The sequence below is a fragment of the Tatumella ptyseos ATCC 33301 genome, from assembly GCF_000735525.1.
In the GTDB taxonomy this organism is placed as follows: Bacteria; Pseudomonadota; Gammaproteobacteria; order Enterobacterales; family Enterobacteriaceae; genus Tatumella; species Tatumella ptyseos.
In genome coordinates this window covers 57672-111537 of sequence record NZ_JMPR01000038.1, presented here as the reverse complement: position 1 = coordinate 111537, position 53866 = coordinate 57672, and the positions used below count along the sequence as shown (strand labels likewise).

The following is a 53866-nucleotide window of genomic DNA, read 5'->3' as shown; positions in this document are numbered from 1 at the left end:
TGGGCACTAATGGCATTAATACCTGCATCGGTAAGCTGGTGGTTTACGTTATCCAGTGAAATACGCATAACCAGCAGGTCTGAAACATACTGCGAATAGAGCTCATAGAACCGGTTAAGAAACTGGATCATGGCCTGGCGGGGTGTCAGGGGACTGATCACACTGGCGAGAGGTTCGATACCCTCCAAAATGGGCCACGGCGTACCATCATCCAGGTCGAAATCGCGGCGTTCTGTAGCCAGTAAGGTAAGGTCTGCATGTTTAACCACTGAACTCATTACTGCCGGCAGTCCATAATTCATCCGGATCACCATTTCAACAATACGTTCAATCCGTCGGTAATCAGGCAGCAAGCCTTTAAGCGGAGAAGACACATCACCGAGATAGGCTTCCTGGGCATCATGCATTAGTGCTTCAAAGGCAAATTCCGGTGGCACGATATGGCTGGCCAGAACTGAGTGCTGGGCCACACTGTAAAACTCATTCAGCTGGCCGGTGAACCTGCAGATATTGGACAGCCCGCAAGCGATATCGTCGATACAGATTTGCTCAGGCCGTGGGCTGATGAAATTGAAGTGCTCACCGCTGTTTGTATAAATCCAGGACATAATTTATTTCTCCACTAAACGACTGCAATCGTTGATTTTTGGTTGCAAAAATCCCTCACCAGTCGGGTGCTAAATTCAGTAGCTTTAGAGTGGCTGGTGGACTACTGCAACAATCCACAGCCGGTGGTTCTCCACACTGGAGAGGGCTGTGCGCTGGAGTTGAACCAGCAATCAGTTAAGGAGCCTTATCACCGTCGGGTGTTTACACAACGAAGAGGGCATTACATTTGACCACCTTACGCCGCGTTGCCCGTAACGCTGCCTTTGCGACCTGACAACCATGCCGCCAGGGGAGGTTACACAGGTGCTGGCCATATATCCGGCGTAACACCCTCTTCGTTGTGTGCCACATTGACGCAGTGGCTTCGGCCTTTAACGTTTTCCTGTATCGATATCATTCTCCGTTTTTATGTGTTCCGCTGCGGCGCCCCGGTCGGGCATCACCATACGACTCTGGATGCTGAGTTGCATCACCGGTGTTACCTATCACCGTCGGCTTAGCTGTGTGTTAGAAATATCATAACAACTTTAAGGTGTAATTTAGTTGTTGTCATGTGGACTGCCAACAACTTTATGTGGTTTGAATGAAATAGAAAAAAGGAGTATCGATATAGGAAAACTAAATGGAGGTTGTATGATTTCAGGGACGGAAATTTATAATTATTCGATGATTAGAGATAAGCTTTTCAACAACTTAGTGAGTATTATCGATGGTATTTTGTCAGATGGTAAGGTGAATGATATTGAAATTGTTTATCTCGCTACATGGTTGAGGGAAGCGGAAGAAATATCATAAAATCATGTGGTTAGGTCTCTTCTTTTTCGGGTGAATAACATCCTTTCAGAGGGCAAACTCACCGTTCAGGAGAAGGAGGACATAAAGACTTTCCTTTCTGATATTCCGCGAGAATTACTGGATGTGCCAAATATCGATTTTTATAGTGCTGAATCGGATATAAATTTGTTAACGGGGCTTTGTAAGGGTATTGCAGCAGACCGTTCACTTTCAGAGGAGGAAATCAGGTATCTCAATTGGTGGCTGAGACAAAACAGTACGTTGAAGAACAACTATCCGGGGAAGGACCTATACAAGTTAGTTAAAGAAATACTAGCTGATAAGGTGGTAACGGAAGAAGAAAGCAGGCGGCTTTATAATGCAATTTGTGCATTTTCCGGGGCAAATCTTGATGATGGTGTAGTTGAGGGGTTATCTACTCGTTTGCCATGCGATGAAATAGACAGCATAGATTTCTCAGGTTCAACTTTTTGCCTTACAGGCACTTTTCTGTGCGGAAATAGATCCGTAATATCAAAAAGAATAGTCGATGCTGGTGGCGATATTAAAGATTCAATTACTAAGAAAATCAATTATCTTGTTGTTGGCACTCTATCTTCGAAAGCCTGGAGGTTCTCAGCACATGGCAGGAAAATTGAAAAGGCTATCAGCTATCGGGATGAGCTCCTGACGGGTATCAAGATCATCACTGAAGATGATCTTATCCGTTTTTTACCAGCTTCTTGACGACCAGAATACCCGGCCAATCACAGTTATCCTTTGCTCTTTTTCTGCTAAAGTCAGAATTTCGTCCGGGTATTCCTCTTTATTAAAACTGCGAAGTAATAGCCCACCATCCGGGCGGTTAATCAGTATTTTAACCCGTAACAATACACCGTCTCGAATTGCGTACAAATCATCGTCTCTCACGGGATATGTGTTACTAAGGTCAACGGCAACCATATCACCATTTTTCAAAACAGGGTAAAGGCTGCTACCGTTTATTTTGACAATTCTGGCGTTCGACGGCGTGACACTATTGTTTCTAAGAAAGTCATCTTTACGGAAAGGAAAGGTCGATCCCTCGCTTTCTATTACCTCGGCCGAATATCCGTCACTATCAGATAATTCAATATCCAATATTGGTATCTCTGTGAATATTTTCGAATCCCTGGATGTCTCCTCACATTCCTTGTTCACGTATTCAGTTTTCTGATCATTAGTATCGACTTCTCCAAACTGAAGCCAATGTTCGGCCACATCAAGCGCGGCAGCGATGACTTTTAGATTCCTGGGATTTTGGGTGACTCCGCTTTCGATCTTACCTATCGCCTGCTGAGAAACACCAACCTTATCAGCCAGTTCCTGCTGACTTAATTTTTTCTTTTCTCTGGATTCGCGCAAACGCTCGCCTAATGTGCCCACAACCATCTCCTCTATTTATGCGCACATTACAACTTTATGTTTTAACTATCCAACACCTAAAAGTTGTTATATTGGTTGTTGATGTTGTATGCTCACAACTGAAAAATCACCTTATCGAGAGAATGTATGAAGACCGAGACCGATGCTTTAAAGGAAGCCATTGAAATTGCGGGCGGTCAGTCAGAACTTGCCCGGAAAATTTCTCAGGCTTCATCTTCAAACGTAAAGCAGCAACAGATATGGAACTGGCTGAATCGGGAACAGAAAACCCCGTCAAAACATGTTTTGTTAGTGGAAAAGGTTACCGGTGTTCCCCGGGCTCGCCTCCGTCCGGATCTGTATTTGGATTAAGAGTATGCAAAAGGGCTAAGTAGTTAAACCACAGCTAAGAGGCATTCACCGTGGATCAGAGGAACTGGAAAGTAGAAAAGCAGCCGGACTGGTACATCCAGTCTGTGAAGAAAAGTATCACTGATTTACCTGGTGGTTATGCAGAAGCCTCCGACTGGATCGGAGTTACTGAAAACGCACTGTTTAACAGACTTCGTCACATTGGTGATCAGGTTTTCCCGATGGGTTGGGCAGATGTATTGCAGAAAGCGGGTGGAACTAACCATGTTGCACATGCTGTCGCTAGAGCTTCAGGTGGTGTCTTTGTACCAATGCCGCCGGACCTCGGTGAAATCGACAATGCAGACATTAACCAGCGCCTGCTGGAAGCCCTGGAGCAGATAGCGGCTTACTCCAAACAGGTCAGGGAAGCGATTGAAGATGGAGTCATTGAGCGTCACGAAAGGGAAGCTATAGACGATGAACTTTATCTGGTCATCAGCAAATTACAGGAGCACACAACTCTGGTTTACAGGATTTATTGCGAGGCAGAAAAGGTGAACGCCCCAAGTTGCAGCTCAGGGCGTTCGGGTGCGACCAAAACTTGTGTGGAGAAATAATCGCATGAACATTCTAACAGCAGAACGAAGACTACCGCAACTCAGGGTACTACCGGTCACAGGTGGAAAGACTCCGGTTATTTACTGTTATGTGGTGATGGTACATGGCCAATGGGTGCCGGTGAACCACAGCTTTGCGGAGTGGGCTGTGGGTGTTGTGGCCAGCCAGAATAACCGGAGGGCCGCATGTGGAAGACGAAATCATTAAACCGTGGGTTGAGAAGTACATGGATTGGCGGGATGTCACAGTTGAAACCGTGGGTATCGATATCGTTCATCAGCGGGTTATATACCGGCGCCCGGGGTATGAGTTTGACTGTGTCTGTCCGCGGCGTGACTGGCCAAAGAAATTCAGGAAGGTAGAACAATGAGTGTGAAATTAAGTTCGTACGTCTGGGACGGTTGTGCTGCAGCGGGTATGAAACTGACCAGTGTAGCAATCATGGCCCGCCTTGCTGATTTCAGCAATGACGAGGGAGTCTGCTGGCCAAGTATCGGGACGATTGCCCGGCAGCTGGGTGCAGGTCCCTCAACGGTCCGTACTGCCATCAGTAAGCTGGAGGAGGGCGGCTGGCTCACCCGTCAGCAACGCCGGGCGGGTAACCGGAATGCACCAAATATCTATCGCCTGAATATCGCTAAGCTTCGGAAGGCTGCTTTATCTCACCTGCCAGCATCTGACCCGTCAGAATCTGACGCATCAAAATATGACGAGTCAGAATCTGACGCATCAAAATCCGACGCGTCAGAATCCGGCAAAAACGATATTTTTGACCCGTCAGAATCCGGGGGGGATCCGTCAGTAACTTCAACACCAGATCCATCAGTAAAATCAAAACCCCTTTGTCAGGTTACGCCGCAACCCGACCCTGAAGTGGTCATCACTGACCAGGCGAAACAGGTTTTAAAACACCTCAACCTGACCACTGGCTCACGTTTCACAGCCTCGAATTCATCACTGGAAAATATCCGGGCCCGCCTGCGGGAGAAATATACTCCCGAAGAACTGCAACTGGTTGTCGATTACAAAACCGAAGACTGGCGGGGAACGGAGCAGGAACAATATCTCCGGCCGGCCACGTTGTTCATACCGAAAAACTTCCCGGGCTACCTGCAGCGTGCAGGCAAATGGGATGCCGCCGGGCGCCCTCAGAAATTAAACGGGCGCTGGGCCAGGCCCGGAGAGCGGGGCATTACGACAATCGACACACCGGATACCGAAATACCTGCCGGTTTCAGGGGGGCATGATGGAACTTGAAAACAGAATTATCGCTGTGATTGTAGAGAAACACCCGGTGAAGTCCTGTGATATTTACGCCGCGGTGGGCGGTTCAAAGATCCAGTACAACCGGGCGATTAAGGCGCTGATCAAGACCGGACGCATTGACCGTGACAAACAGCACTATTTTCCGGCTGAGGATCCAGCGGCCACGAGCCCAAAATATGTTGCTCATGCAATGGCGGCGGAAGGACTGGAGAAAAAGCAACTCTGGAATCGTGCAGCCACTGAATGGCTAGCAGCTTTTGATTCAACACACAGTGATCACCTTCGGACGATTGCCGCCCGTCACCGTGAAGAGTGCCTGACCAAAAACAAATGCCGGTATTACGTATCTGAATGTCCACTTGCTGGCCGGATAAATGCAACAGAACTGGTGGCGGGGTACCTGGTATGACGAATGCTATCGAAATCCGGGAAACAGTACGGCGCCGACCGTTCCTGAAATGGGCTGGTGGTAAATTCTCACAGCTTGCAGACCTGGAACAATACATTCCTGCCGGCAAGCGGCTGATTGAGCCGTTTGTGGGCGTTTCATGAATTCAACAAAACACGCTGATTTCCTGTTGGCAGACGTGAACCCTGATTTGATTAATCTGTGCCAGATGTTGTCTGTAGTACCCGAAGCTTTTGTGATAGAAGAATCGTTGATGTTTGGTTTTCTGAATACACCGGATAGCATATAGTTATATGTATGCTTGGGGTGATGAGTGTCAATTAACATATATTTGAATGTGGTTCAGTTTAAGGAAGAAAAATGACATCGCTTATAGTGACTCAAAGATTTCATCCGGTAGGAAATGGCACTTTTAAATCAGGTAGTATCACAGGCTGGAATGCAACAGAGACTTTCAATTGGGTTTATGATTGTGGCTCCACAAGCATGAGTACACTCAACCGTGTATTAGGGGAAATAACACGGTACGGATGGCCAGAATCCATTAATATGTTAGTGTTATCGCATTTCGATAATGATCACGTAAACGGCGTCGAAGAGATTCTGAGGAACTGTCGTGTTAAAACGCTGGTGCTCCCATATTCAGAATGGGCGCAGACCGTGCGAGAAATTTCGGTTATGGGCAAAAAAGGCACTTCACCCTCAACATCGCTAATGCAACTCAATCCAGTTAAATGGCTAACATCTAAAAATTTTGATGATCGTGTTGAAGAGATTGTACTGATTGAGGGTGGAGCGGGTACTTCGCCTGTTCCTTACGGTGATGATGAGCCTGAACCAGAACCGAGCAATTTTCAGCAGGAGGATGATATCAGACGTTTCAGTCAGAATTACTTTTCTTTGGGTTCTACGATGTCTGGTGTTCCAAGAGTTAGAATACTCCGTCATGATCGCTCTATTCAAGCCTTAAACATGGGTTTTGAGTTCGTCTTTTATAATGCTGAAAAAGACTTTGCCACCCTAGGGTTGATTATACAGCGAAATGGAAAATTGTATGCAAGACACTCAGGCAGTCTATTATCCGATGTCAAAAGAGATATTCAGAACACCATCATGAATATTAACCTACACCAGCATTTATCGAAAATCCCTCCAGATTGGAGAAAAACACTAAAAGAATGCTATGAAAGACATTTTGGACACTCTGGCAGAGCCAAGAATAATATTTCGCTATGTATGTATGCCGCACCTATGAGAGAAACATCCTGTCAATTTCATGTGAGTGAGCACGCAAATAGATTCTCAAGCCGTCTTTTCGGCTGGACACGCTTGAATACTATTATGCGGAAAACGAAGGAGCCTACCGATCGGCTGGCTACACTCTGTACTGGCGATATTCATCTTACTTCATCAGTGATTTCAGATATCCAAAACCATCTGGGAACAGGACGCTGGAAAAGAATTGGCTTGGTACAGGTTCCTCACCATGGCTCTCAACATTCGTGGGAATTAGGTAATGCTAGTTTGCTTGCTCCTGCGCAATTTTTACATTGTGCATCTGGCACAAAGCACCATCCACATCCCCAGGTGCAGGGAGATCTCAGCAGCTCGGTTGTGCATACCGCAGATCGTAAACAAGGTGTATATGTTCAATATGAGTATTGATTTAAGGGAGGGAGCCTCCCTAAAAAACTCCAAGAAACATTACTTATCACAAAGTTCCCGTTAGTGCGGCACCTTTGAACCTGCACCCTTTAGATCTAACAAATGTTATTATCCACTTTCGTATTTGGCACTCAGTGGACTAGTTAAAAGGACTGAAGGTCCGCTGTGATTTAAGTGCGGACATTGGCAGTCTCAACAATATGACTAGCATTGAGGTATATTAATCAACGGGGAGTAGGTCACGCCATGTATAAGACGGGCTGGTGACCTGCCGATGTTTAGTCTCAGGCATCAGTTACAGTTACACATAGTCCGAGAAATATATTAACTCAACCAGTGATATCCGCTGGTTTATCTGAAAAATATTATTTTGTGAGTTATTTTCATTGCTAAAATAAATGTTCTTTTATTATATAAAAATCGGATATCTTCTGAAGTGCTGATGTGGGAATGGTTTTTTTGTTTATACTCAAGCCTGTTTCGGTTTTCTTTATTTTCGCTATAATATATTCATCATCAATGTAATTTTCTCTCTCTCCAATGAAATCTATTATATACTCTTTCGCTTCTAAAGCTTTAGTTATGTGATATTTTTCATTGAATATAACATAAATTTTAAAAATGGAATTTATGTGTTCATTAATAATCGGGATTGTTGGGAAGGATTCATCCATCTGTTTTAAGTCAGCCTTTACCTGAGCCCCCCACTTTGAGAATCCCTGAATTAATTTATCTCTTATAAAATAGACAATTAACTCTACACTTACAGTATTACTGACTTCATCAAGTGATTTTGATATAGTGTGCGAAAGTGGAGGCATTCCACAGTGCTGAACAAAATTTCTGAGCTTATACATGAACCTATATGAAAATTTACTGTCAAATTCATTTGCCGTCAGCGATTTAAATTCGAGAAGTTCTGTTGATTCCTCCCCGTACCGCCTGTTAATACTAGTTTCCATATGTTCGAGTAAAGTTTTCACTGACATCAGATAGTTCAGTATTCGTGAGTTAAAAAGGGATGGGAAGGTTTTGAATGGATATGAACCAATGAAGGAAGGCTCTTTTGCTGCTTTTATAATTGTTTCACTCAGAAGTTCCATTAGTGACTCATAGTTCAATTTTACATATTCTACTAAAGAAAAATCGTTCACAAACTCCATAAGTATATTTGTTTTTTTATCATATGTTTCAAGTTCATCATCACTAAGGGTTCTTATTTCATTTATTTTTTTTGCCTCAATTCCTTCTGAAATTGATTCTTTAGCAAGGATTATAGTGGATTCGCTCAAGACTACCTCCCGGGTTAATTTTCTGTTAATCAATATGCAGTGCTACTGGGATAGACTTCACGTGTGTTACATATACTTAAGTTGTTAATAATATCACTACCTCGTTCAAAATTATAATTTTTTTATTACCTCAGAACCTGCATACCACCATTTAATGTTCCAGGCACAAAACGTAAGTAGTAACTGGATATTTAATCAGCACCTGTAGTAAGCTTATTTGCCTGGCGCATCAGTAAACCTTCCAGTCTTATCCTATCAGGGTGTCCGTGTCGTTACGACCGAAACCCTGGCAGAAGGTTATGGCACCAGAGTTACAAACATCCGCACCAATCTGGACGCCAACCGTCAGCGTTTTATTGAAGGTTTACACCTTTATACCGTATCTGGAAAAGAGCTTGCTGATTTGCGAGTCAGTAATCCTGACGCACAAATTTCCAGCAAAACACGTTCTCTGACCTTATGGACAGAGAAGGGCGCTGCCCGCATGTCCAAGATTGTTGATACTAACCAGGCCTGGGATTTCTTCGAGATACTGGGAGACAGTTACTTCAACCTGCGGGAAGTGTACGGCGTTATGCTGCCCAATATTGATGATCCGATTCAACTGGGCATAGTTTGGGCTGATGCTATGGAATCAGTATGGAAGTCTGCTTAGAGCGAAAAGCGGACTAGGCTTAACGTCATACTGAATGGCAGCAGAAGGGCGTAAAAAAACCGCCTCGCGGCGGCTTTTCATTAGCGGGATAAATACTCTTCCGTCAGTCTGGTAACGAGTTGCTTCTGTGCATTAGGAGCGGATTCTGCTGAACGCTCGGCTTCCCGCAGTTCATTCTGATGTACATCACGCCTCGCTTCCTGTACACCACTACCGTCAGAACGTTCACAGTCCCTAGCCAGCTCGCTGAGATATTCCTCTCGGGCTTTTGTGTAAGCAGAGCCTAAATTTAATAACGTTTGGGGTTCTTCCAGAATACGAGTTTCTTTATCGTTCATATCTATTCCAGCAAGGAAATTAAATGAGAGCCATTTGCTGATTCTTAATAAGAGACAGCTTTTCGGAAAGTTTAATTTTTTCTTCAACTTTCTGAAGTGACGTAGCCGACATAAAGTTAATCAGATTATCAACATCTTTCGGCTCTTTAATAATGACAAATTCCTTTGTCTTATTAATGAAAACAACGGAGCTTTTCTTACGCGATAAAAGTTCTAAGACGTTGCTTAATGTTCCAGGGCTTTTAGTGTCCCACACCATAAGCCCATAATCCGCAGCCTCAGCCATCTTTATATCTTTTGCCGTAAAGAATGCGCGTGTTCCGGGCGCGTGATGTGTCTGAACCACGTTCACTGGCCACGAACCAAGGTTATTGCGTGGTTTAGGTGAACTGCTGAAGACAGTAGTTGCCCTGCACCCCATATCAAGGAGTTCTTGCTGAACCGATGAATCAACGCCTGTTGCGTCACCAACGATAACGTTAAACTTCTGGTCCACAATCTTTTTCAACCGCTCAACGATAAGATGATCAAGTTTCTTTATGGTTATTGAGCCAGCAACGAAAACTGTCGTCGTCATGGTTATCTCCAGGTCAGCGCCGCTACATAGATTTTGTTGATTTTATTATAACCGCGAAGGGCTGCTACCGCAGCTTCCATTGAAATGCCTGTATGGTAGAGATCGTCGATTATGAGGGCGTTATACTTCCCGCTGCTCGGTATAAGATCTTGATAGGAAAACATATTAGCAACTGCCGCTTCTTTTTCGGCTCTGGTGTGCAGATCTTTTAAGGACGTACCGCCTGCCTGCTTAAGGATCATGCCGTCGAAATATCCCATTCCTCCCCCCATTTTTTCAGCAAGAACAGTGGCTACAGCCGTAACGGGTTGTATAGTCCTGGGTTTGGTCGCAGCCATAGGTATAATTAACTGAATGTCCTTAAACAGCGGTACTGCATGTTGCAACAGGCATTCAGCCAGTGGATCAACTTGGTTCCAGTCTTCCTGATATTTGAGCTGGTATACAGCTTCACCTACTTCTGTACGCTCGTTATGAAACTGTGGACGTCCATACTCATTATCACCTAAATATGTGCTTTTTTTCATATGCTTATCCATTGCATATCCTTCATCCCAGTTACCCGAAATTTGTTTTATATTTACATTCATGCGTCATCCCTTGCTGTTAAGATTGAGTACGGAATCAACATACATCATTTAGGATTTATCCGAAAGATTGAGCGTAAACCAGAATCAATCTAGGCAACCTCACATGTAATACACTCGTATTACATGTGCCGGTAGTTTAAGCGTTTTACCGAATGCCCGAAGAAGGACGTAAAAAGCAGCATAGCAGCTCGTTTGACGTGGTTAGCGGCATCATTCAAACAGATCAGGAAAAATTACGCGTTCTGCACTGGTTTTAAGATTAATTTCTGCAAAGATAGATGCCAGGAACTCTTCGGGCGGATTTAAGTATATTATACCGTGCATGCAACCAAGCCATCCAAGTAAACACCATAAGACATAGCGCATTCTTTCCGTTAAAAGCTTAGGTTCGAATAATATTTCATTAAGTGGACGCAATTTTCTATCTTTCATCAGGTTTTCTTCTGATGATGTTAAAAAATTAACAATTTTATCTTTAAGCTTTGGACTATCTATTTTATGAGCTAAATCATTCCTAAGTTTATTTAGCGCATCAAGTACAGGCCAGACACCCCCTGGGATTTTTAGCTTATACAGATGAACTCCGTAAAGTGCTTCAGCTAATTTCAATTTATGATGAAAAGAGAATTGAACACCCTCTAAAACTTTAGGAGTCTTGCAATGAAGCAAGACAATTTCATACAATATTTCTTCTAAAAAAAGATGAGACTTCAGTACCAATGATGTCATATCTAGTTCAGGAGTTAAATGTTTATTATGTTTGGATTGGTATTCTTTAAAGAGATTATTAAGACTTTTTTGATCCATAATGTTCATCTCCGTTTAAAAAATCAAATGTAGCATGGTTGTTGACATAATTAAAACACAGCAGGGAAACCCAGGCGTTCTGCACTTATATTCTCCTGCCCAAGTGCTCACTATATGTGTAATCTTCTCTATTAAAAAGCACAACATGTAGTGCTTGTGGTGTGGTTGTATAGCAATGGTGCGATTTACCGAATGCCCTTAAAGAGGTGTGAGGAAACTGCCTGACGGCGGCCTTATAATTGCGGGCCAATAATACGTTACTAAGTGTAACAATAAGCTTTATTGCAGTAATGGGTTACCCTACAGGTGATTATTACCTGAAAAAATCAGCTCGGAAAACTGATAACTTTCGTCATATAAGCATAAATATATATACGAAGGTTGAACGCTTAAACGTCCGCTTTCGGCACAAAGCTGAAGTAGTACCTGGATATTTAATCATCACTTGTAGTAAGCTTATCTGGCTGGTGTATTGCAGTACTCGCAGCAAAGGTTGATCCCGTTCATTTGCAGATGATGGGGCGGGACCGATATAAAATCAGTGTGGAGAAAACTATGTCCTTACCTACGAATGGGGCTATCACGCCCGCGAACCGTTTGAATTCTGTTGCGCTGTCTGGCGTATCAGCAAACCTTCCAGTCTTGTCCTACCAGGGCATGCGCGTTGTCACAACGGAAACCCTTGCTCTTGGCTATGGTACTGATGAAGGAAACATCAGGACAAATCTCTCTCGCAATATCGACCGGTTTGAAGAAGGTATCCATTATTTTCTAATAACAGGATCAGAGTTAAAGGTGTTCAAGAACAGAGTAGCTAATAGTAACTCTGTTGGAAGTAATGCCAGGTCACTGACTCTGTGGACAGAGAAGGGCGCTGCCCGCATGTCCAAGATTGTTGATACTAACCAGGCCTGGGATTTCTTCGAGAAATTAGAAGACAGTTACTTCAATCTGCGGGAAGTGTACGGCGTTATGCTGCCCAACATTGATGATCCGATTCAACTGGCCAGGGCCTGGGCTGACGCTATGGAAGCAAAACAGCAGGCTGAGCAACTGACTCACCAACAGGCTGAATACATCGAACACCTGGAGGAACTCTTTGCTGAAGGTCTGTCTCCGGTCCAGTTCTGTAAGCGCCTTAATGGTGTGAACACATCAAAAATCAGCACTTATCTCCAGTCAGCTAACTGGCTGTATGACGATAACCCTCAGGGCCGACATGCTCAGTGGCGTGTGAAGTCAGTAGCCAGAGATAAGTATCTGACAGAGAAATCAGTGCAGGTCACCCCCAATGCCTCAGCCAGCTTCACAACCTATCAGCCAGTTCTACTCAGGGCTGGTGCCGTATGGCTATACCGGAAATACCTCAAAGGTGCACTCCCTATGAAAAGGGACTGGGATGGTGAGCATACGCACGATAAATATTTGGCGGGAGGGATCTGAATGGGAGTTCAATCCAAAAGTCACTTATTCGGATGCAGCAGCGTACACAGGGTTCGGTCTAAAACAGCAAGGACGGATTTAACTCCGGATCAGTTTCTCGCGCTGAAGGAAACACAGGACTATCTGAAGGAACACCCTGAAGCTGTTTCCGTAGATGGGGATGATATTTTTGCATCAGAGGCACTTTGCCGTCGATATATCCATCTGCTCGGAAATAAAAAGCTGAAAAAAGCTTTCCGCAAGGCGATGGCGAACAAATGAGAGCGTTATTGACGCCTGACGTGGCGCCACGTACCGGGACCGTTATTTTACGGCCCGGTAATGACCTGCTAGGGATGTTTCGGGGACGTATTGTTGTCTCGATGGAACCGGAATACCTGAAGTCTGTACCGTCCGGCCGGTTACATGATTCAGAACAGCCATTGCTGGATGACCCGGATCTGCATCTCTTCTGGCACCACCCGCGGGTGATTGAGGTTGCTGGCGGGATGAGTCAGCTCCAATCCTATGTTGCTGATCTCGATTGCTGCCAGTTCAACGCTGATGAATATCACCACCACCAACACACTACGCTAAAAGTCGGTCATGGTTATGTCTGTCTTTGCTACACCCATGACAACTATTTCCGTGAGATAAATATACCAGAGCAGATGCATGCTGTAGCCAGGCAAAACACCGCTGAATTTGTTATTCGCAAAGTAGTGTCTGACTTGTCATTACCGGCTGGCCATCTCCTTTCCATGCCGGAACTGTGCTGGTGGGCACTGACTAAAGGAGTCACTGACTTGATACCGGAAGTCCCCGGGCGCCGGCTATTCAGAATGCCTAAGGGGCAGGAACTCCGTGGCACGATGAAAGAAAGTGACATTATCGGCTATGACGACAGTGCCGCGGCAGTCATGGAAAGAACGGCAGAGGAAGCTAAGCAGGTTCTGTGCCTACGCATTGATCCGGAATCCCCTGAATCATTTATGCGGAAACCAAAGCGCCATCGATGGGCTAATGAGAAATATACGCGCTGGGTGAAGTCTCAGCCCTGTGCCTGCTGCGGTACACCTGCAGACGATCCGCATCATATTATCGGCCACGGGCAGGGGGGAACCGGTACTAAGGCTCATGATATATTTGTTATACCGCTTTGCCGTGCTCACCATGATGAATTACACAGGGACCCGGCAGCGTTTGAAAGCAAATACGGCAGTCAGCTTCTGCTGCTTTTAAGAACCCTTGATTACGCCTTTGCAGTAGGTGTTATCGGGACCGCTAAAAAATAATGTGTGGAGACAGAGATAATGCGTGATATTCAGCTAATAATGGAAAAATTCGGCGGATGGGCAGCATCAGACAGCAGTGGTGTTGATTATTCTCATATCGCGGCGGGTTTTAAAGGACTTCTGCCCCAGACCCGGGCTTCCCGACTCAGTTGCAGTGATAGTGACGGGCTCATTATTGATGGCTGCATGGCAAGGCTTGCAGTTCGAAGACCTGAAGAATACCGGCTATTGGTGGCGCATTACATTTATGGCATGCCAAAAAGGAAGATAGCCAGGATACTAAAGCGTGATGAAAAGTGCATTCGGGTTGAACTTCAGATGGCTGAAGGTTTCATTGATGGCTGCCTGTCTGCACTTGATATAAAACTTGAAATAGATATTTGAGTAGTAGGCCCGCTACTGTCGGTTAACTTTGTGGATCGACAGTTTTAGATATTTGCTCAGATGACGCAGCAAGTATAGAATCGCTGCCAATAGAGACCAATAATTCAATAGTTCTGGCTTTTGCTTGCATCAATTTTTCTTCAATTTCCGGGGTCAAATGCCCCGAGTTTAACTGCTTCTCTATCTCGGCTAGGTCTCGTTTACATTTCGATCTCTTGGCTGCATCCTCTGGGGACTCAAGTCCATGCCTTGAAATAAACCAATTCATAACATAAGTGAGGACCGCTGCTACACCCGGGACCAAGGCATAAGCAACAGTCCTCCAAACGCTATTTGGATCGGTCAAAACTGCGCCGACTAAAACGCTAAGTATTGCCCCCCAACCTCCTGTGGAAAGAGTAGCTTTACCAGTGCTTAATCCTTTGTTTTGAGAACTCATTTTTGTTTTGAATTCTCCGCTATAGCTTCATCTATGAGGCTTGCAAGCATTTTCACTTTTTTTCGTGGCACTTTCACTGTTAGCGTTCTTGTGGAGCCAGTGTTTTCGTCATGATAACGAAATTCAAAGATTCTGGTTGGGAACAGCTTACGCCAAAGCAAAGCCGATGCTGAATAGCAGAAACGACTAAAGGTAGGAATGATCATAATCACTCCTATCCAGAAGATCAGTTGTGCTATCAGCAAATTCGATGTCACGTTATCAGGCCTCAGCAGGACGTTTCCGCTTAACTTTGGTTATAGCATACTTGGTTGTCGTGTTACGCGCAGTGAAAGTTTTTGTTGTTTTGAGGTCCACAACGAACAAATCTTCTTTTGTGAAACTCACAATACCTGTTTGAACTTGATGTATGAAAAGCTGGTCTTCAAACGAAACAGCATGCTCTTCACCGAGGTAGTCAATTCTCCACCCCTTTGTCCCTTCGAAGTTAATTTGAATGAATCTAACATTTACCTCTTCGATTGATTCTCGTTTCTCAAGCAACGTGCCTCTAGGTAAAGACTTCACTTCCTCTGTTTCTTCTCCTTCGAGACGGACGACTTCTTCACCTTCTTCATTGATGACTTTGAAAACTGCACCGGCTTTTCCATCTAGCGGGGCTCGAACTACGTTAACAAGAGCATCTCTAATCTCAGGATCTGTTACTAATTTTGCAACAGAATCATGGCAAACAATTTCTTCACCCTCGAGTTCTAGAACAGATTGGTCTGTACCTACTTTTTTAGTGATTGAAATGACCCTCTTACTTCCTAGCTGTCGAATCAGTGATAGTGCTGGTGCGCCAATGGCTGCGCCCGCCAAGCCAGTTAATCCAATTACTTTTGCAACGTTGATGGCATGTGGGACGAGTTCCATCATTGTATAGGAAACACCCAGTGAGCCAGCTTCAGCAGGGTTGGTCACCATCAACTTAACAGTTTGTTGACCGTCATTAAGCCGCTTATCAGCAGCTGAAATCAAATCAGCCATAGAACCGATTGAAATGCTGAGAGTTTTTGCATCAATTTTATGCTGTGCTAATTCATTATCTTCTGCATCATAGAAGATTTGGAAAGAAGTAGTTTTAGCCACCCTTAACTCACTCTGGTTTAATTTTCTTTAAAAATACCTGTTTTACTGAAAAAAAACATTATCTCGGTCCGCAAAAAATAGTCTAACGTGATAAGAGTGGTTACTTCGCCACACCGCTTATCATCGTTTTAATCCCCACACTCCAACAAAACCACACACATTTCCCCTCATTCTGAGAGGATTCACAGCTATTGAGGGGACATCATGTCCGAACCCATATCCGGTACCGGAGCTGCAACTGCGGCACTGACCGGAGTCAGTTTGTATGGTCTGCTTACCGGTGCTGATTACGGCGTACTGTTTGGTGCGTTCGCCGGTGCAACGTTTTATGTCGCGTCTTCACCTGGTCTCGGGCATCTGAAGCAGGTGGCTTATTTTCTGGTGTCCTGGGCTGCGGGAATAATGGGTTCCGGGCTGGTGGGTTCAAAGCTTCAGCAATGGACCGGTTACCGGGATCACCCGCTGGATGCACTCGGGGCTGTCATAGTGGCGGCAGTGGCTATCCGCTTTCTGACATCACTGAGTAACGGAAGTATCGCTCAGATTCTGACCCGGATGCGTGGAGGGGGAGGCAATGCAGATTCATAACTGGCCTGCACTGTGCAATGCGCTGCTGAGTATGGTGATAGTCATCGTTCTGATGTTCTGGAAAAAGCAGGGGCACCGGTACCGGCCTTTTATCTCACTGATAGCCTGGGCTGTGGTGATGATCTACGGCAGCATCCCTATCGGTTATCTGTCAGGACACTACACCGGAACACACTGGCCGGTGGTACTGGTTAATTCTGTTATCTGTATAGCGGTATGCCGTGCCAGAGGAAATATTGCACGGTTACTCTCTCCTTTGAGGCTCTGACCATGGAACAGGAACAATTTCGGATGGCGGCTGGTATCAGCGCCGGACTCGCTGTGCGCTGGTTTCGGCCGGTCATGGCTGCAATGGAAGAATTCGGGATACAGACACCCCGGGACCAGGCAATGTTTATCGCCCAGACAGGGCACGAGTCAGGAGGATTCCGGCAGCTTCTGGAGAGCTTTAACTATACCCCTGAGGCATTACTGACAACCTTCGGAAGACGGATAACCACGTATCAGGCACAAATGCTGGGCCGGAAACGGGGAAAGCCGGCGCAGCAGGCAGCGATTGCTGCACTGGTGTATCAGAACAGAATGGGTAACCGGTATAAAGACGATGGCTGGAAATACCGCGGTCGCGGGCTGATACAAATCACCGGCCGCGATAATTACACGGCCTGTGGTACAGCGCTGAATCTGGATCTGGTTTCTATGCCTGAGTTGCTTGAAAGAGACACCGAAGCTGCCCGTTCTGCAGCCTGGTTTTATGCCTGCCGGGGTTGTCTGCAATGCCCGGGCGACATACTCAGCGTGACACTGCTGATTAACGGGGGCAGGAAGGGGCTGAAGGAAAGGACTGAACGCTATCAGCGGGCTTTGAGTCACATAACGGTGAACGGGGAAGCCGGATGAATATTAAGCTGATGGCGATAATGCTGTCGGTACTGGTGGCCTCACTGCTGGGAACTGCAGTGATGAGCGCATGCTACAGAACGGCCGTAAAACGGGCAGACAATGCAGAGGCGCAAGCCGTTTTGCAGGGTAAGGTTATCGCGCGTCAGGCAGAGATAGTATCGCTGTACAATAAGGTGGCTGCAGATTCAGTCACGGCAGCAGCCGGCACAGACGCCCGCTCACAGGAGAACGTCATTGAATACAGAACTATCCTCAGGCGCGAAAAAAGCTGTGACTATGCTATCCCTGCTGATATTGCTGACGGGCTGCTCCGCACCACGTACCGTTTACGTACCGCAGCCCTGCCAGCCTCTGCCAGCCGCACTGACCGCTCCGGTACTGGTGCCGCTTCCTCCGGCAGGCTGACATATTGTCAGGCGGTGTTATGGATAGCACCGCTACTGGCTGCGATAGAAAAAGCGAACCACCAGCTTGCCTCTGTCAGAGAAATACAATCCGTAAATGGGGGAACCCATAGCAGCAATTAAATTTCCCGGAAGGTGACTGAGGTCCGTGGAGACGCCGCTGGTTTCTTATAGTATTAGCTCAATAAATACTCTGTTGAGTACCGGATGCACCCTTATGGCAGATTTAGCTTATATCAACCCCAAAATGCTTTCCCGGGCACAGGAACGGGCAGAGGTGTCTGTTGAGGAACTGTCCGGGATCACCGGTGCTGCCCCTGAAAAAATACAGCGCTGGCTCACGGGCCAGGATAAGCCGACGTTCATGCAGGCACAGAAATTAGCGGACCAATTGTATATACCCTTTGGCTATCTGTTCTTACCTTATCCGCCGGATGAATCTGTGCCATTACCGGATCTGAGAACGGTATCTGACAGAGGTATACAGGGAAAAATCAGCGTTAATCTCAGGGATACCATTGTTGCTGTAGTGCTCCGGCAGGAGTGGTACAAAGAGTATCTGAAAGAGCAGGACGCGCCTGTATTAACGTTTATTGGCTCTGTCAGTATGGACTCTCCGCCGGAGAAGGTGGCTGAGGTCATAAAAGCTTTTCTTTTTCCTGACGGAGTTGATCCGGGCGCTATGACGTGGGAAGAGTATCAGCGCAGAATTATTCACTCCGCAGAAAATGCCGGTATTCTTGTTATGCGCAGCGGCATCGTCGATAGCAATACTCACAGGCCTCTCAGCGTTAAAGAGTTCAGGGGTTTTGCGATCAGTGATCCCCTGGCCCCTGTCATTTTTATCAACCTGGCTGATGCACCATCTGCCAGGCTCTTTACGCTGATACATGAACTGACTCACTTATGGATTGGTATGAGCGGTATCTCTTCTGTCGGTGTTCACGATGAGCATAATACTGAGAAGTTCTGTAATCAGGTGGCAGGAGATTTTCTTATGCCGGGTGCTGACATGAGAGCATTATGGAAGCCGGAGCACACAACAGAGGAAAACGTGGCTGCTCTGGCCAGGTGTTTTCATGTCAGTCGTTATGTGGTCGTCCGGAGAGCATATGACCTGCAACTGGTGATGTATGAGGACTACCGGCGTTATTATTTGTCCTTGTTAAAAGATTACAGGGCTTCAGAGGCAGGGCCGGATGAATTTTACGCTGTGATACAGGACAGAAACAGCCAGCCTTTCTGCAGAGCTGTTCTGGATGAAGCCCTGAGTGGAAGAGTATTGCTCCGGGATGCAGGCAGACTATTAGGTGTAGCTCCGGGGAAACTGAAACATCTTGCACAGCATTTCAGGGACTGATTAGGGGGATTTTTTAGGCCTGAATGGTGTGTTATAATTGTGCAAATTTTACTCGCTATGCATTATTCACAAGGATCCCCATTGCCTGTGAGTATTGTCCCCGTAAGGAGGTTTTATGAGTAAACCAGCAAAACAGAATCCGGGTGCGGAAAGCAGCAGTCGTGAGAAGATGTTTCGTATTGCTGAAACTGTAAGGGCTCAGCGTGTTCCTGCTTCCCCGGTACAGAGTGATACTGAGAAAAAAGTGTGTAAGGCATCATCCTGATGGGAGATGAGGTTTTCCTCAGGAATGTTATCTCTGACGACGGACATCGTCTGGTTTTTGATGTAAGCCAGACGATGTCACACAGAATGGGTTCGGCTGGTGGATTCACCGAACTCTATGACGGATTCATTGATTACAAAATGCAGAGCGCTGATTTAGGTAATCTTCCCGCGCCTGACATGTCTGTCCAGATGGAATATCTGACGATTGTTGATTTCTTTGGGAAGGATAAACCTAACCATTTCCCCAAGCCTGCAGCAAAGAACGAACAGCTTCATCATGTACATGTCTTTGATGGTCATACTGATACCGAACTAAACTCCTGGCTGGCACGGGCCCAGTCACGGCGTTCCTGCGATACTCTGCTTTTTTACTCATACTTTCAGTGGAATGGAATACATCACTTTTACGTTCTTGAGTTAGCAGAAGATCCGGAAGGACACTCCTTCCAGAAAAATGAAATAAAAATGGCCGCGATCATCCGCATGGCGGTTGAGTACAGGAAGAGAGTCATTACTGGCTGAGTCACATAAGGAATTCTTTCTTTAAGTGATGAAACAACACATACAAAGCTTTCCGGGCACCCTGTACAGATACCTTTTCATTGCTTCATCAACTTAATGCCTCATCAATTCTGGCTAATTGATATCAAATGATGTTGGATGTTACAGTCCCGTTATCTGAATTCTTGGTAAACAGATAATAGTGGAATAACCATAATTAGTATTACCAGGAATAGAATGATTACTAAGCCAGTTATATTGAAAAATAAATTACTGGCATTTCCTTCAAATTTATTTTTATTGTAAAACTCTTTATAATAGATAGTAATTATTTGGGCTGCACATATAAACGCCAGTATAGCTGCTGCTGGGTAAAAAATTAATGCAACCAGATGGGCATAGCTGTTATGTACCTGGGCTGATCTGATAGGGTAAAAAATAGCCAGTGCTATAACTGCACCATAGCATGCAATTACACCACAGGACTTTGTAATCAGATTAAGCAGTAATTCCAGGCTGTGCACTATCTTTTTCATTTCCAAATATGGCCTCGCTATATCAAGAGTTATCTCTCATAACTAAAGCTAACTAAATCTATTTGATAAGTCATTAATTTTCCTCACGGGTCCTCCCCGGGATCCTTCCACCGGGGGGGGAGTACCGCGCGGAAAAAGGCAATTTTTTGCATTTTTTTTCATCATCACCACCAGTGTAATCCTATGAATTTAATGATTTAAAAAATAGCCAGTGTCGAAACTGGTTAAATTTTGTTCACCACCGGAGTGCATTATGGACAGTGAATTAAAGCATCTGACTCTTAACATCAGTCAGTTAGCCACGCTGTCCGGAGTTCATCGCCAGACAGTCGCTGCACGACTGAAAAATGTCCGTCCGGTCGGGGGCAATGACACAAATCTTCGCCTGTATTTACTGACTGCAGTGCTGGGGGAACTGATGAAAATGCCGCCTCCGGTTGCTGAAGGCGAGATGGTTCCTCAGGACCGCAAGGCCTGGTATCAGTCAGAGAGGGAGCGCCTGAAGTTTGAGCAGGAAGTCGGTGAATTGCTGCCGGCGGCTGATGTTGCCCGCGAGTTTGCGGATATGGCGAAAGCGATGATCCAGGTGCTCGAGACCTTACCGGATATTCTGGAACGTGACTGTGCCCTGTCACCCGATGCAGTCTGCAGGGTGCAGGAAATTATTGATGATTTACGTGATGAAATTGCCCGCAGGATCATCACCGACCCGCCAGAGGAGGTTACACCGGAGGAGGAGTGATGACGGTACATGCCTGCGCCGGAACCATCAGACAGGATACCGGTCTGCTTATCAGGGCGCCGCGGCGGATACCGGTGGCTGAAGCTGTGGCAGAGTATATGCGAGTCCCCACATCAGGCGGGAACTCAGTTCCCTGGGACCCGCTGGTGGCACCTTACATGACAGAAGCGATGAACTGTCTGGCCTCCCGTTCCTACGATGCTGTGATCTTCGTCGGGCCCTCACGTACCGGTAAAACCATTGCCCTGATTGACGGCTGGGTGATCTATAACATTGTCTGCGACCCGTCAGATATGTTGCTGGTTCAGATGACCCAGGATAAGGCCCAGGAGCATTCCAAAAAGCGTCTGGCCAGAACCTTCAGGTGCAGTCCGGAAGTCAGGAAGTGTCTGAGCCCCAGAAGCAACGATAACAATGTGCATGACAAATACTTTCTGTCCGGAAGTTTCCTGAAAATCGGATGGCCATCAGTGAATGTCATGTCATCCTCAGATTTCAAATGTGTTGCCCTGACGGACTATGACCGTTTTCCCGAAGATATCGACGGGGAAGGCGATGGATTCTCTCTGGCCTCTAAGCGTACAACGACCTTTATGTCCGCCGGCATGACGCTTGCCGAAAGCTCGCCCGGCAGAGACATCCGTGATCCGCGCTGGAGACCTTCCACACCGCATGAAGCACCCCCCGCGACGGGTATTCTTTCCCTGTATAACCGCGGGGACCGCCGTCGCTGGTACTGGCAATGCCCGCACTGCAGCGAATACTTTCAGCCATCGATGGCGAATATGGGAGGTTACAGCGGAGAGCCTGACCCGTTAATTGCGGGTGAGAAGGCCTGTCTCATCTGTCCTTCCTGTCAGGGGATCATTCCGCCGGAGATGAAACGGGACCTTAATATCCGGGGTGTGTGGTTACGGGACGGGGAGCATATTGACCGTGAAGGTAGCGTGAGAGGTACGGCGAGGCGATCACGGATTGCCTCTTTCTGGATGGAAGGACCGGCAGCAGCGTATCAGACATGGAGCCAGCTTATTTACAAACTCCTCAGTGCCGAACAGGAGTATGAAACCACCGGCAGTGAAGAAACCCTGAAAGCGGTGATCAACACTGACTGGGGATTACCGTACCTGCCGAAATCAGCCGGCGAGCAGCGCCGTTCTGAGGAGCTGATGTCGCGTGCGGAGGAGAGTATTAAACGCCAGGTTCCGGCACAGGTCAGATTCCTGGTGGCTGCCGTTGATGTGCAGGCCGGTAAAAAACGGCGGTTCGTTGTTCAGATCACCGGATACGGGGAAAACCACGAACGCTGGCTGATAGACCGCTACAACATCCGGTATTCCCTGCGCTGCGATGAACACGGAGAAGCACTGCCTGTGCATCCCGGTGCTTATCCGGAGGACTGGGATTTGCTGATTTCAGATGTGCTCAACAAAACCTATCCGTTGCAGACTGAGCCGCAGCGACGTATGCCAGTGATGGCCATGGCCGTCGACAGCGGAGGTGAGGATGGTGTGACCGATAATGCCTACAGACTGTGGCGCCGCTGCCGGCAGAACGGTCTGGGGAAGAGGGTGATTCTGATTAAAGGCGACAGTACCCGCCGTCAGAAGCTTATTACGAAAACCTATCCTGATAATGAAGGGCGAAGTGACCGTAAGGCTCAGGCGCGGGGAGATGTCCCGGTTTATCTTCTGCAAACGGACAGACTTAAAGACCAGCTCAGTAATAACCTGTCCCGTGATACGCCAGGCCCGGGCTATCTTCATTTTCCGAAGTGGCTGGGAGAATGGTTTTACGATGAGCTGACCTATGAGGAAAGAGGCCCGGACGGGAAATGGCGTAAACCGGGGAAAGGCAATAACGAGGCTTTTGACCTGTTCTGCTATACCCATGCGGTCGTCGTACTGCGTGGTTACGACAAAATACGCGACTGGTCCGCACCGCCTGCCTGGGCCGGATCTCAACTGAATAATCCAAATATCCTGTCATCTGACCAACCGGAAAGCTCCGGGCTGAAGCCGGCGCTGCAGGTTTCCGGTACGTCCACTGTTCGTCAGGTTACTCCTGCGGTGACGGAGTCCGGGTGGCTCGGGATCAGCGAAGGAAATGCATGGTTATGACGAAAGCTGAAATCTTTGACACCCTGCAACGGGTGCGGCAGGCCTATACGGACACTCTTGATGGAAAGGCTGTCTCCTTTACCGGTGTTAATGGCAGGGCGATCACTAATCATGATCCCGCAGCTCTGCGCGCAGAACTTCAGTTCTGGGAACGCCGGTGGTCACTTGCAGAACGCTCCGGCTCCGGCGTGAAACTGGCCCGGTTCAGTTAAGGCTCTCTATGAATATTTTTGAAAAAACGCTCGGTGCTCTTGCTCCGGGCTGGGCAGTTGCGCGTGCCAGAAACCGGCTGACCCTACAGGCGTATGACGCTGCGACGCCCACCCGTCTGCATAAGGCCAGGCGGGAAGGCCGCGGGGCCGATATGGCGGTGATGGCAGCCGGGAAGTCGCTGCGTGAACAGGCCCGCTGGCTGGATGAAAATCATGATCTTGTTATCGGTATTCTCGACAAACTGGAGGAACGGGTTATCGGCGCCCGCGGTATACAGATAGAGCCCCAGCCGCTTGACCGGCATGGCAGGCTGCATAAAGCCTTTGCCGGAACCCTTAGTCAGTTATGGGCTGAATGGTCCGTCAGGCCGGAAGTGACAGGTATGTTTACCCGTCCGGAAGTTGAGCGTCTGTTACTCCGTTCTGCCTTACGGGACGGGGAAGTATTCACTCAGCTGGTCCGCGGAAATATCAAAGGCCTTGTCCACTCCACACCGGTTTCTCTCTCGATAGAAATGCTTGAAGCTGACTTTGTGCCGCTGGAACTGAATACCTGCGTTTCAGACCAGCGTATTCGTCAGGGGATCGTTATAAACACCTGGGGACGACCGGTGGGCTACCGCGTTTATAAGAACCATCCGGCCGAATGGTTACCAGGCTACGGTGAAATGAAGACTATCCCGGCCTCAGGCATGTTGCACCTGGCCATGCGAAAAAGACTTCATCAGTTGCGCGGAGTCAGCCTGCTGCACGGGGTCATTACCCGCCTCGCTGATATCAAAGATTATGAGGAATCAGAGCGGGTTGCTGCCAGGATTGCGGCATCACTGGGTTTTTTTATCCGCCGCGGGGATGCCACAAACTACGATCCTGATCGGCCGGGTGAGGAAAAACGTAACCATTATGATATTTCTCCCGGCATGATTTATGACGATCTGGCTCCCGGCGAGGACCTGGGCATGGTCGCGCCGGACCGGCCAAATACCCATCTGAATGAATACCGTAATGGCCAGCTTCGTGCCGTCGCGGCGGGCACCCGCGGCAGTTACTCCAGCATCGCCCGTGACTATAACGGCACCTATAGCGCCCAGCGCCAGGAGCTGGTGGAAAGTTACGAAGGGTACAACGTTCTCCAGCAATGGTTTGTCGGTCAGTACAGCCGGCCTGTCTATCGCGCCTGGATTTCGATGCTTGAAGTCAGCGGCATTGAAATACCGGCAGATGTAGACCGGTCCTCTCTCTTCAATGCTGTCTATATGGGACCTGTCATGCCCTGGATAGACCCGGTTAAAGAATCCACGGCCTGGAAACAGATTGTCCGTGGCGGCGCCGGCACAGAGGCCGAGTGGGTCCGGGCACGCGGACAGTCACCGCAGGAGGTTAAACGTCAGCGTATGAGCGAAACCTCATTTAACCGCCAGCACGGCCTGGTCTTTGATTCCGATGCTGCTCACGATAAAGGAGCCACACAAAATGCAGATCTGCCCGAAAAAAAACAGCGTGATGATGACTGAGCCCCGGGCTGTCCTGGCCGGCGTGGATGCAGTCAGTGGTCAGCACTGGTATGAAATACGCGCACAGGCCGAAGAACGGCATGCCGAAATCTATCTTTATGACGTGATCGGTGGCTGGGGGATCAGTGCTCAGCAGTTTCTCCGTGACTGCAAAGAGGCCGGGGTTTATCAGGCCGCCACCATAGACCTGCATATTCACAGTCCCGGCGGAGATGTACTTCAGGGCTTTGCAATTTACAACACGCTGGCAGGACTGAGTGCCCGGATAACGATTTACATCGACGGCATGGCGGCGAGCATGGCCTCAATGATTGCCTGTCTGCCGGGAGCAAAGGTACATATGCCTGAGAACGCCTGGCTGATGATTCATAAACCCCTGGGCGGTATCGCCGGAACCTCTGATGACATGCGCACTTATGCCGACTGGCTGGATCGGAATGAGGCACTGATGATGGGGGCGTATATGAAGAAAACCGGACTGTCCGGAGAAGAGGTCGGTGCCATGATGAAAGAGGAAACCTGGATGAACGGGGCCGAAGCCGTTGATAAAGGATTCGCGGATTATCTGGAACCAGAGATGCAGGCAGCAGCCTGTGTAAACCAGAATACATTGAAGGATTATCATAATATGCCGGAACAACTGAACACACTTTTTATGCCAAAAGCAGAGGGTAATGTTTCTCCTGTCACACCGCCACCGGCGGTAACGGCTCCTGACGCCGTGACCGGGTCAGCCCTCACGACCCCGCAGGACATTCAGGCGCTTGCCGCTCAGTTGCAGCAGCAGATCATCACCGCGAATACCACCAGGGTGACAGAAATCAACGGGGTCTTTGAACATTTCCCTGCCTTTGCTGAACTGAAAAATGAATGTCTTGCGGATTACGCCTGTCATGCCGGGCAGGCCAGGGAAAGACTCCTGACTGCGCTGGGGGAAAATACTCAGTCTGCAGCCGGCGGCGCCATGGGGTACGTCTATGCAGGGAACGGTAACCTGGTCGGGGATTCGATCCGGGCCTCGGTGATGTCCCGTGTTGGCTATGCTCCGGATGAAAAAGATAACCGGTACAGTGGCTATACCCTGCGCGAGCTGGCCAGAGCTTCGCTGGTGGATCGGGGGATCAGTATCGGGGGACATTCGTCACCGATGGCGATGGTCGGTCTGGCCTTTACTCACAGCAGCAGTGATTTCGGTAATATCCTGATGGATGTAGCCCACAAAGCCGTACTGACCGGCTGGGATGAGGCCGGGGAAACCTTCACTAAATGGACCCGCAAAGGCACCCTGACAGACTTTAAAACAGCGCACCGTGTCGGGCTGGGTGTCTTTCCGACGTTGCGGGAGGTCCGCCCGGGGGCTGAGTATAAGTACGTTACCCTCAGTGACCGCGGTGAACCTATCGCACTGGCCACTTACGGCGAGTTATTCAGTATCGACCGCCAGACAGTCATCAATGATGACCTTTCTATGCTGACCCGTATTCCTTCTGCGATGGGTATGGCGGCACACGCGACCGTCGGGGACCTGGTCTGGGCAGTTCTGACCGGTAATCCTGCAATGTCAGATGGTAAGGCGTTGTTCAGTGCCGAGCACAATAACGAGGTTAAAGCAGGGCTCACTATCGAAGGGCTGGATCTGGCCCGACAGACAATGCTGTTGCAGAAGTCCGGAAAACGCCGGCTGAATATCCGTCCGGCTTATCTGCTGACTCCTGTGGCGATGGAATCCAGGGCTTCACAATTAATCCGCTCTGCCAGTGTGCCGGGGGCAGATGCAAACAGCGGCATCAGCAATCCGGTACGGGATTTTGTTGAGATTATTGCCGAGGCCCGGCTGGATGATGCCAGTAAAACCAGTTTTTATCTCACCGCGGCACAGGGCAGGGATACGCTGGAAGTGGCTTATCTGGATGGTATCGACACACCTTATCTCGAACAGCAACAGGGATTCACGGTCGACGGGGCAGCGTTCAAAGTCCGTATTGATGCCGGCGTGGCGCCTCTCGACTGGCGTGGTCTGGTTAAAGTGACAGCCCCCGGTAAATAACCTGATATCAGCACAGTGCAGGGTAACCCTGCGACAGGAGGACAGTATGGCGACAAATTATCTGCAGGACGGCGGTACGATTGATTTTACTAATACCGGAAAAGAATCTCTGAAGGCAGGCGCTGTTGTGATGGTCGGTGATCTGGCCGGCGTTGCCCATGACGATATCCTGCCGGGGATGACCGGTGTCCTGCATACCCGTGGAGTATTTATCTTACCTAAGGCCGCTGAAGGCGTAAAACAGGGACAATGGCTTTACTTCGGTGGCGGTACGCTGAGCGGTAAAGCGGAGGGTAATCAGAAAGCCGGTATCGCCTGGTCATCAGCCGAAGCTGCAGACGCACAGGTCGCTGTCCGGCTTGCAGAGTAATGAGCCGGTTTCGTCAGCGTCTGCAGCAGGCAGATAAACGTATCACCCGTATATTCTCAGAGTATGAGGAAGTGATGTGGTACGGTCAGAGGAAATGGCATTTCGTCAGCGCTATCTTTGAGACGCCGGATGCTCCCGTCAGCGTTCCCGGCGGTGGTGAAATCCAGGATCATGCGCCGGCGATCAGCGTGATGACCGGTGATATTGCCGGTCTCGAAAAGGAAAGTCTGGTCGTCATCAGGAATCAGGCGTTCCGGGTCACGCACATTGGCAGTGATGAAGAGGGACGGACCCGCGTTATGCTGGCTTACGGCGAACCGGGGGCCGGGCAAAAACCGATTGACCAATGGAGCCGCTGATATGTCCCGCAAAGCCCGTCTCAGCCGTAACCTCCCTATAGATATCGATACCAAAGAACTCCTGAACATTGCCCGACAGGCCGGCGCCACGCATAAACAGTTTATGACCGCTTACTCCCGGGCACTGAAACGGACGGCAGTGACATTACGTAAACGGGCTATGTCAGATTTGAAAACAGGACTCGCCCCCCGCAACCTTTCAACCGTACGACGCCGGATCTTCACTTTCAGACTTAGCCGGACAGCTGAACCGGACATTTTCCGCTTATGGTTCGGGCTGAATACAATACGGGTCAATGATCTGAAAGGGCGGATTCGGGGCAGGATCCGTCCGCGGCACTCCCGGCGGGATAAAAAGACCGGACGATTTATTTGCGCGCGACGCCAGGCGGAAAATCCAGGGTTTGACCCGGCAGGTAGTCTGTTAAAACCCCTGAGCTTTGAACACGGCGAAGTCGCAAGGGCAGGACGGGATCACCGGAGAACGGTTGTCATCCGTGATCAGACATTCAGGCGATTGCGACCGGCTGAAGTTGATATCAGTGAGCCTGTGCTTAACTACATCGAAGACCATGCGTTCGCAGAGGCGATGGAGATTTTTATGCATCATTTTACTGCAGACATTAAAGGTCGCGTTAAAGCCGGCATTTCATTGTGAGGATCACCCATGGCTCAGCCGTTATTTATTGCCAGGTATCATGACGCAGTCATCAGCGCACTGAAGAACATCCGCTGGGTCAGAGATGCTGACACGTACCCGGAGAAAAATATTCCGCGTTATAACGGTCTCCGGACACCGGCCGTTTATTTCACACTGAACAGCTGGGAGCCTGCCGAACAGACCACGGGACAGATGGCTGTCAGTCTCTTTTGCGATCTCAGTATCGTGACGGAAAGAACAGCAGAAGGGGTGACAAAACCTGATATTTTTCTGCGTTCGGCTGCGGCGGATATCAGTCAGTGGATAGAAGGTCAGCTGTTCGGGCTCGATGGTCTGGGGCCGGCTGTATTCACGGGAGCTGAGCAGGACGAGTTTGATCCGCGGATGGATGAGTATCTGGTCTGGCGGGTTTCTTATACTCAGCAGGCATCACTCGGGCCGGACCCGTTTGAATCAGGGGGGCATCCGCTTCGTGAAGTCTGGCTGGGACTGTCCCCGGAGACCGGGCTGCAGCATGTGAATGACTACCACCTTATTTATGAGAGAAACAGCCATGACTGATATCAGTGGTGATCTGCAGCGAAGGCTGGCCAATATGGTACGGCGTGGTGTGATCCATTCAGTTCAGAGCGGGCCAATCCCCAAATGCCGTGTCGATTTGGGGGAAACACTGACAGACTGGCTGCCGGTCTGCCAGGGATTCAGCGGGGCATACCGGTCAGACCGTCAGCCTGTTGCCGTGGGGGATGCAGTCACTGTACTTTCGGAAGCAGGGGAACTGAATAATGGCCGTGTCTTTCCCGGATGGAATACGCTGGCGCAGCCGGTACCGGGAGACAATGATGATGAGCACCTTACCCGTTATGGGGATGGTACTGAGGTCCGATATAACCGCAACACTCACAGCCTGACGATCACTCTTGCAGAGAACGGCAGTTATCGTATTACCGGAAAGGGCGTTCTGGATGGACCGGTAGAAATTACCGGTGAACTGACTGCGGGTAAAAACGTCAGGGTTAACGGAAGCCTTGATGCCGGCAAGGAGGTAGCCGACAGAACCGGTAACCTCTCAGAAATGCGTCAGCGGTTCAGTAACCATATCCATCCCGGCGACAGTGGCGGAAAGACCGGAAAGCCAGTCCCTCCGTAGGAAGCCGAAGGTTCCCTGTATCCCTGGGGCTTCAGATTACCTTGATAGACGCAGGGGAAATGAGGCTGGGGTTGATCCCGAGATAGCTCATTCTGACCTTAAACCCTTTTTTATAACATTCGAACACTTCATTCAGTGTCTTCACTTTCACGTAATCCCTGACAAATCGGGTTTCACTGACCACATAATACCCGTCCTCATAAAGATGAGGTTCGTGTACTTTGCCGGCGTAGTTACCGGATTTTGGAATGTAAGTTAATTTCATATGAATTTATCTTCAGAAGGGAATTTTGCAGATGATAATTTTTATTGTTATCAATATCAACCGACTGATTACAATGACTTTTTATGGCTGCTAATTGAACATTCAAAATTTAATCGAGTGACGCCCCTTCAGCCCGCCTCGGCGGGTTTTTTTATACCCGGAGAAAAGTTATGGCTCAGCTTCATGGCGTGGAAACGATAGAACTGGCTGCCGGTGCGATGGCAGTAACAACAATTCCAACGGCAGTGATCGGAATTACCGGCACGGCGCCGGGGGCTTCGGCCGGTAGTGTGGCCACGGCCAGTACCGGGACACCGTTACTGGATAACAGGGTGACGTTCAGTGCCATTGCGGCGGGGCAGGCCGGCAACCGCTTAATGATTTCAGCCACAGAGGATGCCGGTAAGAATACGGAAACGACTGTGACGACAGATGAAACCGGCGTAATACGCATTGTGATGGCTGCCAACACCACCGCATTGCAGTTAACCGAGGCAGTCAATAAAGCCGCACCGGGTGTTATGGCAAAGACTGAAAGCGGACAAGGCACCATGCAGCCGTTCGAACTGCAGCTGAGCGGCGGCACCGACGAACCATTCCCTCTCAATATTCCGGTAGCTGTGACCAGTCAGGCTCAGGTCAGGCTGCTGGGCACTGAAGGCACATTGCCCCAGGCGCTGACTGATATCAGCGATCAGCGTACGGCATTAACGATAGTGGTCAGGGTGGCGGAATGTCAGACAGTTGCAAAACAACAGCCGGAAGTTCTCAACGGTATTCGCGCGCTGGGGACCTCACTGGCTGTCACTTCTTATCAGCCACGGATACTTCTCGCGACCGGTTTTAGTGAAAGTGATGCTGTCGGTAAATCGCTTGAAACTGTGGCGAATAAACTTCGTGCCGTGGCCTATATAGATTGCGCATCGGGGGCCACCCTGCAGGAAGTGGTGACCCGCCGCCAGCTATACGGTGCACGGTGTGAGTTACTGCGCCCGCGTGTACTGATCAGCGGGATTAGCGGACTACAGGAGTACCGGCCGTATTCGGCTGTTGCTGCCGGCCTGCGGGCAAGGATCGATTATGAAAATGGCTGGTGGTGGAGTAAGTCGAATCAGGAAATCTTCAATATACAGGGCGTGGAACAGGTCGATGAGTTTATTGCCGGGGAGGAAGCGTGCGATGCGAATCTGCTGAATATGCAGAATGTCTCAACCATCATCCGTCACTCCGGGTTCAGGCACTGGGGCAACAGATTATGCAGCGCCGATCCCCGGTGGCAGTTTGAATCTGTCAGACGGACTGCCGATGTTATTGAAGACAGTATTCAGAACACAATGCTGAATTATATCGACCGGCCACTGGATAAAGAAATTGCGGATGATGTTATCGGCACAATCAATGCCTACATGCGACAGCTGACACTGCTGAAAGCCATTTTCGGCGGACAGGCCTGGCTGGATGATGAACTGAACACAGCAGAGAGTCTGGCGGCGGGTGTGCTCTTTATCAATTATGACTTCGGACCGAAATCACCGACTGAGCGTATCACTCTCAGGGTCAGAGTGAATAATAATTATGCACTTGAGGAAATGGTGACCGCATGAGCAGCATAAAAACGTTACGCAGCTGGACATTCTTTCGACAGGGGATCCGCATCCGGGGCGCTCACGAATTCACCCCGCCGGTACTGGCTATTACTAAAACTGACCTGCGTACCGGAGCCCAGGACGCGCCTGCGCCGGTGGATGACGGGATGGAGGCCATGACCTGCCAGATAAAATTCTTCGGAATCGATACTGACATGCTTGCAAGCTTCGGGTTCATCAGCGGAAGCCGCCCGAGATTTACGGCTTACCAGGGGTATATGGCGGACGGTACCGCACGGGGAACTATCGAAGAAATTGAAGGTTTTGTAATGACTGTTACCCCTGATCCCAGAGGGAACAGCGCATTGTCGGAAAACGCGGTCACTGTCGATATTGCCGTGAGCTATTACCGGCAACTTTATGAAGGCAGAGAGCTTTTCGCCATAGATACCGAGCGTTTTATGCGCCGCATCAACGGTGTTGATGTCCTGGCCGGTCTGGCCGCTAAAGTCCGGCTCTGAACCCGGAACCGCAGGCCGTTAAATAAGGAATCGATATAATGGATTACCCTTCCGAAAACATTCAGATTGCCCTCTATACCCCGGTAACACTGCCGGATGGTACCCGTATTGAGCAGATTACATTACGTGAGCCCCGGGTCAGGGATCGCATTGCTTTTGCCAAAGACCACGGTCAGGAAGAAGAGAAAGAAGCGAGAATGATAGCAGCACTCTGTAATCTCACTGAGCAGGATATCTGGCTGCTGACCGCCGCGGACTATATACAGCTCACCGATGCATTCAATGTTTTTATGCTGCCGCCGGAGAAGCGGATGAAGAGCGGATCCTGAAAGGGTTCCGGTTTCTCGGCAGGCGGCTTGCTTTTCCGCTGAGTGATTATCTCGGTCTGCCTTTCAGTACCTTTGAAATGATACTGGCCGGAGAAATGGAGGCTGCGGGTCATGGGTAATATCAGCCAGAATATGAAAGCCGTCATTACCTTTGGCGGGGATCTGGACAGCAGCTGGAAGCGGTCCTCCTCTGACCTGCAGAAGAGTATTAAGAATATCGGACGGCAGTCTGAAAAACTGACCCGCGAGCAATCGAAACTGTCCGGTGAAATAAAGAAAACGGCCTTATCAGGACAAAAGCTCGGAGATCTTAAACGCCGGTATCGGGATATTTCCCGGGAGATAAAACAGACCGGGTCCGAACAGAAGCGTCTGAATGACCAGTTACAGAAAACACAGCGCATGCAGTTATTTAAAAGCGCATGTAAAGGGCTGTTCCGGCGAGGTCTTTCTCTGGCGGCTCAGACCGGGGCTGTTTTGCCGGGCATGCTTGCGGGTGGCGGGGGGCTCCTTACTTCATTGACCGGCTTACTGATATCGCCTGTTGCCACCAATGCCCGTACTGCCGCCCGGGCCGGGATGGCCGGACGTTATGGTGTGGATGTGCCGGTGTTTAATCAATGGGATTCCCTGGTGCGTCCGTACGGAATGAGCGGAGAGGATATCGGAACATTGTTTTCCGCTTACCGCAAAAAAGCCGGCGAATACAAGCAGACAGGTAAGCAAAGCTCCCTGCAGAAAGCTTTCGAAACCCTCGGGTTCGGGGCCGGCGATTTTGCCGGTATGAACGATATAGAGCAGTTCAGTAAAATTCTCGAACGAGCGCTGGCATTACCCGACCAGACGAAAGCCTCTTTTGCCATGACAACTCTGCTGGGTAATGAGGCAGGGAAACTGCTCGCTCTGATGAAACAGACCGGTAAAAGTTACCGTGATCTGATGGATGAACAGTCACGCTACAATCTTGTCACCCGGGAAGGGGCTGAAGGTGCAGTGGCCGGAAACCAGGCCATCACGGATTTACAAACTCTCTTCTCCTCAGCCATTGCTGAAATTTCCGGACAGCTGGGCAGTCAGCTGGCTCCGGATATTCGCCGCCTCACAAATGATTTATCCGGCTGGTTCAGGAGCGGAGGACTGGAGAAAGTGGCCACCTTTCTGCGGCGGGACCTCTATCCGGGGGTACTCAGCTTTGGTCAGGGCATTGTGTATGTCGGGAAAATTGCGTGGGCTGTGGCGAGAAAACTGTCCTGGTTACTGCCGGATGAAACTGCAGATAAGCAGAATATTATACGGAGTATAGGGCAGGGTGATCCTCTCCCGATGGTCCGGTTCAGAGCCGATAAAACGGGACTGGGTGACTGGTTCAGTAAGACGATCGACTCCCCTGAGACACTGGGAAACATTCGCCGGCAGTGGCAGCAGGCTGAAAGCGATGCAGGGTTCTGGAAATCCCATCTGCCCGGTGATTTCCAGGAGAATACCAGCCGCAGAATTCTCTCCTCGCTGGAGGATGAGGCCGCCCCGGACTTCTCCTCACCGGACAAAGGGTTCAGACCTGCCCCTCGCGCTAATAACTCTCAACAGGATCCGGCCGGACTCTGGAATAAGCTTAACGGAACAGATATCAGTCAAATGCCGGTCAGTCAGCAGGTCACAGATAACAGGCGTTTCGATTTCACCATTGAGGTGAATGCGGCGCCCGGACAGAGTCCCCGTAATATCGCCGATGAAGTGATCAGTCGTGCACAGGAAAAAATGGTGTTTGATGGCAATAACCGTTTAACCGATGGAGGGATCAGCTGGTGAGTGAAATTATTCCTCTGTTTGAGGATCAGGGGCGCGCCGGCAGGCGAAAAAGTACCGCGGCTGAAAGCGCCCAGGTCATGCTTATGCTCGGAGATTTTGCTTTCTCTGCTGACAGTACGGCTTATCAGCAACTGAGCCGTGAAGCGACTTGGCGCTGGGGAGAGCAGGAACGTATCGGCAGGCAGAGTCTGATGCAGTATACCGGCAAGGGCGCGCGGACAGTGCGTCTGGAAGGACAGGTACATGCATTTTTCGGAAAAGGTGTCGAGCCTCTTGAGTCCTTGTTCCTGATGGGTGAAGAGGCCCGGCCGTTACAGCTGGTCAGCGGCAGCGGAGAAATCCTCGGCTGGTGGGTGATCACTGCATTTTCAGAGGTGACCAGCCGCTTTTTACCGGGCGGTGGCCACCGTAATAAAACCTGGACGATGACACTAAAATATTATGCCGACAACCTATCTGAGCCGTGACGGCGATATGCCGGATGGGATCTGTGCTGCACATTACGGCGCAGCCAATCCGGCATTCACACTGAGTCAGCTTCTGGAAGCCAATCCCGGACTGGCTGAAAGGGGAGCTGTTTATCCGGCCGGTCTGGTGATTGTGCTTCCTGATATCACTCAACCGGTGAGTACCGGATCACTGAGTTTATGGGACTGATATGGACACTTCACCCGCCGAATTTTGCTATGTCCCTGCTTTTCGTATTCTGGCCGAGGGGAAAGATATTACTGCTGCCCTGCAGCAACGTCTTACCGGCCTCACCCTGACAGATAATGGCGGTACCACGGCCCGATCCGATGAACTGAAAATTACGCTGTTGTCAGAGACGCTGAAACTTCCTCCGAAAGGCGCACGGCTTCGTGTCGCTCTTGGATTCAACCGGGAACTGACGGACAAAGGGTGGTATGTCGTTTGTGGTGTAGCTTCATCGGGGCCGCCGCGCTCGCTGACACTGTATGCAACAGCTGCCCCCATGAATGCTGCCCGTCAGCCGGGGGATGTGCTCAGCCAGAAAACCCGCAGCTGGGAGGATATGACGGTTGAATCACTTGTCAGGACGGTTGCCGCTTCTCACGGACTTATTCCCCGGGTTGCTCAGTCGCTGGCGTCAAAACGAACCGGCCATATTGACCAGATTGCTGAGTCAGATGCAAACCTGCTCTCACGTATTGCCAGCCGGATGAATGCTGTCAGTAAACCGTCCGGAGGCTACTGGCTTTTTCTCGGGCAGGGCGCTGCACTGACTGCAAGCGGTAAAAAAAGAGCCACAGCAGTGCTGACACCTGATCTGGTATCGCGCTGGACCTACAGTGAGGGAGAGCGGGGAAGTACGCGTGCGACAGGTGAAAAAAATGCCGGGCCGCCGGGAAGTATCGGGGTTCGTTATTACGATGAAACTGACGGAAGGACACGAACGGCCACGGCAGATCATCAAGGACCGCCTTCGCAGTATCCCTATACTCAGCCGGCATCTTCTCAGGCGTTGCAGAAAGTCGCCAGGGGGAAAATGCAGGCTGCGAGAAATGCCAGGAAGATGTCACTTTCCGGCCCCTGTACACCTGAGTTACTGGCACTGACTGCCGAATCAAGGGTTCAGACCCGTGGATTCGGGGAGCGTGAGGACACAGACTGGTTAACCGAATCCCTTATCTTCAGTCTGACGCCAGCGGGGCTGAGTTACAGCATCAATCTGGTCAAAGACACCGCTGCCACAAAAGTCTCCCCGAAGAAACAACAGAACAACGGTCCCGACTACTTCGGTTAATTTTAAGCTTACCCGGAAATTACATTATGCAGGGAGTCGATCGCATCACAGGAAAACGCCTGTCCGGTGCAGCGCATTTGCATCAGTCAGTCAGCGATATCTTATCCACACCGATCGGAAGCAGAGTATTACTCAGAGAGTATGGCAGTGAACTTTATCTTCTTGCCGACAGTCCGCGCGATGAATTACTGCGTTTACGGATCATAGCCGCGACAGCCACAGCACTGGCCCGATGGGAGCCGAGATTACGGTTAACCCGGGTGGAAGTGACTTTCCCTGCGACAGAGCAGGAAGTGTGCCTGCTTTCTGTGGAGGGCGTCTGTGTTCACAATCAGCAGCCTGTCAGGCTGGAGGAGATCCGGATTTATGGCTACCGGCTATGATGTTATCAATCTGTCCACACTGGCGGTACCGGATGCTCTGGTTATTCCTGATGCGTCAGATATTTTTTCCCGCTGGCTGGCCAGGCTGAGAGAGCTTGATCCGGGGTTTGATGCTTTAGTCGAATCTGACCCGGCATATAAACAGGGAGAGGCTCACGCACTGCAACTGACGCTGGCTTATCAGCGGGTGAATGATGCGGTAAGAGCAGTTTTTCTGGCCAGTGCGAAGGGCAGTGACCTGGACCATATAGGCGCAGCGTTTAATCAGCAACGGCAGATTATCCGTGCTGCACAGCCAGACAGTATTCCTCCGGTGGATGCAGTCATTGAAGACGATGATGCTTTCCGTGAGCGTATCCAGCTCTCGTGGGCACGAATGAACACTGCCGGCGCGCGTAATGCCTATCGCTATTATGCTAAATCCGCTGATCCGCGGGTACTGGATGCAGAAGCTTACGGGCCGGAAATACATCACCGGCCCGGATATGTGGATGTATACGTATTATCGAGAGAGGGCAATGGTACCGCGGGACCTGAACTGCTGAAGAAAGTCAGTGATCTGCTGAGTAAGGACGATATCAGGCCACTCACCGATTATGTTTCGGTAATGAGTGCCGGGATCCGGAATTACATAGTGACGGCTCAGCTTGATATCGCTGACGGTCCGGATGCTCAGACGGTACTGAACAATGCCCGCGAAGTACTGCGTTCTTACAGCCGGCTGGCCCACAGGATCCATGGCGCGGTCCCCCTGTCAGCTGTTTATGCTGCGCTTCAGCAACCGGGAGTCAGTCGCGTACGCCTGAGCAGCCCACGGCAGGATATGGAGGGGCAGCCCGGGTCTGCGCCCTGGTGTCAGGCAATGAATATTACCCGTACCGGAGAAAACCTGTGACGACATTCTTCAGGACTGTACTCCCCCCGAATGCCACATCCGGAGAAAAAGCACTGGAGAAGGCATCCTCTGAACCTGTCATCGCACTGAACACTTCTGTCGTTCGCCAGGTAAAAAATGCTGACCTTTGTCCTGAGATATTACTTCCCTGGCTTGCATGGGAGTTTGCTGTCGATTTCTGGGAAGACAGCTGGAGTGACAAGCAAAAAAGGCAGGTTATCCGGGATGCAGCTTATATTCATCAGCACCGGGGGACAGCCGGCGCTGTCCGGCGTGCGTTAAGCAGTATCGATGTCCCCTCCCGGGTCATTGAATGGTGGCAGGAAGAACCCAGGGCGGCCCCTTATACCTTTCGGGTCGAGGTTTACAGCGGGTCAGAAATCAGCAGTAGTCTTTATGACGCTATCCGCCGGCAAACGGATAAAGCGAAGAATCTGCGCAGTTATCTGCGCTCCATCGCCGTGATCAGCGAAAACGGTACCGAAGGAACATTTTACACCGGTGGTGCTGTCACTGCGGTGATAGACATCAGTATCAGGCCACAGGGAGCACCGGAATGAACTATTACAGTATTATCACCGATTACGGCAAAGCACTGGAAACCGCGGCAATCAGTCAGGGACGAGCCGTGATCCTGACAGATTATGTGATCGGGGATGGTAACGGTCAGGCAGTCACACCTGACCCTGCACGTACCACCCTTGTCCGCGAAGTCTATCGGGGCAAAATATCTTCTCTCGACGTCTCTCAGGAGCAGGCTAATCAGCTGATTGCACGGCTGGTATTACCGCCTAAAGTCGGTGGTTTTGTCGTCAGGGAAGCCGGACTGCTTACTAAAGACGGCCATTTGTATGCCGTTGCAAGCTGCGCGGCGATTGAAAAGCCGGAGCAGGGAGTCAGTGTGAATCTGAACTTCCGCCTGGCGGTCAGTGAAAAGGCGGAAATCACGTTATCGGTTATCAGCGGAGAAGGTCTGTTTTTGCGTCAGGATGCAAACCTGAGTGACCTGCGGGATACGGTCAAGGCCCGGGGTTATCTTGGACTGAAAGGCGCTGCTGTACTCAATGTCGGGGAAAAGAAAGATACTGTGGCAGCCGGAGATGACCGGCGCCTGAATAACGCGCTCCAGAAAGGTAACAACCTTTCTGAACTGACCAATACAGATAAAGCCCGCAGGAACCTCGGGCTTGGGTCACTGGCTGCGCAGAATGCTGATAATGTCCATATCACCGGCGGAGAGATCACCACTACAAAAGGGGTGACTGTCGGGGGGAACCTGATCACTGAAGGGTCAGATTTTATCCGTAAAAAAGGAATTTCCGCAGACAAAAACCGGAACCTGAATATCACGCGCGGGCTCTCTCTCCAGGGGAAAGGAGATCAGTATGCGGAGATGAGTTTTACCGAAAAGGTCGGTCAGTATGCAGACATAAGTTTCAGGGTACATTCCGGGGGACTGGACGGTCTTTTTTCACTGAGGAACAATGGCGAACTCAGACTGAATGGTGAGCTCTGGCTGGGGGATACCTGCCTGTCGAAAGACGGAAATATTCACGGGACCTGCTGGCAGGGCTGGCTGTATGACTACCTAAATAATACTTTCGGTAAAAGAAATATCGCGCATTTTGTACTGCCACAATGGTGGCGCTGTGGTTCCACAGGACTCATTATTCAGTGGGGTACCGCAGGCAGGGGCAATAATTTACGGGTCAATTTCCCCGTAGCTTTTCCGTCAGCCTGCTTCACGGTGATGATGACCCAGACAAACTCGGATTCCGGTAACAACAGTACATCCAATATCAGTGTAACCGGCCGTGATAACTACGGGTTTACCTCGCACATTTATACACTGGAACGCAGTGCGGACTGGGTGGCTTTTGGTCACTGAGACGGGAGAGCCTATGTATTACTACGATGCAAAGACCAACAGTTTCTATCCGGAAGTATTAAAGGGCGACTATCTTCGTGCGGGTACCTGGCCGGACGATCCGGTCGCGGTGAGTGATGACGACTATTGCAGGCTGCTCAGAGGCTGTGCTGATGGAAAGATAATAGAGGGGGATGAAACAGGTAAGCCCGTGCTGGTGGATCCCCCGCCTGAGACACCTGAACAATACGCGGCCCGTGCCGCAGAAAAGAAATTGCTGCTGACTGAGGTATCAGAAGCCCGGATAGCCATACTCTCCCGCGCCACCAGACTGGATATGGCAACGCCGGATGAGGAAGCTGAATTAATCCGCTGGGAACGCTATAGTGTTCAGCTAAGCAGGGTAGACACCGGTGCCGCAGATATCTCCTGGCCCGATGTGCCAATGACGGCAGGCTAGAAAACCGAAGTTAGTGCTATATTTTATAATATCTTAATTAGAAAGGTTAATGTATAAAAATGTTAATTCTTCAATCGGATGATTAATATTTTTACACACATAAAAATGGATTAAATGTTAGATTAAATTAATAATATTGCCCTGTTTCAACAGTGTCAGGTAAAAAGTGATGTCGCAAAGTAGAAAACAATTCATAGAGTCACATGGAGCAACGTGTAAAAACTGGAACTGGAGTTGGTCTTTTGTGAACCATAAAAAAAAGATGGTGATATTTGGGGCATGGGATGTTGAGAGTGAGAAAGAAAGATCCATTATTCTCAAAGAGGAATGGAAAATCAGCGCTAAAGGTAAAAGACCTCCCGGATATACTCAGGCGATCGAACATATTAAATTAGTTGCTGAAGGTTATGATTTGTTCACTTTTAATATGATTTTCTCTGAAAAATTAAACGATCCTGGCGTTGCCTCAATTAAAGATTTTGAGCGCAATCTTCAAAGAAGATTTCTGAGTAAAGAAGGTGAGAACTGGTATGCGGATTTCTCTGAGAATCCATATCCTGATGAGATAATTTCACCTGAAAGTTTTATAGAAGGTGCAAAAAAAATGATAACCGTTAACTCATATGAACGAGATGCTAAAGCAAGAAAAGCTTGCATTGAGTATCATGGTCTCTCCTGTAAGTGCTGCAGTTTTAACTTTGGTCAGGTTTATGGCGAACATGGGGAGGGGTTCATACATGTACATCATGTGAAACCGATTCATTGTATTGGTGAGGAGTATGAAGTAGACCCTGTTCATGACTTGATCCCATTATGTCCTAATTGCCATGCCATGATTCATAGAAGAAATAGCTTACTTTCGGTAAATGAATTGATTGAAAAAATCAGGCGGTAATTTTTTATTCATTATTTTGATAACCTAATATTTAGGTGCGTCGGAGTTCTTTATACTATGACTTCCACCTAATATCTATCTTACTCTAGAAGGATATAAATTTCATATAATGCTCGTTAAATTGAGTTTGAATTTTCCCTTAACAATAAATTCATCTCTAAAGAGAGGTTTTTAACCTCCACCCTCTTAGAGCCCATGGCAGAGATAAGGTAACTTTAATTTTTTTTATCGCGAGTTGCTATTCCTTTCAAGCTACCAACTGGGAGGTTGTCGTAGAGCGATTGAATCAGCTTAGGATTTGTAATCATGACTTCAACGATAATATTAATTAAGCCAAACAGGCTGCTAACATTTTCTTGGCTATCAGTATCAATTTGGCCAGGATGTACTGCATTATTACCAGTTACCCTGACAACGTCTAAAGACTGCTGTACCATAACAGGAAGTCCTTTTTTAACTAATGAACCAATTTTATCATTAATTTTATTACCTGTTCCTCCAAGATGGTTGCATAGTTTTTCAATAGCGAGTCTAAGCAAGGCTGCAGCTGATCTTGGTGACATAGAGCAAATATAAGCGGCTTCTTCATAATCAGCTTTTACATCATTAGGCATATCTTGATGAGCAAGAGGAGCGGAACCTTTATGTGGATAAATCATCTTGTTATATATCCAAAATGCTGTTTTGTTACAATACTTACATGTAGAAGAAGCTAACCATTGGTCCTTAATGTAGTAATGTGGCCCGTTGAAAACGTGGCTATCACAGGAGTATTTCACTTGCTGTGCATAAACACCACATTCTGGGCAAGTGAACGCGTCTAGTTCAATATCAGGAAGAATAAATGTCATTGGAGATCCTTATACTAATTTTCTATTTTGAAAGATAGCGGACTTAGATTTTGGATGCTTAATAAAATAGCATATTTTTGTGATTTCATGTCTAGTTGCATTTATTATAGGTTATCAAAATCATAAAAATATAACGAATAATCAATGAGTTGTTTTTCAGCTGGTAATGTGTGAAATTGTAATATTCAATAATAAAATATCAATCATAACAACAATATATAATTAATATTTAAACATACTGCTGCGTCACATGGGCTGGACCGAAGCCGCTGATTTAATCATTAAAGGTATGGAAGGTGCCATCGCGGCCAAAACCGTTACCTACGATTTCGAACGACTGATGGATGGCGCTAAGCTGCTGAAATCCTCAGAGTTTGGTGATGCGATCATCAGCCATATGTAATCCGGCCTTACCGCCGATACATAAGCACGGGTTCTGAAAAGAACCCGTTTTTTTTGCCCTCAACACTTTCCCCAAAATTCTCCCCAAAACCCCCCGACCTGCAGCCCGAATTCCATCAGAAATCCTTACTTTTTAACCCCAAAATATGGTCATTTGGGTTGGGGGGGATGACGGATAACCTCTAAATACGAATGGTTCTTTTTGCCGGGATGCTTACAATAGCTTCAGGGCAGAGGGGTTAATCATATAACCAGCGCCCGACCTTTGCTGATTCGATAAGCATGCCGATAGTGAAGTCCGGGACAAGGATGGGTGAAGTCTTTTTGAAAGGATTCCATGATATGGGTCCCGCAGGGTAGTAAGTTTCAATCCTGAAATTGCCACGTGCGACATTGAATTTTTGGAAAAAGTCATTCATAAGATCTTCAACTTCAAATTCATCAATGCTTAAATCGGTATCCAGATCAGTGTCAGGCGTTAGCTCTACCTTTTTTAGATTAAATAGATAAGTGCCGGCATAAGGCCTCACCAACTCATAAACTCTGTGCTCAATACTTACGTCTACCATAATTTATCACCACCCCGGGCTATGATGTTGTAGTCTCGTAAGGTGCGGTAGGTAATTTGTGTTACATCAGAGGCAAGAATGATCACACCAAACACAGGAATTGAGCGACCAATAAAGGGTGCAATATTACGGACCATCACCCGACGAGCAGTTAACGGTGTGTAACCGCCAAGCCAGGTAGGTAATGAAATACCTAAAGGGAATTTAGTTTTTCCGAATAAAGCTCTTGCTCCGATTGATGCATAAGATGTCCCTTTGGTCGTGTTGGCTAATTTACCTCTGGTGCTTATATTGTTTCTCCCTGAGGCAATAGCGACAATTGCACCGAAATCAGCGATACCGATACCGAACTGACCTGCTGTATTTTCACAGAAAATCATAAACAGAAGTTCAGAAGCAGTCAGATTTGATTTTCCTGCATAAAAATACGTCCCATTAAGTTGTTCAACCGTATCCATAGGGTCTCCTTGTTTTCACAGATCAGATTCACCTTACGAAAAGATTAAATTTTGTACAATAGTTGTTTTTACAGTGTTAAATACAAAATTCTCATCCGCCTCACAAGTATCATCTTTCTGCTTCAGACCGATATGGGGAAATAGCCATAACAGTAATCTTCGGTGTCACGTGGATCACAGTCCCAGGTCCGACAGGCCCGGGTGCTCATCCGGACGACGTCCCAACGGCCAGAAATACTTGCGCTCACTCTCTTTGATGGGCATGTCGTTTATACATGCGAAGCGACGCTTCATCAGACCATCAGCCGCAAACTCCCAGTTTTCGTTTCCGTAAGAGCGGAACCAGTTACCAGAGTCATCGTGCCACTCATATGCGTAGCGAACTGCTATACAGTTACCGCTAAACGCCCACAGCTCTTTAATAAGGCGATACTCATGTTCTTTCTTCCATTTACGGTCAAGAAATTCTTGTGCCTCTTGACGATTATTCACGAACTCAGCACGGTTTCGCCATTTGGTATCCGGCGAGTAAGCCGATGCGACTTTTACAGCATCGCGGGTGTTCCAGCCATCTTCAGCCAGTCGGACTTTCTCAAGGGCTGTTTCCTGAGTAAAAGGAGGAAATGGTGGGCGTACTTTTGAATCATTCATGATGAAATTCCTGAATTTTATTTAAATATAATATATATGTTCGAAATACTGACCTCAGGAAGAGGCCCGTTCCAGCAAAAGCTTAGCAATATCCCTGGCGTTGTCGGCTGCACTTCCGTCACCCATGACATATGCTGTGGTGATAGCCCCCTCTATCAGAATAAGTAACTGTCTGGCCAAAACCATTGGGTGTTCTGCGTTCAGCTGTCCGGCAAGTTCAAAGGAATAATCCAGTAATTTTTGCTTATGTATTTTTGCTATTTGCCGAATAGGGTCATCAGGGTCCCCAATTTCTCCGGCCGTATTGATAAACGCACAGCCACGGAAACCATCGGACTCAAACCAGCGTTTCAGGACAATAAACATGTTCAGGATGCGATCCTGAGCAGTTTTTCCCTTATCAGACTCAGCCTTGAACCAATGTATCCAGCGTTCGTGGCGTCTGTTCAGCGCTGCAGCGGCTACGTCTCCCTTGTTCGAAAAATGGTGATAAATACTTTTTCTTGCAACGCCAGAGGTCTTAACCAGAAGGTCCATGCCTGTTGCATGAATACCGTTCTCATAGATGAGTAGCTCAGCGGTCTGCAGAATTTTTTGCTTAGTATTACTTGTGTTCATTTTCATATTTAAATAGTAGAACGATCATTCTACCTGGTCAATTTTTCTGAATGGAAGATTCAGGGCATTACCTCCCGGGCTAAATTGAGCTAACAAGTCTGATTTTCAGATATCAGAAACAGAAGTAATACGACATTTCAGGAGGAGGGCATGAGGGCGTATAAACATCCCTGTGAAAAGCCTGCGGATATGCAGCAGACCCGGTGAGTTGGTGGCTGATTTCTTTATGGGATCCGGTTCAACGATTAAAGCGGCATTACACTGCGGTCGCCGGGCATCAGGGCTGGAACCCGGGAGTGAACGATTCGATATTACAGTCCATGAGATGCGGAAAATGAGTCCAGTCTCCTGAGAGCACCAAACCGGCTTATCAGAAAGTAGTAACCAGGGGCGATAATTACCTCTTACCAGCCCCGATGATTTTGTGAGTAAAGACTCCGAAGAATGCCCGTATATCCGTAATAATGATTCCGGGATGAAAAATTTCCTCAAACGCTTTGTCCGGGTTATCCGGGTAATTACTTAGAAAGAGTTCAAATTCATCGATCAGTTCGGCGAGAACTCCGGCCGGGCAATCGGAGATATAGTAATCCATCGCACCTTCAATAGAATCTGTTTCACAGATATAATCGTAATCCTGATTGAGATACGCACCCATCAGATTTTTGATTAACGGAAAGAATGTTTTCATCGTTTTTATCCTGTCGGGAAGGCTGTGAGAATGGACCAGGGTTTACCGTTATAAGGCTTATACTCCGGAACTCTATGGCGATTCGACGTTGAACCAAGTTTACTACTGTCCATCCTGGTACCACTACCGACCTTGTCGCCTGTTTCCTCCCCCGGTAATAGTCCTGGCCTTAATATTTAGCGATATCGTTCTTAAAACTGCGGTAACTATGCGCTCTGTCATATTGATATCGGTAAATGAGCTGACGGCATTAAGAGAACGGTTCACACTAAGTCTTGTCAACCGGTCACAGGGATAAACACTGGTTATTTACTTAAGGGCGTCATCAGCGAGAAAGTCACTTTAATTGGGGGGCCGGGCAACCGGAGGCTATCATTTCGTTAGAATCCCGGCAGCAAGGTCGCTGTAGCGACCAGCCGGTCTGACCTGATGAACCAGGCTAATGAATCTCCAGGGAACCCACTCTTACTTTTGCTCCGCTTTTTCCAGACCCTCAAGTACGCGCAAAAGCAATCCTTTGCCTTCCTCTGGTGAAAAATAATTAAAATAACGCGTTTTGAATTCTGATTTGATAGTACTGTCATCGCTACACAGAAATGCTAACACTTCTTTTTTCAAATCCTGATGGTCTTGGGTAGCCAGCCCTTTTGTATAGATATCGATGGCATCATCAATAGTTTCAGTTCCGGTAATATAATCGAAATCCTGATTAAGTGACCCTTCAATCATAATATCAATATGGGTAGTTGAAAGCATAAGTTTAAATCCCCGGAAATGCGGTTAAAATATAATATGGCTTGTCATTATAGGTTTCGTATTTAAGTACAACCTTTACTTTAGTAGTATATATCAGCTTGTCACTGCCTCTGAACAGTGAGTAACCAATGACTTTTCCGGTATCGTAGGTAATAATCAGATTATGCCGCGCCTGGCGTGAAGCCCAAATTTTTATCCACTCTTTATTTACCTTCAACGCATTAGCGATGGATTTCTCTGCAAGGTTGATATTACTAAATGAACTGACCATGTCAGGCTTTCGTATCAGATGTTCAGTGCGTTCAAGGCGCTTTGCTAATTCTTCCTGTGTTTTAGCAACATGCCTTGATATCGTATGGCCGCCGGGTTTCCCCCCTGGTGCTGATTCATGCTGGATCAGTTGGATTCTTCCCACCCGAACAGAAACTATTCTCACAGCTCCAAGCCCAAGAGAAAAAGCTACCGGCACACCTACATCTACGGTTAATCCAATGTTCCAGGCAGTGTCATCATCAGCGCCGAATTTTTTAGCCATAGCAACGGCTAAACGGAAAGTTGCACTTTGTACATTTTGACCTGAAAAAACCCGTACAGCAGTATTAATACTGTCCATACTATGGGCTCCAATAACGACACATGCAGCCTTGGTCAGGCCGGTGGGTTCCGGCACCATGCACAATGCGCTCGCGCCAGCAAGCTCCAACGTCCCCATTACAAGTCCCAGCCCTCCATAAAGACGATTACTTAGCGTTTCACCGTCTGTGACTGAGCTATCGGTCAGCACTGCAGCAAGCTGAACCGGAGAAATCACGATTTTTATGCCATCATCCATGATTAATCCTCATGTAAGTAGAAGATATATGTTCAGTGAGTTTCCATTTTTCTGGCTAAAAATACAGAGCCAGCTGTTGTTTTAATGTATTAGAAATTCCCGGATATCTGCTGCAGAAGGCATCTGAAAACAACGTCCGGGAGTCGTCGCTCCCGGAAAGTAAGGGTTAATCATATAACCAGCGTCCTGCTCTGGCAGATTCAGCAAACATTCTCAGCGTGAATGGAGGGCGCTCAGAGATTATTTTTTTCATGATTTCACGGCCTTCAGTTAATCGCTTCAGTAATGGTATTTTTATTATCGGACAGTAACGATTCATATTGATTTTAGAAACATCAATATCAAATTTCTGACCAAAATCTTCGATCACATAAGGAAGTTCATCGGGAGCGCAATAGTCCTGTAGATGCGTGTCTAATTCCAGAGGGATCGGACGCCACTTCCGGTTAAGCGGAGTTGATAGCTCGTTACGAAAAAATTCAAGAACCTCTTCGTCTGTTACCATACCTTATCATTACCCCTGGCAATTTTATTGTAATCACGAACGGTTTTATATGAAATTTGTGACACGTCAGAGGCTAAAATTACCCAGCCAATGACAGGAATAGTTCGGCCAACAAACGTACCTACTTTGGCTACCATTCGTGGTTTCATTGTCCAGGGAGTGTAACCGCCGATGAAGGTTGGTAATCTGATCCCGTACGGGAATTTAGCGTTGCCAAAGGCTCTGCGTGATGCTTTTGATAGGTGCGAGATTCCGTCGATTGCATCGCGAGGCTTGGTTCTCGTTGGCTGATCATTCCTTCCAGCCAGTAAAGCTACAACAGCGGAAAAATCAGCTACCCCTAACCCAAACTGCCCTACAAATTTTTCACAAAAAATCATGAAAAATAGTTCGCTTGCTTTGAGGTTAGATCTTCCTGCGAAAAAATAAGCTCCATTTAGTTCTGCAACCGTGTCCATATGATCTCCCTATCTTCCCCGGTCATATTTACCTTACGGTAAGACCAAATTTTGTACAATTGCTACTTTTACAGGGTTCAGATATTTTTGTAGCAAAAGTCTGATTAACCATTGGGAACTGAGGCAAGGTTGCGCCTGAACGCCGCTTGCAACAATGCTTTTAATTGGGAGTGTGGAAGTTACTCATCATTAGGCGATGTTGAAGCATAAGGCTATTAAACTGCCGGGAACGCTACAGTATTCAGTTGAGCAGAGTGGATACCGGTACTGCAGATATTTCCTGGCCTGATGCTCCAATAACGATTGGCTAAAGAACAGAAGCCAGCTGTTGTTTTAACGTATTAAAAATTCCCGAATGTTTGCTGCGGAAGGCATCTGAAAACAAGGTCCGGGAGTCGTCGCTCCCGGAAAGTAAGGGTTAATCATATAACCATCGGCCGGATCTTGCGGATTCAGCGAACATTCTGACGGTGAGCGGTTTTTTGGATTGGGTTACCGGTTTTTGGGTAAACCAGCTTCGGAAAAACCACGGAATATTCCACGGGAGATAATTTTCAATATTTAATGATGAGACATCAATATCAAATTCTTCAGAGAATTTATCTATCGCAAGCGCCAGATCTTCTACTTCAGCATATTCCTGCAGAATAGTGTCTGCATCAAGTGGAATGGATTTCATCAGTAACGATTTAACCACCGGTAGCTCCCGGCGAAAGCAATTAAGGACTTTTTCATCGGTCAGCATATCCTTTCCTCTGCAATTTATTTCAAGACGCTGTTATCAGTCGTAGCCTATACCTGCAGTGGGTCATTCAGGGTACGAAGCCAGACAAGCAGGTTTGCCTGCAGGCTGCCAGGCTCAAACGGCTCCGGAGATAGCAGGTAGTAGCGGGAACCGTCCTCAGCGAAACCCAACGGAGCAGACAAAACGCCGCTCTCAAGATCGTCACAGACCTGATACCACGAACCAATGGCTACGCCAAGTCCGGCAACGGCGGCCTGCAGGCTAAAGTAAAAATGATCAAAACTCTGGCCTCCCGGGCCGACTGCAGGCTGACCTGCGGCGCGGGCCCACGCCTGCCATGCATCGGGGCGTGTGCGGGTATGGAGGTACTCAGCGCCCGCAGCCAGTTCGGGACCCGGGGCATTAGCGGTAAACCAGCGGGAAACTTTATCCGGGCGACATACCGGTCCTACCTTCTCTGCGAAGAGAGGCGCGGCATAATAGCTTTCCGGCCAGTCAAAGTCATCGCGCCGGATCGCCAGGTCCAGGCCGCCGGCAAATGAAAAAGGCCCGCCACCGGCCGCAAGGCATATCTCAGTCCCTGCATGCTGTGCCTGGAACGCGGGCCAGCGAGGTAGCAGCCAGCGCATTAGCAGTGTGGGTTCGCAGGAAAGTACCCACCGCTGGCGCTGCCGTACGCTGGCGCGCAAGGCATCAACAGCCTGCTGCATGACGTCTAACCCTTCGCCGACCGCACTGGCAAGTTTATGACCGGCATCGGTCAGAAAGACGCGCCGGTTGCGCCGCTCAAACAGCGGAACGCCCAGCTCCTCTTCAAGCAGCCGAACCGCTCGGCTGACCGCGCCATGGGTGATATGCAGCTCAGTGGCGGCCCGGCTAAAGTTTTCGTGGCGTGCCGCCGCTTCAAAACTGCGTAAGGCGATCAGAGACGGCAGACGTGCCGACGCGAATGGTGATCCAGACTCACAATCTTTGTCAGATAACATCGTTATTCACCGGAGGCTATGTACAGTAAAGTCGGTACATTCATTAAGTTACAGAGGAAGATATTATGACTGAACTGCTAGCTGTAATCACTATAACAATACTCGCTGTTATCAGCCCCGGTCCCGATTTTGCTATGGTTTCACGCAACAGCTTGTTGCTTTCCCGTCGCGCGGGACTGCTGACGGCATTCGGGATTGGACTGGGTGTGCTTGTCCACGTCTCTTATACCTTGCTTGGCGTAGGGCTGCTGATACAACGGTCGCTCTGGTTGTTTAACGGCATCAAGCTGGCAGGCGCTGTTTATCTTCTCTGGCTGGGCATAAAAATGCTTCGCACAAAGGCGGGCGGTGCAGTGACGGATAAGCGTTTGGTACCCCTGTCAGATGCGGGAGCTTTACGTACCGGCTTCCTGACGAATGTGCTGAATCCCAAAACAACTATTTTTATCGTCAGTTTGTTTATGCAGGTAGTAAAGCCTGAAACCCCGCTGATGGTGCAAATCGGGTATGGACTTTTTATCTCGGTGACTCACATGGTCTGGTTCAGCCTCGTGGGACTCTGCTTTTCTGCGGGAGGGATCCGTGAGCGCTTTCTGGCGGTGCGTCACTGGATAGACAGAACTTTTGGTGGATTGCTGGTGATTTTTGGGGTGCTGCTGGCAGTAGCCTCCGGGACGCGTTAAGCCATCACGGCGATTAAAACAATAGATAGTCAATATTGCAGGGGAGTTAACATGCAGGAGGGGCACTTCCCGGGTCAGTTATACAGCAGCATAAAACGGTATTTTTCCTAAGGTTATAAAGCGCTTTCAACTAACCGGCCTGAATATCTGATTTTCTCATCGCTGACCACAACCCGGGCCTTACCGCTGGCATCGTGGTATTCAGACATACCGGCGGAAAAAACTGCCGGATTGTTTTTAAACGATAGTCCACACCGGATTTCCTTAATATTCAATGGTTCTGTAACATAGTGCTTCCGGGTTTAAGTAAGTGTTATTATTGGATTTAGTGACATCAATAAGGTTACTATAAGAGGATTAATTTTCTCTAAGGAAGGCCCCGTGAGGATAAGAATCGAAGGAAAGTTTTTTAAAGTAATGGTACCGGTTCCTTTTTTCGTGCAGTCAGGTATTAAGTAATGCAAAGTATTATACTGGGTGTATTCGCAAGCTTGTTATCTGCTGCAACTGCCTGGGTAGTTTCTTATTCCAGCAATGATTATATTAGTCCTCTTTGGTTGTTATTGGGGCAATATATCGTCGGGATAATATTATCCCCTCCTAAGCTGAAACCTGTTGCGCCTTTTACGCTTCATGGGATCAGGTTAGCTGCCGGGATTTGGGCATTTGCCGGATATTACATCGCCCTGGCGACTCCCGGCGCAAGTGCTGCAGATGCGTCAATGCTATTGAATACTGCCCCCATTTTCGCAACGTTCTATGCTGTAAAACAAAACCGGGCAAGGCTCAGTGCAATACTTGCCTTTGTTGGTGTCGCTCTGACGATAATTTCCGAACATAAAGGCGGGTTACATTTTGCTATTTGGCAGTTTTTAGCGTTAACTTCAGCTCTTGCTTATGCGGCATCTTTTATTATATTGGGTCTGTTGGCGGATAGAGGTGAAAATCCTAAAACAACCAGCTCGGTCTATAACTTACTTTCAGTGCTGGTCATCATTATACTCATTGCGATTTACAGGCCATCATTGCCGATACATTGGTGGCCAGTGATAGTGGTCGGTGGGATCGCAGCATTGAGAATACAGGTTCTTACTATTGCTGTAACCTCCCCTGAAGCTTCTGCAAAAGTATCCATTTTGACAAATTTAGCGTTCGTATGGTTAGCCATTGCAGAGGTGATTCAGGGAACTCATTATACGTTGTTACAATGGGTTTCCATGGCACTTGTTATTCTGGGGGTTGGGATCAGTCCCGGAAGTAATGCGGCTCAGAAAAATAAGATCCGGAATCGGACCCGACGCTCTCAACGGACTGATGGGCAACATTAATCTGCTGAAGTCCTCCAGGTTCGTTAATGCGATTATTCGTCGCAGGTAATCCGGAGTGATTACCATTACAACCGAAAGATAAGTGCGGGCTCTGAAATGAGCCCTTTTTTTCCCGTCATGTTCTCCTCATCCACATTCCGTATTCACCGGCATTCTTTACTTTCCCGTATCCGCCAGCCATTCAGGCAGGAAGGGGCAAAAGAGTTTAGCTGGCGAATTGGTGACCCCGGGGACATGTCCGGACAGTGTTCGAAGGTGAGTCAGGGGGGCACTGTACAGATGTCCGGAAAGCAAGCATTGTTTATTAAAGGTCGGGGCAGCACCCGGTGGCCGGCTCAGGCCGGAGTTATCCCGGGTTTCAGAGAACGCGATGGTAAGGTATCCCGTCAGTGACCCGACCACCCCCGGAGCCTGTGAACCGTCATGTTGATAATGCGCAAGGTACTCACTCATATTAAGGCCCTGGCATTATGTGATGGCATTCACCGCATCAGGATACATGCGGAAATATTGCTCCTGAATTTCTCTAGAGACAAGGACATAAGGAAAATGTCTATATAAAATAAAATCCTGATTTGACAGTGATTAATAATTGATATTTAATCAAAAAATAACCAATGCAGATTATCGTTATGCTTAATTCCAATTAGTTATTGTCAGCCATCGGAAGTGAAGATAGAGGTGCTGTTATCTGATGTATTTCGGGTAGGGAGACCAAAGTTTTTTTAATGATGACGACTACGGTAGGAATATCAGGGAGATTAGCATCATTTGGTTATTGACCTCCTGAGGTGACAGGGAAAAGGTTGGCAGTTATTATTGAGTTGATGATGAGACCATCCTGCATGGCATGGCTTTTATAAATTTTGAGAAAATACAGAGAGGTTTCCGGGGATGTAACTAATAGCATGTAAAAATGATTTTACCTATCAGGAATGCTATTTTTTATTTTTCCGGGAGTGCTCTTATGATTGTAAAAAACAGGTATTTTTTCGTATGCGTATTACTGGTTATTATCCAGCAAGCGCTGGTGGGCTTATCGACTTACTTTATAGGGTTAGCCGGGAAGTTTGCTTACCTTGCACCCGAACGTTCTTTTCATTATATAGTTATTTTCTTTTCAAGTATTGCTGTCTGTTATCTTTTTGGTTCTTGCTCACTTTATTTCAGAGTGAAGTTATCAAACTCCGTCTGGTCTGGCTACTACAGGGAAACTCTGAGTCGTGCTAAGGAAGACTGGGGGGTGAACTCTGCTAAAAATAAAGAAAAAGTGAGTCATTGGATTATCGGAGAGTCGCTTCCTACTATTGAGGAGGCTTCATTTTATTATATAGAAATAATAGCTCTGTATTTGAATGTCATATTTACAGTTGCAGCACTGTATGCAGTTCTGGGGCAGATGATAACTATCTCCATACTTTCCTGTATGGTGGCATCATTGTTCCTTATTTTTTTAACAAAAACAAAAATAAATAAGCTATCGACAGAGATACAATCATCCAGGATAGAGGCGTTCAGAGCAATAAATAAAATATGGGATAATGCTTTTTTCGGAATGATTAAGCATTTCGATGCATCGCTGGCTAACGCCAGAGATAAAGAGAAAGTATATTTTGATAATCAGTTAAAGTATAAGTGCATTGAGCAGGTTGTTGCTTGTTTACCTGTACTGACATCCATCCCTCTGATCATTTATGCCTCGCATCATACTGTAATGATGCACCCGTATATAATGGGGTCATTGGTAGCTGTACTCCCAAGGAGCTTACAGTTATATCAAAGCATTCATGCAGCAAGTATGCATACAACACAATTGATGGTGATAAGAAGTAAGGTTAAAAACTTAGAGCATTTTTATACGACCCTGGAGAGGGCTGATTTTTTCAATGACGCAGATGACAGGATGAAAATTTATTGTCATAGTTCGGGATTGGATATCAGTCCAACGGAGCTGTGTGCCGTTTTATTTTCTGATAGCGCCGATCCGGGCAGGTATACCATCACAGGGCCGAACGGTACAGGAAAGTCTTCATTTTTAAAGAAATTAAAGTCTCAGTTAACTAACGCAATATTAGTTAGTCATGAAAATCAGATAGGAGTTAATGATGATGTCGGCTCCTCCGGTGAAAAAATAATGAAATCATTAGGCAGGTTGTTTGCTGATGATGCAGTGAGGTTTTTTCTTCTTGATGAGTGGGATGCTAACACCGATAGTGAAAATACTAAAAAAACAGATGATATAATTGGGGGGCTTTCAAAAAGAGCAATTGTCATTGAAGTCAGGCACAAAAAATCGATAGAAAGATAATTGCATCTGTTCCTTATGCCGGTAGCGTGCCTGTTCGGACTCTGCCGGCCGGGTTAGGGCTGTTTACCCCACGGGATAAGAGAACCAAGAATAGGGCTTCACGGGATCCTTTCTTATACAACGGTATCATTGATAGTGTATGCTGGTCGTTCCGCGATGTGATTCAGAACAATGCTACAGCGGATGAGACTATGTTCTGCTTAACTTCAGGTATTCCCTTCTGAAGTCAGAATTCTGCCAGTATTTGTTTTCGGCGGAGGTTTTAGTAAAAACAGGAGTGGTGGTTAAGGAGGTTAGAAAAATAACCTCTTATTCTGAGCGGATAAGTCCTGAACAATGCGGGTACCAGTGACATGAATACAGCTATCTGAACCCTCCGGCAATATCAGTTTTGCTGTTCGCGGAACGCGACATCCAGCCAGACGACAAAACGCATCACTCTGTTTTTAAAAAAAGCGCTATCTCCGTCAGGCTCATGACCCATAG

The 53866-nt window shown here is 48.0% G+C and carries 72 protein-coding genes and 3 pseudogenes (2 of these 75 only partly in view); 49 read left to right on the top strand and 26 right to left on the bottom strand.

The features are described from left to right. Positions 1–608, bottom strand: partial view of a hypothetical protein gene (locus GTPT_RS12410; protein WP_071780079.1) — the 5' portion only. The gene continues 22 nt to the left of window position 1, outside the view; only the first 608 of its 630 coding nucleotides appear in the window; its start codon is at positions 606–608; its stop codon lies beyond the left edge, outside the window. A 547-nt stretch (positions 609–1155) separates the two neighbouring features. Between GTPT_RS12410 and GTPT_RS17990 the strand changes: the two genes are divergently transcribed. Together GTPT_RS17990 and GTPT_RS12405 are read left to right on the top strand one after the other, a co-directional pair. Further along, positions 1156–1404, top strand: a complete 249-nt coding sequence (locus GTPT_RS17990; RefSeq protein WP_338418906.1) for a hypothetical protein — start codon at positions 1156–1158, stop codon at positions 1402–1404. Positions 1405–1410: 6 nt separating this feature from the next. Continuing rightward, positions 1411–2130: a BRCT domain-containing protein gene (locus GTPT_RS12405; protein ID WP_338418907.1), complete on the top strand. Its 720-nt coding sequence runs from the start codon at positions 1411–1413 to the stop codon at positions 2128–2130. Here GTPT_RS12405 and GTPT_RS12400 read toward each other — a convergent pair. After that, complete coding sequence (locus GTPT_RS12400) at positions 2116–2808, bottom strand: XRE family transcriptional regulator (RefSeq protein ID WP_029989302.1); 693 nt, start codon at positions 2806–2808, stop codon at positions 2116–2118. The two genes, GTPT_RS12405 and GTPT_RS12400, sit on opposite strands and share 15 nt — an antisense overlap. A gap of 126 nt (positions 2809–2934) precedes the next feature. Here GTPT_RS12400 and GTPT_RS12395 point away from each other — a divergent pair, with 126 nt between their 5' ends. From GTPT_RS12395 to GTPT_RS12370, 7 genes and pseudogenes are all read left to right on the top strand, one after another. Further along, on the top strand, positions 2935–3159 hold the full coding sequence (locus GTPT_RS12395; protein WP_029989300.1) for a transcriptional regulator: 225 nt from the start codon (positions 2935–2937) through the stop codon (positions 3157–3159). A 50-nt stretch (positions 3160–3209) separates the two neighbouring features. Beyond that, positions 3210–3758: a YmfL family putative regulatory protein gene (locus tag GTPT_RS12390; protein WP_038011502.1), complete on the top strand. Its 549-nt coding sequence runs from the start codon at positions 3210–3212 to the stop codon at positions 3756–3758. Between the two features lie 227 nt (positions 3759–3985). Beyond that, on the top strand, positions 3986–4129 hold the full coding sequence (locus GTPT_RS12385) for a DUF4222 domain-containing protein (RefSeq protein WP_081671419.1): 144 nt from the start codon (positions 3986–3988) through the stop codon (positions 4127–4129). Continuing rightward, positions 4126–5007 carry a conserved phage C-terminal domain-containing protein gene (locus GTPT_RS12380; RefSeq protein ID WP_029989295.1) on the top strand — a complete coding sequence of 294 codons (882 nt, stop codon included), beginning with the start codon at positions 4126–4128 and terminating at the stop codon, positions 5005–5007. Before GTPT_RS12385 ends, GTPT_RS12380 begins: the two co-directional genes overlap by 4 nt. Further along, a complete protein-coding gene (locus GTPT_RS12375) occupies positions 5004–5435 on the top strand; it encodes a PerC family transcriptional regulator (RefSeq protein WP_081671412.1) in 432 nt (143 codons plus the stop codon). The genes GTPT_RS12380 and GTPT_RS12375 overlap by 4 nt, the downstream gene beginning before the upstream one ends. Beyond that, positions 5432–5718: pseudogene (locus GTPT_RS17865) on the top strand (DNA adenine methylase); the annotation flags it as partial. The gene GTPT_RS12375 and the pseudogene GTPT_RS17865, both read left to right, overlap by 4 nt. A 77-nt stretch (positions 5719–5795) precedes the next feature. Continuing rightward, on the top strand, positions 5796–7100 hold the full coding sequence (locus tag GTPT_RS12370; RefSeq protein WP_029989292.1) for an MBL fold metallo-hydrolase: 1305 nt from the start codon (positions 5796–5798) through the stop codon (positions 7098–7100). Between the two features lie 389 nt (positions 7101–7489). Here the strand turns inward: GTPT_RS12370 and GTPT_RS12365 are convergent, their stop codons facing one another. Continuing rightward, a complete protein-coding gene (locus GTPT_RS12365) occupies positions 7490–8392 on the bottom strand; it encodes a hypothetical protein (RefSeq protein WP_029989290.1) in 903 nt (300 codons plus the stop codon). Positions 8393–8609: 217 nt separating this feature from the next. Here GTPT_RS12365 and GTPT_RS12360 point away from each other — a divergent pair, with 217 nt between their 5' ends. Then, a complete protein-coding gene (locus GTPT_RS12360; RefSeq protein ID WP_051170672.1) occupies positions 8610–9047 on the top strand; it encodes an ORF6N domain-containing protein in 438 nt (145 codons plus the stop codon). A gap of 80 nt (positions 9048–9127) precedes the next feature. Here the strand turns inward: GTPT_RS12360 and GTPT_RS12355 are convergent, their stop codons facing one another. The 4 genes from GTPT_RS12355 to GTPT_RS12340 form a co-directional block, all read right to left on the bottom strand. Further along, complete coding sequence (locus GTPT_RS12355) at positions 9128–9385, bottom strand: hypothetical protein (protein ID WP_029989287.1); 258 nt, start codon at positions 9383–9385, stop codon at positions 9128–9130. Between the two features lie 19 nt (positions 9386–9404). Further along, positions 9405–9962 carry a hypothetical protein gene (locus GTPT_RS12350; RefSeq protein WP_029989285.1) on the bottom strand — a complete coding sequence of 186 codons (558 nt, stop codon included), beginning with the start codon at positions 9960–9962 and terminating at the stop codon, positions 9405–9407. 2 nt (positions 9963–9964) lie between these two features. After that, positions 9965–10552 (bottom strand): phosphoribosyltransferase, encoded by a 588-nt coding sequence (locus GTPT_RS12345; protein ID WP_029989283.1) that lies wholly within the window; start codon positions 10550–10552, stop codon positions 9965–9967. 210 nt (positions 10553–10762) lie between these two features. Further along, a complete protein-coding gene (locus tag GTPT_RS12340) occupies positions 10763–11359 on the bottom strand; it encodes a hypothetical protein (RefSeq protein ID WP_051170671.1) in 597 nt (198 codons plus the stop codon). 555 nt (positions 11360–11914) lie between these two features. On the opposite strand from GTPT_RS12340, the gene GTPT_RS12335 reads away from it, so the two are divergent. From GTPT_RS12335 to GTPT_RS12320, 4 genes are read left to right on the top strand one after another with little or no spacing between them, the layout of a single operon-like run. Continuing rightward, complete coding sequence (locus GTPT_RS12335; protein WP_081671418.1) at positions 11915–12802, top strand: ORF6N domain-containing protein; 888 nt, start codon at positions 11915–11917, stop codon at positions 12800–12802. Beyond that, positions 12803–13063: a hypothetical protein gene (locus GTPT_RS12330; protein ID WP_029989278.1), complete on the top strand. Its 261-nt coding sequence runs from the start codon at positions 12803–12805 to the stop codon at positions 13061–13063. Next, a complete protein-coding gene (locus GTPT_RS12325) occupies positions 13060–14076 on the top strand; it encodes a DUF968 domain-containing protein (RefSeq protein WP_029989277.1) in 1017 nt (338 codons plus the stop codon). Before GTPT_RS12330 ends, GTPT_RS12325 begins: the two co-directional genes overlap by 4 nt. An 18-nt stretch (positions 14077–14094) precedes the next feature. Next, positions 14095–14460, top strand: coding sequence for an antiterminator Q family protein (locus GTPT_RS12320; protein ID WP_029989276.1), 366 nt, complete (start codon positions 14095–14097; stop codon positions 14458–14460). A 22-nt stretch (positions 14461–14482) separates the two neighbouring features. Here GTPT_RS12320 and GTPT_RS12315 read toward each other — a convergent pair whose 3' ends face one another. From GTPT_RS12315 to GTPT_RS12310, 3 genes are read right to left on the bottom strand one after another with little or no spacing between them, the layout of a single operon-like run. Next, positions 14483–14899, bottom strand: a complete 417-nt coding sequence (locus tag GTPT_RS12315; RefSeq protein WP_029989274.1) for a hypothetical protein — start codon at positions 14897–14899, stop codon at positions 14483–14485. Next, positions 14896–15105 (bottom strand): hypothetical protein, encoded by a 210-nt coding sequence (locus tag GTPT_RS17580; RefSeq protein ID WP_145959574.1) that lies wholly within the window; start codon positions 15103–15105, stop codon positions 14896–14898. The genes GTPT_RS12315 and GTPT_RS17580 overlap by 4 nt, the downstream gene beginning before the upstream one ends. A gap of 55 nt (positions 15106–15160) precedes the next feature. Then, the gene (locus GTPT_RS12310) at positions 15161–16030 is read right to left on the bottom strand and encodes an LAPAL motif-containing putative phage structural protein (protein ID WP_029989272.1); all 870 of its coding nucleotides are present in this window, start codon (positions 16028–16030) and stop codon (positions 15161–15163) included. Positions 16031–16234: 204 nt separating this feature from the next. Here GTPT_RS12310 and GTPT_RS12305 point away from each other — a divergent pair, with 204 nt between their 5' ends. The 7 genes from GTPT_RS12305 (at position 16235) to GTPT_RS12280 (ending at position 20074) form a co-directional block, all read left to right on the top strand. Continuing rightward, a complete protein-coding gene (locus GTPT_RS12305; protein WP_029989270.1) occupies positions 16235–16618 on the top strand; it encodes a phage holin family protein in 384 nt (127 codons plus the stop codon). Further along, positions 16605–16886 carry a phage holin family protein gene (locus tag GTPT_RS12300; RefSeq protein ID WP_029989268.1) on the top strand — a complete coding sequence of 94 codons (282 nt, stop codon included), beginning with the start codon at positions 16605–16607 and terminating at the stop codon, positions 16884–16886. Before GTPT_RS12305 ends, GTPT_RS12300 begins: the two co-directional genes overlap by 14 nt. A 2-nt stretch (positions 16887–16888) precedes the next feature. After that, positions 16889–17518 (top strand): glycoside hydrolase family 19 protein, encoded by a 630-nt coding sequence (locus GTPT_RS12295; RefSeq protein WP_029989266.1) that lies wholly within the window; start codon positions 16889–16891, stop codon positions 17516–17518. Further along, positions 17515–18048 carry a hypothetical protein gene (locus GTPT_RS12290; protein ID WP_038011497.1) on the top strand — a complete coding sequence of 178 codons (534 nt, stop codon included), beginning with the start codon at positions 17515–17517 and terminating at the stop codon, positions 18046–18048. Before GTPT_RS12295 ends, GTPT_RS12290 begins: the two co-directional genes overlap by 4 nt. Before the next feature lie 94 nt (positions 18049–18142). Beyond that, on the top strand, positions 18143–19285 hold the full coding sequence (locus tag GTPT_RS12285; RefSeq protein ID WP_029989262.1) for an XRE family transcriptional regulator: 1143 nt from the start codon (positions 18143–18145) through the stop codon (positions 19283–19285). 115 nt (positions 19286–19400) lie between these two features. Beyond that, positions 19401–19550 (top strand): hypothetical protein, encoded by a 150-nt coding sequence (locus GTPT_RS17575; protein ID WP_156022672.1) that lies wholly within the window; start codon positions 19401–19403, stop codon positions 19548–19550. Beyond that, positions 19550–20074, top strand: a complete 525-nt coding sequence (locus GTPT_RS12280; RefSeq protein ID WP_029989260.1) for a type II toxin-antitoxin system YafO family toxin — start codon at positions 19550–19552, stop codon at positions 20072–20074. The genes GTPT_RS17575 and GTPT_RS12280 overlap by 1 nt, the downstream gene beginning before the upstream one ends. Positions 20075–20226: 152 nt before the next feature. On the opposite strand, the gene GTPT_RS12275 is transcribed toward GTPT_RS12280, so the two are convergent. Further along, positions 20227–20589, bottom strand: coding sequence for a hypothetical protein (locus tag GTPT_RS12275; protein WP_038011493.1), 363 nt, complete (start codon positions 20587–20589; stop codon positions 20227–20229). Between the two features lie 253 nt (positions 20590–20842). On the opposite strand from GTPT_RS12275, the gene GTPT_RS12270 reads away from it, so the two are divergent. The 10 genes from GTPT_RS12270 to GTPT_RS12225 are packed head-to-tail and all read left to right on the top strand — an operon-like array spanning position 20843 to position 29764. Further along, a complete protein-coding gene (locus GTPT_RS12270) occupies positions 20843–21331 on the top strand; it encodes a DUF1441 family protein (RefSeq protein WP_029990138.1) in 489 nt (162 codons plus the stop codon). Beyond that, positions 21331–23451 carry a phage terminase large subunit family protein gene (locus GTPT_RS12265; RefSeq protein WP_029990136.1) on the top strand — a complete coding sequence of 707 codons (2121 nt, stop codon included), beginning with the start codon at positions 21331–21333 and terminating at the stop codon, positions 23449–23451. Before GTPT_RS12270 ends, GTPT_RS12265 begins: the two co-directional genes overlap by 1 nt. Further along, complete coding sequence (locus GTPT_RS12260) at positions 23448–23663, top strand: hypothetical protein (protein ID WP_029990135.1); 216 nt, start codon at positions 23448–23450, stop codon at positions 23661–23663. Before GTPT_RS12265 ends, GTPT_RS12260 begins: the two co-directional genes overlap by 4 nt. An 8-nt stretch (positions 23664–23671) precedes the next feature. Further along, the gene (locus GTPT_RS12255; protein ID WP_029990133.1) at positions 23672–25177 is read left to right on the top strand and encodes a phage portal protein; all 1506 of its coding nucleotides are present in this window, start codon (positions 23672–23674) and stop codon (positions 25175–25177) included. Next, the gene (locus GTPT_RS12250) at positions 25137–27224 is read left to right on the top strand and encodes a ClpP-like prohead protease/major capsid protein fusion protein (RefSeq protein WP_029990131.1); all 2088 of its coding nucleotides are present in this window, start codon (positions 25137–25139) and stop codon (positions 27222–27224) included. Before GTPT_RS12255 ends, GTPT_RS12250 begins: the two co-directional genes overlap by 41 nt. Before the next feature lie 46 nt (positions 27225–27270). After that, positions 27271–27594 carry a DUF2190 family protein gene (locus tag GTPT_RS12245; RefSeq protein WP_029990129.1) on the top strand — a complete coding sequence of 108 codons (324 nt, stop codon included), beginning with the start codon at positions 27271–27273 and terminating at the stop codon, positions 27592–27594. After that, on the top strand, positions 27594–27953 hold the full coding sequence (locus GTPT_RS12240) for a head-tail joining protein (protein WP_029990128.1): 360 nt from the start codon (positions 27594–27596) through the stop codon (positions 27951–27953). The genes GTPT_RS12245 and GTPT_RS12240 overlap by 1 nt, the downstream gene beginning before the upstream one ends. A gap of 1 nt (position 27954) precedes the next feature. Continuing rightward, positions 27955–28611 carry a hypothetical protein gene (locus tag GTPT_RS12235; protein WP_029990126.1) on the top strand — a complete coding sequence of 219 codons (657 nt, stop codon included), beginning with the start codon at positions 27955–27957 and terminating at the stop codon, positions 28609–28611. Positions 28612–28620: 9 nt separating this feature from the next. Then, a complete protein-coding gene (locus GTPT_RS12230; protein WP_029990124.1) occupies positions 28621–29175 on the top strand; it encodes a hypothetical protein in 555 nt (184 codons plus the stop codon). Further along, complete coding sequence (locus GTPT_RS12225) at positions 29168–29764, top strand: phage baseplate assembly protein V (protein WP_029990122.1); 597 nt, start codon at positions 29168–29170, stop codon at positions 29762–29764. Before GTPT_RS12230 ends, GTPT_RS12225 begins: the two co-directional genes overlap by 8 nt. Positions 29765–29795: 31 nt before the next feature. Here the strand turns inward: GTPT_RS12225 and GTPT_RS12220 are convergent, their stop codons facing one another. Continuing rightward, entirely contained in the window at positions 29796–30029 is a 234-nt protein-coding gene (locus tag GTPT_RS12220; RefSeq protein ID WP_029990121.1) for a hypothetical protein, read from the bottom strand. 170 nt (positions 30030–30199) lie between these two features. Here GTPT_RS12220 and GTPT_RS12215 point away from each other — a divergent pair, with 170 nt between their 5' ends. The 13 genes from GTPT_RS12215 to GTPT_RS12155 all read left to right on the top strand — a co-directional run bounded on the left by GTPT_RS12215 (position 30200) and on the right by GTPT_RS12155 (position 40539). Beyond that, a complete protein-coding gene (locus GTPT_RS12215; RefSeq protein WP_029990119.1) occupies positions 30200–31633 on the top strand; it encodes a phage tail sheath C-terminal domain-containing protein in 1434 nt (477 codons plus the stop codon). After that, the gene (locus GTPT_RS12210; protein ID WP_029990118.1) at positions 31630–32136 is read left to right on the top strand and encodes a phage major tail tube protein; all 507 of its coding nucleotides are present in this window, start codon (positions 31630–31632) and stop codon (positions 32134–32136) included. Before GTPT_RS12215 ends, GTPT_RS12210 begins: the two co-directional genes overlap by 4 nt. A gap of 38 nt (positions 32137–32174) precedes the next feature. Beyond that, the gene (locus tag GTPT_RS12205) at positions 32175–32465 is read left to right on the top strand and encodes a phage tail assembly protein (protein ID WP_029990116.1); all 291 of its coding nucleotides are present in this window, start codon (positions 32175–32177) and stop codon (positions 32463–32465) included. Positions 32466–32576: 111 nt separating this feature from the next. Continuing rightward, positions 32577–34274, top strand: a complete 1698-nt coding sequence (locus tag GTPT_RS12200; RefSeq protein ID WP_029990114.1) for a hypothetical protein — start codon at positions 32577–32579, stop codon at positions 34272–34274. Then, positions 34271–34741 carry a phage tail protein gene (locus GTPT_RS12195; protein ID WP_029990112.1) on the top strand — a complete coding sequence of 157 codons (471 nt, stop codon included), beginning with the start codon at positions 34271–34273 and terminating at the stop codon, positions 34739–34741. Before GTPT_RS12200 ends, GTPT_RS12195 begins: the two co-directional genes overlap by 4 nt. Then, positions 34716–34931 carry a tail protein X gene (locus tag GTPT_RS12190; protein ID WP_029990111.1) on the top strand — a complete coding sequence of 72 codons (216 nt, stop codon included), beginning with the start codon at positions 34716–34718 and terminating at the stop codon, positions 34929–34931. The genes GTPT_RS12195 and GTPT_RS12190 overlap by 26 nt, the downstream gene beginning before the upstream one ends. A 1-nt stretch (position 34932) precedes the next feature. Then, complete coding sequence (locus GTPT_RS12185) at positions 34933–36039, top strand: phage late control D family protein (protein WP_029990109.1); 1107 nt, start codon at positions 34933–34935, stop codon at positions 36037–36039. A 26-nt stretch (positions 36040–36065) separates the two neighbouring features. Continuing rightward, complete coding sequence (locus GTPT_RS12180) at positions 36066–36422, top strand: GPW/gp25 family protein (RefSeq protein ID WP_029990108.1); 357 nt, start codon at positions 36066–36068, stop codon at positions 36420–36422. Beyond that, the gene (locus tag GTPT_RS12175; RefSeq protein WP_029990106.1) at positions 36406–37317 is read left to right on the top strand and encodes a baseplate assembly protein; all 912 of its coding nucleotides are present in this window, start codon (positions 36406–36408) and stop codon (positions 37315–37317) included. The genes GTPT_RS12180 and GTPT_RS12175 overlap by 17 nt, the downstream gene beginning before the upstream one ends. Further along, positions 37314–37877 (top strand): phage tail protein I, encoded by a 564-nt coding sequence (locus GTPT_RS12170; RefSeq protein ID WP_029990104.1) that lies wholly within the window; start codon positions 37314–37316, stop codon positions 37875–37877. The genes GTPT_RS12175 and GTPT_RS12170 overlap by 4 nt, the downstream gene beginning before the upstream one ends. Next, complete coding sequence (locus GTPT_RS16760; protein ID WP_051170729.1) at positions 37874–39205, top strand: phage tail protein; 1332 nt, start codon at positions 37874–37876, stop codon at positions 39203–39205. The genes GTPT_RS12170 and GTPT_RS16760 overlap by 4 nt, the downstream gene beginning before the upstream one ends. 13 nt (positions 39206–39218) lie before the next feature. Next, positions 39219–39644 (top strand): tail fiber assembly protein, encoded by a 426-nt coding sequence (locus GTPT_RS12160; RefSeq protein ID WP_029990101.1) that lies wholly within the window; start codon positions 39219–39221, stop codon positions 39642–39644. 169 nt (positions 39645–39813) lie between these two features. Then, positions 39814–40539 carry an HNH endonuclease gene (locus GTPT_RS12155; protein ID WP_029990099.1) on the top strand — a complete coding sequence of 242 codons (726 nt, stop codon included), beginning with the start codon at positions 39814–39816 and terminating at the stop codon, positions 40537–40539. A 215-nt stretch (positions 40540–40754) separates the two neighbouring features. Here the strand turns inward: GTPT_RS12155 and GTPT_RS12150 are convergent, their stop codons facing one another. Beyond that, positions 40755–41390: a DUF4145 domain-containing protein gene (locus tag GTPT_RS12150; protein WP_029990097.1), complete on the bottom strand. Its 636-nt coding sequence runs from the start codon at positions 41388–41390 to the stop codon at positions 40755–40757. Between the two features lie 235 nt (positions 41391–41625). Between GTPT_RS12150 and GTPT_RS17130 the strand changes: the two are divergent. Further along, a pseudogene (locus tag GTPT_RS17130) lies at positions 41626–41793 on the top strand (NADP-dependent isocitrate dehydrogenase); the annotation flags it as partial. Between the two features lie 238 nt (positions 41794–42031). Here GTPT_RS17130 and GTPT_RS12145 read toward each other — a convergent pair. From GTPT_RS12145 to GTPT_RS12130, 4 genes are all read right to left on the bottom strand, one after another. Then, positions 42032–42361: a DUF1493 family protein gene (locus GTPT_RS12145; RefSeq protein WP_029990095.1), complete on the bottom strand. Its 330-nt coding sequence runs from the start codon at positions 42359–42361 to the stop codon at positions 42032–42034. After that, entirely contained in the window at positions 42355–42819 is a 465-nt protein-coding gene (locus tag GTPT_RS12140) for an STM2901 family protein (RefSeq protein WP_025901807.1), read from the bottom strand. Before GTPT_RS12140 ends, GTPT_RS12145 begins: the two co-directional genes overlap by 7 nt. Positions 42820–42993: 174 nt before the next feature. Then, positions 42994–43470: a nuclear transport factor 2 family protein gene (locus tag GTPT_RS12135; RefSeq protein ID WP_029990093.1), complete on the bottom strand. Its 477-nt coding sequence runs from the start codon at positions 43468–43470 to the stop codon at positions 42994–42996. A gap of 54 nt (positions 43471–43524) precedes the next feature. Then, positions 43525–44094 carry a TetR/AcrR family transcriptional regulator gene (locus GTPT_RS12130; RefSeq protein ID WP_029991791.1) on the bottom strand — a complete coding sequence of 190 codons (570 nt, stop codon included), beginning with the start codon at positions 44092–44094 and terminating at the stop codon, positions 43525–43527. Between the two features lie 156 nt (positions 44095–44250). On the opposite strand from GTPT_RS12130, the pseudogene GTPT_RS17570 reads away from it, so the two are divergent. Continuing rightward, positions 44251–44440, top strand: a pseudogene (locus tag GTPT_RS17570) (DNA methyltransferase); the annotation flags it as partial. A gap of 45 nt (positions 44441–44485) precedes the next feature. On the opposite strand, the gene GTPT_RS12125 reads toward GTPT_RS17570, so the two are convergent. The 7 genes from GTPT_RS12125 to GTPT_RS12095 all read right to left on the bottom strand — a co-directional run bounded on the left by GTPT_RS12125 (position 44486) and on the right by GTPT_RS12095 (position 49061). Further along, a complete protein-coding gene (locus tag GTPT_RS12125) occupies positions 44486–44779 on the bottom strand; it encodes a contact-dependent growth inhibition system immunity protein (protein ID WP_029991790.1) in 294 nt (97 codons plus the stop codon). Positions 44780–45244: 465 nt separating this feature from the next. Then, positions 45245–45535: a contact-dependent growth inhibition system immunity protein gene (locus GTPT_RS12120; protein WP_029991789.1), complete on the bottom strand. Its 291-nt coding sequence runs from the start codon at positions 45533–45535 to the stop codon at positions 45245–45247. Between the two features lie 4 nt (positions 45536–45539). Next, a complete protein-coding gene (locus tag GTPT_RS12115) occupies positions 45540–46367 on the bottom strand; it encodes an RNase A-like domain-containing protein (RefSeq protein ID WP_029991788.1) in 828 nt (275 codons plus the stop codon). Positions 46368–46533: 166 nt separating this feature from the next. Then, on the bottom strand, positions 46534–46872 hold the full coding sequence (locus GTPT_RS12110) for a DUF1493 family protein (protein WP_025901813.1): 339 nt from the start codon (positions 46870–46872) through the stop codon (positions 46534–46536). After that, a complete protein-coding gene (locus GTPT_RS12105; protein WP_029991787.1) occupies positions 46866–47330 on the bottom strand; it encodes an STM2901 family protein in 465 nt (154 codons plus the stop codon). The genes GTPT_RS12110 and GTPT_RS12105 overlap by 7 nt, the downstream gene beginning before the upstream one ends. A gap of 418 nt (positions 47331–47748) precedes the next feature. Beyond that, positions 47749–48075, bottom strand: a complete 327-nt coding sequence (locus tag GTPT_RS12100; protein ID WP_029991786.1) for a DUF1493 family protein — start codon at positions 48073–48075, stop codon at positions 47749–47751. A gap of 47 nt (positions 48076–48122) precedes the next feature. After that, entirely contained in the window at positions 48123–49061 is a 939-nt protein-coding gene (locus tag GTPT_RS12095) for a LysR family transcriptional regulator (RefSeq protein WP_029991785.1), read from the bottom strand. Between the two features lie 65 nt (positions 49062–49126). Here GTPT_RS12095 and GTPT_RS12090 point away from each other — a divergent pair, with 65 nt between their 5' ends. Both GTPT_RS12090 and GTPT_RS12085 read left to right on the top strand, forming a co-directional pair. Then, positions 49127–49744: a LysE family translocator gene (locus tag GTPT_RS12090; protein ID WP_029991784.1), complete on the top strand. Its 618-nt coding sequence runs from the start codon at positions 49127–49129 to the stop codon at positions 49742–49744. Positions 49745–50202: 458 nt separating this feature from the next. Continuing rightward, positions 50203–51072, top strand: a complete 870-nt coding sequence (locus GTPT_RS12085) for a DMT family transporter (protein ID WP_025901818.1) — start codon at positions 50203–50205, stop codon at positions 51070–51072. A gap of 156 nt (positions 51073–51228) precedes the next feature. Here the strand turns inward: GTPT_RS12085 and GTPT_RS12080 are convergent, their stop codons facing one another. After that, positions 51229–51525 carry a hypothetical protein gene (locus GTPT_RS12080; RefSeq protein ID WP_025901819.1) on the bottom strand — a complete coding sequence of 99 codons (297 nt, stop codon included), beginning with the start codon at positions 51523–51525 and terminating at the stop codon, positions 51229–51231. Between the two features lie 514 nt (positions 51526–52039). On the opposite strand from GTPT_RS12080, the gene GTPT_RS12075 reads away from it, so the two are divergent. After that, positions 52040–53380 carry a P-loop NTPase family protein gene (locus GTPT_RS12075; protein WP_029991783.1) on the top strand — a complete coding sequence of 447 codons (1341 nt, stop codon included), beginning with the start codon at positions 52040–52042 and terminating at the stop codon, positions 53378–53380. A gap of 385 nt (positions 53381–53765) precedes the next feature. On the opposite strand, the gene GTPT_RS12070 is transcribed toward GTPT_RS12075, so the two are convergent. Further along, positions 53766–53866, bottom strand: the 3' portion of a protein-coding gene (locus GTPT_RS12070) for a nucleotidyltransferase domain-containing protein (RefSeq protein WP_029991782.1). The gene runs 673 nt beyond the window's last position; the window shows 101 of its 774 coding nt (coding positions 674–774); its start codon lies off the right edge, out of view — the gene reads right to left on this strand; its stop codon occupies positions 53766–53768.

Coding starts and splice junctions, on each gene's coding strand:
- GTPT_RS12395 (WP_029989300.1), top strand. CDS start 2,935: ATGAAGACCGAGACCGATGCTTTAAAGGAAGCCATTGAAATTGCGGGC.
- GTPT_RS12385 (WP_081671419.1), top strand. CDS start 3,986: ATGGATTGGCGGGATGTCACAGTTGAAACCGTGGGTATCGATATCGTT.
- GTPT_RS12380 (WP_029989295.1), top strand. CDS start 4,126: ATGAGTGTGAAATTAAGTTCGTACGTCTGGGACGGTTGTGCTGCAGCG.
- GTPT_RS12375 (WP_081671412.1), top strand. CDS start 5,004: ATGATGGAACTTGAAAACAGAATTATCGCTGTGATTGTAGAGAAACAC.
- GTPT_RS12370 (WP_029989292.1), top strand. CDS start 5,796: ATGACATCGCTTATAGTGACTCAAAGATTTCATCCGGTAGGAAATGGC.
- GTPT_RS12355 (WP_029989287.1), bottom strand. CDS start 9,385: ATGAACGATAAAGAAACTCGTATTCTGGAAGAACCCCAAACGTTATTA.
- GTPT_RS12350 (WP_029989285.1), bottom strand. CDS start 9,962: ATGACGACGACAGTTTTCGTTGCTGGCTCAATAACCATAAAGAAACTT.
- GTPT_RS12345 (WP_029989283.1), bottom strand. CDS start 10,552: ATGAATGTAAATATAAAACAAATTTCGGGTAACTGGGATGAAGGATAT.
- GTPT_RS12340 (WP_051170671.1), bottom strand. CDS start 11,359: ATGGATCAAAAAAGTCTTAATAATCTCTTTAAAGAATACCAATCCAAA.
- GTPT_RS12335 (WP_081671418.1), top strand. CDS start 11,915: ATGTCCTTACCTACGAATGGGGCTATCACGCCCGCGAACCGTTTGAAT.
- GTPT_RS12330 (WP_029989278.1), top strand. CDS start 12,803: ATGGGAGTTCAATCCAAAAGTCACTTATTCGGATGCAGCAGCGTACAC.
- GTPT_RS12325 (WP_029989277.1), top strand. CDS start 13,060: ATGAGAGCGTTATTGACGCCTGACGTGGCGCCACGTACCGGGACCGTT.
- GTPT_RS12320 (WP_029989276.1), top strand. CDS start 14,095: ATGCGTGATATTCAGCTAATAATGGAAAAATTCGGCGGATGGGCAGCA.
- GTPT_RS12315 (WP_029989274.1), bottom strand. CDS start 14,899: ATGAGTTCTCAAAACAAAGGATTAAGCACTGGTAAAGCTACTCTTTCC.
- GTPT_RS17580 (WP_145959574.1), bottom strand. CDS start 15,105: ATGATCATTCCTACCTTTAGTCGTTTCTGCTATTCAGCATCGGCTTTG.
- GTPT_RS12305 (WP_029989270.1), top strand. CDS start 16,235: ATGTCCGAACCCATATCCGGTACCGGAGCTGCAACTGCGGCACTGACC.
- GTPT_RS12300 (WP_029989268.1), top strand. CDS start 16,605: ATGCAGATTCATAACTGGCCTGCACTGTGCAATGCGCTGCTGAGTATG.
- GTPT_RS12295 (WP_029989266.1), top strand. CDS start 16,889: ATGGAACAGGAACAATTTCGGATGGCGGCTGGTATCAGCGCCGGACTC.
- GTPT_RS12290 (WP_038011497.1), top strand. CDS start 17,515: ATGAATATTAAGCTGATGGCGATAATGCTGTCGGTACTGGTGGCCTCA.
- GTPT_RS12285 (WP_029989262.1), top strand. CDS start 18,143: ATGGCAGATTTAGCTTATATCAACCCCAAAATGCTTTCCCGGGCACAG.
- GTPT_RS17575 (WP_156022672.1), top strand. CDS start 19,401: ATGAGTAAACCAGCAAAACAGAATCCGGGTGCGGAAAGCAGCAGTCGT.
- GTPT_RS12280 (WP_029989260.1), top strand. CDS start 19,550: ATGGGAGATGAGGTTTTCCTCAGGAATGTTATCTCTGACGACGGACAT.
- GTPT_RS12275 (WP_038011493.1), bottom strand. CDS start 20,589: ATGAAAAAGATAGTGCACAGCCTGGAATTACTGCTTAATCTGATTACA.
- GTPT_RS12270 (WP_029990138.1), top strand. CDS start 20,843: ATGGACAGTGAATTAAAGCATCTGACTCTTAACATCAGTCAGTTAGCC.
- GTPT_RS12265 (WP_029990136.1), top strand. CDS start 21,331: ATGACGGTACATGCCTGCGCCGGAACCATCAGACAGGATACCGGTCTG.
- GTPT_RS12260 (WP_029990135.1), top strand. CDS start 23,448: ATGACGAAAGCTGAAATCTTTGACACCCTGCAACGGGTGCGGCAGGCC.
- GTPT_RS12255 (WP_029990133.1), top strand. CDS start 23,672: ATGAATATTTTTGAAAAAACGCTCGGTGCTCTTGCTCCGGGCTGGGCA.
- GTPT_RS12250 (WP_029990131.1), top strand. CDS start 25,137: ATGCAGATCTGCCCGAAAAAAAACAGCGTGATGATGACTGAGCCCCGG.
- GTPT_RS12245 (WP_029990129.1), top strand. CDS start 27,271: ATGGCGACAAATTATCTGCAGGACGGCGGTACGATTGATTTTACTAAT.
- GTPT_RS12240 (WP_029990128.1), top strand. CDS start 27,594: ATGAGCCGGTTTCGTCAGCGTCTGCAGCAGGCAGATAAACGTATCACC.
- GTPT_RS12235 (WP_029990126.1), top strand. CDS start 27,955: ATGTCCCGCAAAGCCCGTCTCAGCCGTAACCTCCCTATAGATATCGAT.
- GTPT_RS12230 (WP_029990124.1), top strand. CDS start 28,621: ATGGCTCAGCCGTTATTTATTGCCAGGTATCATGACGCAGTCATCAGC.
- GTPT_RS12225 (WP_029990122.1), top strand. CDS start 29,168: ATGACTGATATCAGTGGTGATCTGCAGCGAAGGCTGGCCAATATGGTA.
- GTPT_RS12220 (WP_029990121.1), bottom strand. CDS start 30,029: ATGAAATTAACTTACATTCCAAAATCCGGTAACTACGCCGGCAAAGTA.
- GTPT_RS12215 (WP_029990119.1), top strand. CDS start 30,200: ATGGCTCAGCTTCATGGCGTGGAAACGATAGAACTGGCTGCCGGTGCG.
- GTPT_RS12210 (WP_029990118.1), top strand. CDS start 31,630: ATGAGCAGCATAAAAACGTTACGCAGCTGGACATTCTTTCGACAGGGG.
- GTPT_RS12205 (WP_029990116.1), top strand. CDS start 32,175: ATGGATTACCCTTCCGAAAACATTCAGATTGCCCTCTATACCCCGGTA.
- GTPT_RS12200 (WP_029990114.1), top strand. CDS start 32,577: ATGGGTAATATCAGCCAGAATATGAAAGCCGTCATTACCTTTGGCGGG.
- GTPT_RS12190 (WP_029990111.1), top strand. CDS start 34,716: ATGCCGACAACCTATCTGAGCCGTGACGGCGATATGCCGGATGGGATC.
- GTPT_RS12185 (WP_029990109.1), top strand. CDS start 34,933: ATGGACACTTCACCCGCCGAATTTTGCTATGTCCCTGCTTTTCGTATT.
- GTPT_RS12180 (WP_029990108.1), top strand. CDS start 36,066: ATGCAGGGAGTCGATCGCATCACAGGAAAACGCCTGTCCGGTGCAGCG.
- GTPT_RS12175 (WP_029990106.1), top strand. CDS start 36,406: ATGGCTACCGGCTATGATGTTATCAATCTGTCCACACTGGCGGTACCG.
- GTPT_RS16760 (WP_051170729.1), top strand. CDS start 37,874: ATGAACTATTACAGTATTATCACCGATTACGGCAAAGCACTGGAAACC.
- GTPT_RS12160 (WP_029990101.1), top strand. CDS start 39,219: ATGTATTACTACGATGCAAAGACCAACAGTTTCTATCCGGAAGTATTA.
- GTPT_RS12155 (WP_029990099.1), top strand. CDS start 39,814: ATGTCGCAAAGTAGAAAACAATTCATAGAGTCACATGGAGCAACGTGT.
- GTPT_RS12150 (WP_029990097.1), bottom strand. CDS start 41,390: ATGACATTTATTCTTCCTGATATTGAACTAGACGCGTTCACTTGCCCA.
- GTPT_RS12145 (WP_029990095.1), bottom strand. CDS start 42,361: ATGGTAGACGTAAGTATTGAGCACAGAGTTTATGAGTTGGTGAGGCCT.
- GTPT_RS12140 (WP_025901807.1), bottom strand. CDS start 42,819: ATGGATACGGTTGAACAACTTAATGGGACGTATTTTTATGCAGGAAAA.
- GTPT_RS12135 (WP_029990093.1), bottom strand. CDS start 43,470: ATGAATGATTCAAAAGTACGCCCACCATTTCCTCCTTTTACTCAGGAA.
- GTPT_RS12130 (WP_029991791.1), bottom strand. CDS start 44,094: ATGAAAATGAACACAAGTAATACTAAGCAAAAAATTCTGCAGACCGCT.
- GTPT_RS12125 (WP_029991790.1), bottom strand. CDS start 44,779: ATGAAAACATTCTTTCCGTTAATCAAAAATCTGATGGGTGCGTATCTC.
- GTPT_RS12120 (WP_029991789.1), bottom strand. CDS start 45,535: ATGCTTTCAACTACCCATATTGATATTATGATTGAAGGGTCACTTAAT.
- GTPT_RS12115 (WP_029991788.1), bottom strand. CDS start 46,367: ATGGATGATGGCATAAAAATCGTGATTTCTCCGGTTCAGCTTGCTGCA.
- GTPT_RS12110 (WP_025901813.1), bottom strand. CDS start 46,872: ATGGTAACAGACGAAGAGGTTCTTGAATTTTTTCGTAACGAGCTATCA.
- GTPT_RS12105 (WP_029991787.1), bottom strand. CDS start 47,330: ATGGACACGGTTGCAGAACTAAATGGAGCTTATTTTTTCGCAGGAAGA.
- GTPT_RS12100 (WP_029991786.1), bottom strand. CDS start 48,075: ATGCTGACCGATGAAAAAGTCCTTAATTGCTTTCGCCGGGAGCTACCG.
- GTPT_RS12095 (WP_029991785.1), bottom strand. CDS start 49,061: ATGTTATCTGACAAAGATTGTGAGTCTGGATCACCATTCGCGTCGGCA.
- GTPT_RS12090 (WP_029991784.1), top strand. CDS start 49,127: ATGACTGAACTGCTAGCTGTAATCACTATAACAATACTCGCTGTTATC.
- GTPT_RS12085 (WP_025901818.1), top strand. CDS start 50,203: ATGCAAAGTATTATACTGGGTGTATTCGCAAGCTTGTTATCTGCTGCA.
- GTPT_RS12080 (WP_025901819.1), bottom strand. CDS start 51,525: ATGAGTGAGTACCTTGCGCATTATCAACATGACGGTTCACAGGCTCCG.
- GTPT_RS12075 (WP_029991783.1), top strand. CDS start 52,040: ATGATTGTAAAAAACAGGTATTTTTTCGTATGCGTATTACTGGTTATT.